We start from the raw sequence: 52989 nt of genomic DNA, 5'->3' as shown, positions 1-52989 counted from the left end.
CCCCTGTGCCCGCCTCAGCGCCCGCCGCTGTGCCCGCCGCGATGCCCGCTTCTGTGCCCGCCGCTGTGCCCGCCGCGATGCCCGCTTCTGTGCCCGCCGCTGTGCCCGCCTCTGTGCCCGCCCGGACGTAACCGGAGCCGGCCATCACGAGGAGGGTCACCCGGTGCGCCCGCAACGCGCGGATCCTGGCCAGCTCGGCCCGCGGGTCGCGCTGCGTCTGGCTGATCAGCGCCAGGTAGCCGCGGCTCTCCGTCTCGTGCAGCACGCCCCTGGCGATCTCCCCGAAATAGGGATCGCCGACGTCGTGCACGATCAGCCCCACCATGGACACCTGCCCGCCGGCCAGCGCCCGCGCGTGGCTGTTGGGCACGTAGCCGATGCGCGTCGCGACCGCCTGGACGTGGGCCGCGACCTCGGCGCTCACCCCAGAGCTGCCCGTCATGGCGCGGGAGGCCGTCGCGAGCGACACCCCCGCGGCTCTGGCCACGTCGACGAGGCGGGGCGGGGACGGCACGGAAGGTCGCTCTGCCATGCGGACGATCCCCCTTGTCCTGGGCTGGATCCCGTGCAATCGTAACCGAAAGCGCTTACGAAAGCGCTTTCGCGGCGCCTCTCCTGACGGGAGTCTCCTCGATGGCACGACTTTCCAGCGGCCTAGTGATCATCTCGATGTGCGGTCTGGCGCTGACCGCCTGTGCGAAGACCGACGAACCCGGCGCCGCCCCGTCACCCGGCCAGCAGCAGGGGCCGGTCAAGATCGGGATCTCGCTTCCGCTCACCGGCGACTTCTCCGAGCCGGGCAAGGGCATCCAGGAGGGCTATCAGGTCTGGGCGGACCGGGTGAACGCCAAGGGCGGCCTGCTGGGCAGGAAGGTCGAGCTGATCTTCCGCGACGACGCCTCCGACCCCAACCGGGTCAGCTCCGACTACGAGTCCCTCATCACGCAGGACAAGGTCGACCTGGTGTTCGGGCCGTTCTCCTCGCGGCTGGTGATCCCCGCGGCGAAGGTCGCCGAGTCGTACGGCATGGTGTTCGTGGAGCCGGCCGGGGCCGCGAAGGAGGTCTTCGAGCAGGGCTTCGAGCGGCTCTTCTACGCGGCCCCCGCGATCGCCGACGACCACTACGACTACCTGGCCGACTACCTCGTCAAGCTGCCGGAGGACCAGCGGCCCAAGACGGCCGCGTACGCGAGCCTGGACGACCCGTTCGCCCAGGGCACCGCGTACGGGCTGCGCGACCGGCTGGCCGCGGCCGGGATCAGGACGGTCGTGGACGAGGTCTACCCGCCGGAGACCACCGACTTCTCGCCCATCGCCGCCAAGATCGCCGCGGCCGAGCCGGATCTCGTCGTCGGGGGCACGCAGTTCGAGGACTCCGTGGGGCTGGTGCGCGCGCTGCAGGAGCTGAAGGTGCAGCCCAAGCTGGCGGCGTTCTCGACGGGGCCGACGCTGGCCGAGTTCCCGGAGGCGGTGAAGGGGGCGGCCGAGCACATCGTCTCGCCCGTCGGGTGGTCGGCCACCTCGACGTTCACCGGCAACGAGGAGATGGTCAGGCGGTACAAGGAGATGTTCGGTGGCGCGGCCAACGAGGACGCGGCCAACGGCTACACGGTCGGCCAGATCATCGAGGCCGCCGTGACCGCGGCCAAGTGCGCCGACCCGAGCAAGGAGTGCCAGGACGAGCTGACCGAGCACATCAGGCAGGGCACGTTCGACACCGTCGTGGGCCCGCTGTCCTTCGACGACAAGGGCCGGCCCGAGCAGGCGCACATGATCCAGCAGTACGTGGACGGCAAGATCGAGATCGTGCTGCCCGAGCAGGCCGGGACCGCCGACCTCGTCTACCCGAAGCAGGAATGGTGAGCCTGCTCCTGCAGGGGGTGGCCCTGGGCGTGCTGACCGGCGGGCTCTACGCGCTGCTCGCCTCGGGCCTGTCGCTGTACTTCGGCGTGATGCGGGTGGTCATGGTGGCGCACCCGGCGTTCCTGTTCCTGGCCGCCTACCTGACGTACACGGTGCACACGGCGCTCGGGGTGGACCCGTTCCTGGCGCTGCCGGTGACCGTGCCGGTCTTCTTCGCGCTGGGCGTGGCGGTGCAGCGGCTGCTCGTCGCCCGGCTTGCGCCGGAGAACGTGGCGATGATGTCGGTGCTGCTGACGTTCGGGCTCGCACTGACGATCGAGGGGCTGCTCGGGACGTTCTACACGGGCTCCTACAAGTCGGTCAGCATGGAGTACGCGACCAGGTCACTGACCATCGGCGGCGTGCACCTCCCGTACGACAAGATCATCGCTTTCGCGGTCGCCGCGCTCACCCTCGCCGTGCTCTTCGCCGTGCTGGTCAGGAGCAGGTTCGGGCAGGCGCTGCGGGCCACCATCCAGCACCGCGAGGCGGCCAGGCTGGTCGGCGTCCAGACCGAGCGGGTCGCCGGCTACGGCTTCGGCGTCGGCCTGGCCACGGCCGCCGTCGGCGGCACCGTGCTGGCCCTGATCACGCCCTTCTTCCCCGCCTCCCACTGGGTGTGGATCGGCAAGCTGATGGCGATCATCGTGGTGGGCGGGCTCGGCAGCGTGGCCGGCGCGGCGCTGGCGGCCGTCCTGCTCGGCGTCGTCGAGGGCGTCGTGCTCGTCACCGTGGACGCCACCTGGGCGACGATGATGTTCTACGTCTTCCTCTTCCTGACCCTGCTCGCCCGCCCGCAGGGGTTCTTCGGAGGCCGCCTTGCGCACCGCTTCTAGAGGGCTCCCGCTGCTGGTCGCCGCCCTGGCGATCGCCTACCCCTGGCTGGTGCCCAACTACTACCTCGTGTACGCGGGCGCGCTGACCGTCATGTACGCCGCCATGGCCACCTCCTGGAACCTCCTGGGCGGTTTCACCGGCTACGTCTCGCTCGGCCACTCGGCGTTCTTCGGGCTCGGCGCGTACGGCACCGGGCTGCTCGTGACCCGGCTGGACGTGCCGTGGGCGGTGGCCCTGCCGGTCTCGGCGCTGCTGGTCACCGTGTTCGCCGTGGGCGTCGGCGTCGCGGCCGTACGGGTGCGGGGCGCGTCGTTCGTGATCGTGTCGATCGCGCTCGTGTCGATGATGAACCTCGTCGTGCAGGGCTGGCGCTCGCTGACCGGCGGCTCCACCGGCCTGCAGGTGCCCTCGCCGTTCCCCGGCCTGCACCGGGGACAGACGCACATGGTCTTCTTCTACCTGTTCCTCGTGCTGCTCGGGCTCGCGCTGCTGTCCTGGTGGTACGTCTCCCGCTCCCGGTTCGGCGCGGGCCTGCGGGCGATCAGGGAGGACGAGGACAAGGCCGAGTCGCTCGGCGTGCCGACCGGGGCGTACAAGGTGGCCGCCTTCGCCCTGTCGGCCCTGTTCGTGGCGCTGGCCGGCGGCCTGTACGCGCTGTGGTTCGGCAGCCTCGACCCGATCTTCATGTTCTCCATCCTGATCGGCTCGTACATGGTGCTCATGAGCCTGCTCGGCGGGGTCCGGCACGTGTACGGCCCGCTGCTCGGCGCGCTCATCGTGGCGCCCGCCGGCGAGTATTTCCTGATCGCGCTGGGCGAGACGCAGGTCCATCTGGCCGCGACGGGCGTGCTGCTCATCCTGGTCGTGCTGTTCATGCCGGAGGGCATCCTGTCCAGGCTCACCAGGGGACGCGGGGGGCCGTCCATCCCGGAGGAGAGCGCCGGGCAGCGGCTGGAAGGGGCGGCCCGATGACCTCGCTGCGCACGGAGGGCCTCACGAAGTCGTTCGGCGGCGTGCCCGCGGTGCACGGCGCCACCGTCGAGCTGCGCGACGGGCAGGTCAACGGCCTCATCGGGCCCAACGGCTCGGGCAAGACCACGTTCTTCAACCTGATCACCGGCATGATCAGGCCCGACTCGGGGCGGGTGCTCTATCGCGAGCGCGACATCACGCGCCACGCGCCGCACCGGATCGCGCACGCGGGCATCGGCCGCACCTTCCAGCTCTGCCGGGTCTTCCCGCGCCTGACCGTGCTGGAGAACATGCTGGTCGCCGTCCGCCGTACCCGCCTGCGCGAGCTGCTGGCGGGGCTGCACGACGAGGGCGAGGCCGAGCGGGCCCGCCGCTGGCTGCACCGCATGGGCATCGAGCACCTGGAGCACGCCGAGGCCCGCGACCTGTCCTACGGCCAGCAGAAGCTGCTCGAACTGGCCGCCGTGCTCATGGCCGAGCCGGACCTGGTGTTGCTCGACGAGCCCGCCGGCGGCGTCAACCCGGCGCTGATCGACCGCATCGTCACCCTCGTACGCGAGCTGAACGCCGAGGGCCGCACCTTCCTCGTCGTCGAGCACAACATGGACATGGTGATGGGCATGTGCGACCACGTGATCGTCTTCGACCGCGGCGCGCCGATCGCCGCGGGCCCGCCCTCGGCGATCAGGGACGACCCCCGCGTGCTGGAGGCGTATCTCGGTGTCTGAGGTCCTGCTCGCCCTGGAGAACGTCGTGGCCGGGTACGGCAGGGCGGCGCCGGTGCTGCGCGGCCTGTCCGTCACCGTGCGCGCCGGCGAGGTCGTCTGCCTCGTCGGCCCCAACGGCGCGGGCAAGTCCACCGTGCTCAAGGTCGCCAGCGGCCTGCTCGCGCCCAGGTCGGGCCGGGTGCTGCTGGCGGGGGAGGACGTGGCGGGCCTGTCGCCGCAGCGGCTGCTCGGCCGCGGGCTGGCGCACGTGCTGCAGGGGCACAGCGTGTTCCGCGAGATGACGGTGGCGGAGAACGTGCGGCTCGGCGGCTACACCGTCCGCGACCAGGCCGTGCTGAACGCCAGGATCGAGGCGGTCAAGGCGTTGTTCCCCGTCGTGGCCGAGCGGTGGGGGAGCGTGGCCGGGCTGCTGTCGGGCGGCCAGCAGAAGCAGGTCGAGTTCGCCCGCGCCCTCATGCTGGAGCCGGCGGTGGTGCTGCTCGACGAGCCGTCGATGGGGCTCGACCCGCGCAACACGCAGGTCGTGTTCGATCAGATCGACCTCATGCGCGGGGCCGGGGTGGCGGTGCTGCTGGTGGAGCAGAACGCGCGCAGGGCGCTGGAGATGGCCGACGTCGGGTGCGTGCTCGACCTCGGTCAGGTGCACATCTCCGGCCCGGCGCGCGAGCTGGCGGCCGACCCGCGGCTCGGCCGCCTCTACCTCGGCGGAGTGCCGTCCAGGGATGCGGTTAGGCCGCGCCCACCCGGATCCGCTTCCTGAACACCCAGTACGTCCGGTTAGGCCGCGCCCACCCGGACCCGCTTTCTGAACACCCAGTACGTCCACCCCTGGTAGACCAGCACGAACGGCAGCGCGATGAGTCCGATCCAGCTCAGCATCGTCAGCGTGTAGGGGCCGGAGGCGGCCTCGGCCAGCGTCAGCCCGGGCAGCGGCCGCGCGTGCAGCTCCACGAAGACGGCCAGCGTGGTCAGCACGATGGCGCCCGCCGTGGCCGCGAACGCCAAGCCCTCCCTGCGGCGCCAGATCAGCGCCGTGGCCGCGGCCAGCGCCGCCATGGCGGCCAGCGCGGGCAGCGTGCCCAGGCCCGACAGGGCGAACACGGCCACCGGGACGGCCACGGCGCTCGCGGCCATCGCCGCGACGCGGGCGCGGCGGCGTACCGGGCCGGTGGTCCTCAGCGCCAGGAAGGCGGCGCCGTGCAGGACGCACACCGCCAGGGTGAACGCGCCTCCGAGCAGGGCGGCGAGCGGGCCGTCGTACAGCAGGCCGGCGAAGATCGCGCCCCAGAGGAACGCCGGGAGCGCGCTGCCCGCCACGATGCCCAGGTCGCACCAGCGCGGGGAGGCGACCTTGCCGCGCCACTCCAGGCCGACCCCGCGCACGATCAGCCCGACCAGGACGAGCACGACCGGCAGGTAGTAGCTGCTGAACACGCCCGCGTACCAGGCGGGGAACGCGGCGAACATGGCGCCGACCGCGGTGATCAGCCACACCTCGTTGCCGTCCCACACCGGGCCGATGGTCTGCAGGCTCTGGCGCCGCTCCTCGGCGTTCCCGCTCACGAGCGGCGCCAGCATCCCGACGCCGAAGTCGAAGCCCTCCAGCACGAAGTAGCCGGTCCACAGGAAGGCGATGATGACGAACCACAGATCGATCACTGTCCGCTCCTCAGTACATCAACGACGGTTCGAGCTGCTCGGGCGCGGCCGCGGGCCGCCGCTCCTCCTCGGCGCCCCCGCGGACGTGCCGGGTGAGGAGCACGACCTCGGCGACGGCGAGCGCGCCGTACAGCAGCGTGAAGACGGTCAGCGAGGTGGCCACCTCGGCCAGGCTCACGCCGGGCGACACGCTGGCGGCCGTCAGCAGCTCGCCCGCGACCGTCCACGGCTGGCGGCCGATCTCGCTGAGCAGCCATCCGGCGGTCACCGCGGCCAGCGGCAGCGGCAGGGCCAGCAGGAACGCCCGCGCCAGCCACCTCGGCAGGTCACGCTTCCCGCGCGTCAGCCAGAGGCCGAGCACCGACAGGCCCACCGTGGCCAACCCGAACCCGATCATCACCCGGAACGACCAGAACACGACCGGCTGGTTCGGCCGGTAGTCCCCGGGGCCGAACTCCTGCTCGAAGCGCCGCTGCAGGTCCTCGGTGCCCTGGATGGTGGCGCCCGCGTCGTGGGTGGCCAGGAGGCTCAGGACGGCGGGGATCTCGATGCCCGGGGCCACGCTGAAGGCCGCGCCGGCGGTGTCGCGCTCCAGCCCTTCTGCGGAGGCCAGCTTCATGGGCTGCTGCTCGTGCATCAGCCTGGCGGACGTGTCGCCCGTGCCCGCGACGACGGCCCCCGCGATCGCCGTCATGATGAGCGCGCCTCTGGCGGCGCCGCGCCACATGCCGGCGCGCGTCCTCAGCAGCCAGTATCCGCTCACGGCCAGCACGAAGCCGCCCGCCACGACGAACGCCGCCCCGATCACGTGGGGCACCTGGGCCAGGGCCGTGGAGTTGGTCAGCACCGCCCACAGGTCGGTCATCCTGGCCTTGCCGTCGACGACCTCGTAGCCGACGGGGTGCTTCATCCAGGCGTTGGCGGCCAGGATGAAGTAGGCCGACAGGTTGGACCCGATGGCGGCCGCCCAGATGCACGCCAGGTGCGCCTTCTTCGGCAGCCGGTCCCAGCCGAAGATCCACAGCCCCAGGAACGTCGACTCCATGAAGAAGGCCAGCAGCGCCTCCATCGCCAGGGGCGCCCCGAAGACGTCGCCGACGAACGTGGAGTACTCACTCCAGTTCATCCCGAACTGGAACTCCTGCACGATGCCGGTGACCACGCCCATGGCGAAGTTGATGAGGAAGAGCTTGCCGAAGAACTTCGTGAGCCGCAGGTAGTGCTCTTTGCCCGTGCGGTGCCAGGCCGTCTGCAGACCCGCCACGAAGACGCCCAGGCCGATGGTCAGCGGCACGAAAAGGAAGTGGTACACGGTGGTCACCCCGAATTGCCACCGTGCGAGGTCAAGTGCGTCCATCGTCTTCGTCGACTCCCATGAGCTCTACAAGCTGTAGTACATCTACTTGCAGTAGTACTACAAGCTGTAGAGCAATGGGACGCGCGCGCGTGCGACCTTGGTCACAGTCCCTCCCCAGGCCGCTCGGGGGTCTGTCAGGTGTTGCCGTTATCCGCCCGGACCCGGCCGCCTAAAGTTGCTCCATGAAGGTGGGTGGCAGCGCCGTGATCGGCGTTCAGAGAGATCAGGTGTGGACGGCCCTCCAGGATCCGGCGGTGCTGGTGCGCACCATTCCGGGGTGCGAACGCCTGGAGGAATCGGGACACGACACGTACCGGATGACGGTCAACGCGGGCGTCGCGTCCATCAAGGGGGTCTACCAGGGGGAGGTGGCGCTGACCGACCCGCTCGCGCCCGAAAGCTTCACGCTCAGGGCCCGCGGGCAGGGCGCGCCGGGGACGGTGGATGCCACCGTCGTGGTACGGCTGACCGAGATCGACGGCGGGACCCGCGTGGACTACGACGCCGACGCCGTGATCGGCGGGATGATCGGCGGGGTCGGGCAGCGCATGCTCGGCTCGGTGGCCAGGCGGACGGCGGGCGAGTTCTTCTCGGCCGTCGAGGAGCACCTCCTCGCCCCCGCCGAAACCACCGCCGAAACCGCCGCCACCGCCACCGCCGCCACCGCCACCTCTGGCGCGGCGACCCCGGCGCCCGGCGACCCGGCCCTCTCCGGCCAGGCCCCCGGCGACCTGGCCGCGGACGCCCCCGCCGGCGCGGCTTCCGGGGTTCCGGCGCGGGCCGTCTACGAGCGGCCCGCCAAGGCGCGCGCGGAGACGCGGCCATGGGTGATGCTGGCGTCGTTCGGCATGGGCGCGGGCGTGGCGGTCGGCGGCATCGTGGTGGGCTGGCTGCTCGGCCGCGGCTGTCGCCGCTCCTGACTCCGGCCCAGGACTGCTGGGCGCCGGCCTCGGCCCGTGCCGTCGCGGAACGGCCGCCGCCGCAAGAGGCGTGGCGCGGCTCGGTGCGCCGGTCCCTCCGTGCCGCCTCTCGCCGGGCGGAAACAGGTGGTGAGGGGCGTGGTGGCGGGGCCGGGGCTCTCGCGGAAAAGGATCTCCAGGCGTAGCGTGGCTGTATGCGGCAGGCACACGCTGAAGACGCGAGGACCGAGGCCAGGCGAGTCGTACGCAACTTGCTCGGCGAGGAGCGCCCGACGGCCCCGGCCCTCATCGACGGCGTACGCCCCGTGCTCGGGGACGAGCGGACCGATCGCACGCTGGAGCTGGCGCTCGGAGCCTCGCTCACGAGGCGCTCGGCCGAGCTGGCCGCCATCGCCGCGCTGCTGGTCGGCACCCGCGAGCTGGGTGCGGAGTGGTGGACGCGGCCCAGGGGCGGCAAGCTGCCTCCTCCCGACGAGGTGGTGCGCACGGCCGTCGCGATCGAGCCGTGGACCGATCTGACCGCGCTGGAGATGCTGGCCGCCTGGATCGCTGACGACGCCGCCGACCAGCTGTGGGGCCGGCCGGCCGCCCAGGTCGATCTCAACTCCTGGCAGGCCGAGGACCGCTTCCGCCTGCCGCCGGGGGTCAAGCCGGGGCAGCGGCTCGTGGTCCACTTCGACGCCGGCGGGCGGCTCGACGCCGTCGTCACGCGCCGGGCCGACGACGACCTCGGATCCAATCTGGACTTCCACTCGCTGCGTTACTCGCGGCCCGCCGAGGCGCAGTGGAGCTGGGGCGTGGCGGCCGGGCTCGGGCCGCACCGGCTGCCTGGGGAGCACCCCGACCCGTACGCGCGCGAGGTCTCCGCGGCGGCCTCGGGGGTCCTCCGGGACTGGGCCGTGCGCCACGGCGCCACCCGCGAGCAGCTGGGCGAGCGGTGGGAGACCGTGGGGGACGTCGTGGCCGCCATCGAGCGGGTCGACTGGATGTGGCGCAGCGGCGAGTGGTTCGGGTGGTGGCGCGGCGCGTCGGCGCTGGTGGACGACTCGGCCTACCTGCCGTACCGGCTGGAGGAGCTGGCCGCCGGCTGACCCGCCCCGGGTGGGGCGGCGTGACAGGAATCAGGGCGCAGGGCGGAAGGTTGCATCGGTACATGAAGGTCGAAATCTTCTCCGATGTCGTGTGCCCCTGGTGTTATATCGGGCATGTCAGGTTCGCTCGGGCGGCTGAGCGGTTCCGGGCCAAGGGCGGCACCCTCGAGGTGACGCCGCGCCCGTTCCAGCTCGACCCCGGCGCCTCCGCGCAGGGCGAGCCGGCGCTCCCGGCGCTTGAGCGGAAGTTCGGGGCGAACGCCCGCCAGATGACCGAGCGCGTCGTCACCACCGCCGCCGGCGACGGCCTGCGGCTCGACTACGACAAGGCCGTCGCCGCCAACACGTTCGAGGCCCACCGGCTGATCGAGGTGGCCACGCGGCAGGGACTCGGCACGGAGATGGCCGACCGGCTGTTCCGCGCGTACTTCACCGAGGGCAGGAACGTCGGCGACGCCGGCGTCCTCGGCGAGCTGGCGGCCGAGGCCGGGGTGAACGACGACGGGAAGGGCGCCGAGGAGGTGCGCGAGCAGCTCGCCAGGGCGCGCGAGCTGGGGATCACCGGTGTGCCGCTGTTCCTGTTCGAGGGCAAGTTCGCCGTGTCGGGCGCGCAGCCGGAGGAGACCTTCGCGGCCGCGATCGACGAGGTGGCCGAGCGTACGGGGCAGGCGCCGATCACCCGGCTCGCGGCGCCCGCCGACGGCTGCGACGACGACGGCTACTGCGCCGTGTGAGCGGGCTCCATCGAGCCCTCGCCGAGCCGGCCCGAGCGGTGGTGCCTGCGGCAGAGCACCTGGTAGCGCACGTGTGAGGCGTCGGTGTCGCCGATCACGACCTGCTCGCCCGTACGCGCCATCGCCCCGCCCACGACCCTGGCGTTCAGCTGCCCGGGCCGGCCGCACCAGCACAACACCTCGACCTGCAGCCGGCACACCTCGTCGGCCAGCTCGAACAGCCGCTGGGCGGCCGGGAACATCACCGAACGGAAGTCGGAGGCCAGCCCGAACGCGTACACGTCGACGCCGTGCTCGTCCACCAGGTCGGCGAGTTGCTCGATCTGCTCGACCGTGTAGAAGCAGGCCTCGTCGCAGATCAGGTAGTCGATCCTGTCGTGCGCGGTCACCAGCCGGACGAGATCGACATCGTCCTCCACCTCGATCGCCTGAAGACCGAGCCCTATCCGGCTGGTGACCCTCGGGCCGCCGGAGCGGTCGTGCTTGGTCAGCACCAGGCCACGCCGCCCCTGCCGGCCGTGGTTGTAGTTCATCTGGAGGGCGAGCGTGGACTTCCCGCAGTCCATGGGGCCGAAGTAGAACTTCAGCACGGCATCCCTGACACCAGACGGCACCGCAGACAAGGCAGACACATCAGTCACAGGCCGCCAGCTTAGTGGCTTGGCTTGTTCCATGACCTCGTGGGACATTTCTCCCCTGGAGTTACAGGAGGAAGTGTGGTCACCGATAATCCGCCGTCCAACCCGCCCTCTACCCCGCCGTCCCACCAGCCGTCCAGCGGGTCGTCCAACCCTCCGGCGCTCGACGCGATGATGTCTCAGGACGACGTCACGGCCGCCCAGGCCGAGGCGACCCGATGGCGCTACGGCTTCCTCGTCGTCGTCACCGGGATCGTCGCCGTCCTGGTCGCCTTCGGCGCCGCCGTGTTCGCCACCCAGGACTTCGCCGTGCTGTTCGCGGGCGTGGCCGGTGTGATCGGCACCATCATCGGAGCGTATTTTGGGGTGCAGGCCGGTCAGTCAGGCAAGGCCAGGGTGGAGGCAGAGCTCTCCCGCTCCCAGGAGATGGTGGTGAGGCTGGCCGCGTACGTCGGCACAGACAACGCGCCCCGGGTCATCGACGAAGTTCTCGGCCGTCGCCGAAGCTAGAGGAGCCATGCGTAGCGTCCGTATCGGAGTGGACACCGGAGGCACCTTCACCGACGTCGTGGCGGTGGACGAGCAGACCGGTGAGATCCTCACCACCAAGACCCCTTCGACCCCCGCGAACCCGGCGGACGGGTTCGTCACGGGCATCGAGAAGCTGGGTGAGCTCATCCGGAGCGCAGGAGCTCGTGAAGAGAGAGCGGCGAAGGAGCCGGCGAGCAGCGAAGCGGGCGCGACCATGGAGCACGTCGGCTCGATCGTGCACGGCACCACGGTGGCGACGAACCAGCTGCTCGAAGATCGCATCGCCGACCTCGGGTTCATCACGACCGAGGGCTTCGAGTTCATCCTGGAGATCGCCAGGCAGAGCGTGCCTGACGGCTACGGCAACTCCTACTTCTGGGTCAAGCCGCCGAGGATCGTGCCCGTGCACCTGGTCAGGACCGTCGGCGGACGGCTCGACCACCTGGGCGAGGAGGTGTGGCCGTTCTCCGAGGAGCAGGCCGTCGAGGTGGCCCGCTGGTTCAAGGCCAGGGGCATCACCGCGATCGGGGTGTGCTTCCTGCACTCGTACGCCAACCCCGATCACGAGCGGCGCATGCGCGAGGTGCTGTGGCGCGAGCACCCCGAGGCGGTGATCTCCCTGTCGAGCGACGTGCTGCGCGAATACCGCGAGTACGAGCGCTCGGTGACCACCCTCGTGGACGCCGCCGTCAAGCCGGCGATGCGCGGCTACATCGCCAGCCTGTCCAACCGGCTCGGCAAGACGTTCTCCGTGATGAAGTCGAACGGCGGCATCCTGTCGGCCCGCGAGGTCGTCAACCAGCCGATCACCACGGTGTTGTCGGGGCCCGCGGCGGGCGCGCTCGGCGCGGCGCTCGTCGCGTCCACGGCGGGCCACCGGTCGGTGATCACGCTGGACGGCGGCGGCACCTCCACCGACGTGGCCGTGGTGGTCGACGGTGAGCCGTCCATCACCACGGAGGGGTCCGTCGGCCGCTACCCGTGCAAGATCCCGATGATCGACATCGTCACCGTCGGCGCGGGCGGCGGCTCGATCGCGTGGATCTCGCCCGAGGGCACGCTCAAGGTCGGGCCGAAGTCCGCCGGCGCCGACCCGGGCCCGCTCTGCTACGGCAAGGGCGGCACGGAGGTGACGGTCACCGACGCGCACGTGTTCCTCGGGCGCATCCCGCCGCACCTGCTGGGCGGGGAGATCCCGCTGGACGCCGACGCCGCCCGCGCGGGCATCCAGACGCTGGCCGGCAAGCTCGGCCTGACCCCCGAGCGCACGGCGACCGGCATCCTGGAGATCAGCGCGTTCAACCAGAGCAACGCGATCCGCCAGCTCACCGTCAAGCGCGGGCTCGACGTGCGGGACTTCCCGCTCGTGACGTTCGGCGGGTCGGGTCCGCTGCTGGCCTGCCGGCTGATCGACATCCTCGGCCTGCCGTCCGTCGTCGTCCCGCGCGACCCCGGCAACGTGTCGGCGTTCGGGCTGCTCACGGTCGACGTCAAGAACGACTACGTCCGTACGTACGTCACCCGCGACCTCGAACTGGGCAAGGCGGTCGAGATCTTCCACGACCTGGAACATCAGGCGGGCGAGGCGCTGGACCGCGAGGGCTTCGACGACCCGGTCTACGTGCGCAGCGCCGACCTGCGCTATTACGGGCAGGCGTACGAGGTGCGGGTGGCCGCTCCCGCGGGCGAGATCGACGAGGCCTGGCAGGCCGAGGTCGTCGACCGTTTCCACGCCGCACACGAGAAGCTCTACGGCTACGCCTACCGCGACGATCCCCGCCACGGCGTCGAATGGGTCAACCTCCGCGTGTCCGGCATCGGCCCCATCAGCCGTCCGGTCATCCCCCGCCTGGACAAACCGGGTGAGGGCGCCACCTCGGTGCGTCCCGTGCACTTCGACGAGACCCGCGACACCCCCATCCACCAGCGCTCCGCGCTCGGCCCCGGCGCCACGGTCACGGGCCCGGCGGTGATCGAGGAGTACGGCTCCACGATCCCCGTCCACCCGGGCTTCACCGCGACGGTGGACGACTTCGGCAACGTGGAGATATCCGCGACACCCCGCGCAGCGGACGAGGAGCGGTGAGCGAGCGATGACCGATCCCATTCTGGTGGAGATCGTCGAGGGGACCCTCGCGTCCGTCGAGAAGGAGGTCGAGACAGCCATCGCGCGCACGGCCCGCTCGCCGATGATCCGCGACGCGCACGACTTCCGCGCCGGCATCCACGACGTACGCATGCGCAAGCTGACCGGCCGCTCCTACAGCGCGCTGGTCCAGCCGGTCGTGCGCGACTTCCCCGTCGAGACGATGAAGCCCGGCGACGTCTACTTCCACAACGACGTCTACCTCTCAGAAGGCGGCATCGGCCACCTGCCCGACCTGTGCGTCACCGTGCCGGTGTTCCACCAGGGGGAGGTGGTGGCGTTCGTGCAGGCGTTCGGCCACCACGACGACATCGGCGGATCCGTGCCCGGGTCCATGCCCTCGCACGCCCGGTCGGTCTACGAAGAAGGCCTGATGGTGCCGCCGATCAAGTTGTGGGACGAGGGCGTGCCCAACGAGGCCGCGCTGCGCATCATGACCCGCAACTCCCGCATGCCCGACTCGCTCGCCGGCGACCTCGACGCGGAGTGCTCGGCCTGCCTGATGGGGGCGCGGCGGCTGGCGGAGCTGTTCGACCGCTACGGCAGGCAGGCCGTCGAGGCGAGCTTCGACGCGATCATCGACAAGACCACCGAGACGTTCCGGAGGGAACTGCTCGCCAAGATCCCCGAGGGAACGTACGTGTGGGAGGACTACGCCGAGCACGACGGCGTGGACGAGCCGCGCCTGCACGCCCAGCGCATCACCCTCACCGTCGACCATTCCGCCCTCGAGCGAGGAGAGGGCGACGGGAAGCCGGACGGCGGCGAGCCGGCGCCGCTGACGATCGACTTCACCGGCACGTCGCCGCAGGCCAAGGGGCCGATCAACCACGCCGGCGACTACGCCGACGGCGTGTTCCTGAAGAAGTGGCTGGCCCCGGTGTTGCGCAACCTGGCCGACACACCGGAGCGCATGGCCGAGCTCGACGTCAACGAGGGCGTCGTCCCCCTCATCAGAATGATCTTCCCGGAGAAGGGCAGCCTGCTCACCCCGGTCTTCCCCGCGCCCACCAACGCCCGCACGTTCGTCATCCTGCGCCTGCTCGGCGTGCTGGCGGGCGTGCTCGCCAAGGCGACCGGCGGGCGCATGCCGGCCGACCAGGAGACCATCCGCTACACCGGCGTCCACGGCGCCGACGCCGACGGCAAGCCGTACCTGATGCGGGAGGTGCTGGGCGGCGGCTCCGGCGGGCGCTGGTACGCCGACGGCGAGGACACCATCCACGTGGTGCCCGACTCGCGCAACATCCCGGTGGAGTTCGCCGAGGCCCGCTGGCCGTTCCGGGTGGAACGCCTGGCGCTGGCCTGCGACTCGGGCGGGCCGGGCATGTTCAGGGGCGGGCTCGGCTACGACAAGCACATCAGGATGCTCAGAGACGCCTCGTACATGTCCATCGCCGACCGCTCGATCCTGTCCTGCTGGGGCGTCAACGGCGGCCTCGCCGGGCGGCCGTTCCGCGTGGAGATCGCGGGCAAGGAGATGGAGGGGCTGGTCGACGACCACCCGGTGCAGGCGGGGGAGCTGATCAGGATCCGCACCACCGGTGGCGGCGGATGGGGCTCACCCTACGATCGCGACCCCCGGGCGGTGGCCGCGGACGTGCGGGACGGGAAGGTGTCGATCGCCGGCGCGCTGGGCGACTACGGGGTGGTGCTCGACGGCGATCGCATCGACGAGCAGGGCACCGCCGAGCTGAGGGCCCGCCTGCGGCCTCCGGCCGGCCGGTTCTTCGACCGAGGGCCGGGGTACGCGAAACTCGCCGGCCGGCCCTTCGCGGACGTCGACGAGCTCAGAAGCCCGCTCGACGGCCGCCCATCCCATGACGGCCCGCCCGACAGCGGCCGGTCCCGTGGCGGTGCGCCTGACAACGGCCCGTCCCACGGCGGACCGCCTGACAGCGGTGCCTCCGGCAAGCACCTGCACGACGGTGGCCCGCCCGGCGAAGGCCCCATAGGAGAGCCCTGACAGCTGCTCGCAGAACCGACACGGGCGCCGCGAGCCCGGACATGCGCGCGGCGCCCCGCGAGGCCCGCTTGAGCGCTGGGCTCCACCGGACAGGAGCCCAGCGGCGAGGGCCGGATACGAACCCTGACGTCCGTACTGCCGAGAGGCCGGATACGAACCTCACCGTCGGTACGGGCGAAGGGACGGATACGGACCTTGACGTCGGTACGGGCGAAGGGACGGATGCGGACCTTGACGTCCGTACGGGCGAGGGGGCGGGATGCGGGACCCTGAGGCCCGCATGGGTGAAGGGGGCCTGGAGGCGGGTGCCGAGGCCGTGAGTTCGGTCAGGGCGTGTCGAAGCTGGCGAAATAGGTGGCCGACATGTCCTCGTCGCCGTGCCCCTGGGCCTCGGCGCGGCGCAGCCGTTCACCCGCCGCCGCCACCACGTCGAGCCGCACGCCGGCCGTCTCTCCCGCCTGCGTGATCAGCCGGGTGTCCTTCGCCGCGTTGCTGACGGCGAAGCTGGTCGTGAAGTCGCCCTCCAGGATCGACGCCGATTTGGCCTGGAAGTAGGGGCTGTCCATCGGGCCGCCGGTGATCACCTGGCGGACCAGGCCGGGGTCGACGCCGAGCCCCTTGGCCAGCGCGAGGGCCTCGGCCGTGACGGCGGTCAGCGAGATGCCGTAGCTCACCGTGGCCATCTTGAGCCGGGTGCCCGCGCCGCCGGCCCCGTCGTCGCCCACCCAGAGCGTACGCTGGCCGACCGCGTCGAAGACGGGGGTGAGCGCCTGCCGGGCGGCCTGCGAGCCCGCGGCGAGCACGATGAGCTTGCCCTGCTCGGCGGGCTGGCGGGTGCCCTGCACCGGGGCGTCGGCGAACGTCAGCCCGCGCTCGTCCGCCAGCGCGGCCAGCCGCTCGATCGCCGCCACGCCCACAGTGCTCATCTGCGCCCACACCTGCCCGGGCCGGAGCCCAGGAGCGGCGGCCGTCATCGCGGCGAGCACGGCGTCGCCGTCGCTCAGCATCGTGACGATCACGTCGGCCCCTTCGACGGCCTCGGCCGGCGAGCCGGCCACGACCGCGCCGTGGGCCGCCAGGGGCTGGGCTTTCTCCCGCGTACGATTCCACACGTGTACCTGCATGCCGGACATGGCGATGTTGCGCGCCATAGGGGCGCCCATCAGCCCGGTTCCCAGGACTGTGACCTTGGTCATGGGATCATCGTACGTTCGGCCGCGGACGCGGCCCAGCGCAGGGTGCGGCGATGACGTCCTCCTGTGACGCCCGCACTCTCCGGCGCGGGGAAACTGATGTGAACCTTCGTGAGAAAAGGGAGGGACCCGCGTGCGGATCGTGCTTGCCGGGCTCGCCACGAGTCACCCGTACACCGACGCCCGCACCCTCGCCAGGCATGCCGAGCTGGTGGTGTGGGAGCCCGACGCCGAGCGGTTGCGGCGCTTCACCGATGAGCACCCGTCCGCGAAGGTGGCGGAGAGCCTGGCCGGGGCGCTGGGCCACGAGCCCGACGGCGTGGTGCTGACCGTGCCCAACCCGCAGGTGCCCGCGGCGCTGGCCAGGGTGCTGGAGACGGGCGCGGCGTGTTTCGTGAACAAGCCGGCCGCCGCGACCAGGGCTCAGCTCGACGCGCTCGACCGGCTGCCGATCCACGAGCGGGTGATGTCGACGTCGGTGCTGCGGTTCGCGCCCTCCTTCGCCGGGGTGCGGGCCGACCCGGACGAACTGCTCGCCGTGCGCGCCACCGTGCGCCACGACGTGGGCCTCTGGGCGACCGGCTACAACGCGTGGCAGGACACGCCCGGCGAGGGCGGCGGCACGATGGTGACCATGGGGGTCCACGGGGTGGAGCTGCTGGTCGCCCTGCTGGGCCCGGACGTGCGGCTGGCCGGGGCCGCCCGGTCCACGCGGCATTACGGGGCGCTCCGTTCTGAGGACACCGGGGTGATGGCCCTGCGGTGGGGCGGCGGCGTGCTCGGCACGGTCGAGGTGCTCGGCGTCTCCGAGACGGAGTCCTACGCGGTCACGCTGCACGGACGCGACTCCGCCGAGACCGTGGTCATCGAGGGTGGCGACGACCCGATGAGGGGCCTCGGCTACGAGGGCACCATCGACGCGTTCCTCGCCATGGTGGGCGGCGCGCCCAGCCCGGTGCCGTGGGAGCAGACCAGGGCCGTCCTCGGCGTGCTCGTCTCGGCGAGGGAGAGCGCGTAGGGAGCCGCCCCGGCGTTGACAGCACGAGTCTCGCGCAGTTACGGTCTGGACCGTAAATAGCGGATGGAGGACGTGCGTGCGGACGACGGCGGAACTCGAGGAGCGGCTGGCGCGGCCCGGCGCCGGGCTCGTCGACGATCTGGGCAGGCTGCCCGGCGACATCATGATCCTGGGCGCGGGCGGCAAGCTGGGCCCGAGCCTGGTGCGGCTGGCGCTCAACGCCACCCGCGGCGACCGGCGGGTCATCGCGGTGTCCCGGTTCGGCGAGCCGGGCCTGGCGGACGCCCTCAGGGCGGACGGCGCGACGGTGGTGAGCGCCGACGTGTCCGACGAGCGGGCGCTGCGCGACCTGCCGGACGCGCCCAACGTGGTCTTCCTGGTCGGCGCCAAGTTCGGCACGCAGGGGCGCGCCCACGCCGCCTGGTTCACCAACACCTACCTGCCCGGCCGGGTCGCCGACCGGTTCAGGGAGAGCAGGATCGCCGCCCTGTCCACCGGCAACGTCTACCCGCTCGTGCCCGTGGCCGGCGGCGGCAGCACCGAGGACTCGCCGACCGGGCCCGTCGGCGACTACGCGATGAGCTGCCTGGGCAGGGAGCGGGTGCTGACGCACTTCTCCGAGACGTACGGCACCCGCGTGGCGCTGCTCCGGCTCAACTACGCCGTCGAGCTGCGCTACGGCGTCCTGGTCGACCTGGCGCAGAAGGTCCTGGCGGGCGAGCCCGTCGACCTCACGACCGGCCAGGTGAACGTGGTCTGGCAGGGCTACGCCAACGAGGTGACGCTGCGCTCGCTGCTGCTGGCCGGCACGCCGCCGTACGTGCTCAACGTGACCGGACCCGAGCTGATCTCGGTGCGGCAGGCCGCGCTGGCGCTCGGCGAGGCGCTCGGCAAGGAGCCGGTCTTCACCGGCGAGGAGGCCCCCACCGCGTTGCTGTCGAACGCGGGCCGCTGCCACCGGCTGTTCGGCTACCCGGAGCTGACCCCCGCCGAGCTCATCGAGCACACGGCGCGCTGGGTCGCCGACGGCGGGCCGCTGCTCGGCAAGCCCACCAAGTTCGAGCGCCGCGACGGGCGTTTCTGATCCGCAGCTCACATCACCGCACCAATCGACTTGGGGGGACCTCACGTGCTCGGCACGGCTCCAGAGGCGCACGCGTCCGTGCGCGACCTGTTCAGGCGCGGCCTGGTGATCCCGGCGCACCCGCTGGCGCTGACCTCGGACAGGAAGCTGGACGAGCGCCGCCAGCGGGCGCTCACCCGCTACTACGTCGAGGCGGGCGCGGGCGGGCTGGCGGTGGGCGTGCACACCACGCAGTTCGCCATCCACGGCACCGGCCTGCTGGCTCCGGTGCTCGAACTTGCCGCCACGGTGGCGGGCGAGTACGAGCACGAGGTGGCGCTCGTGGCCGGCGCCACCGGGCCGACCGCGCAGGCGGTGGCGGAGGCCGAGCTCGCCAGGTCGCTCGGCTACCACATGGTCCTGCTCAGCCCGTACCGGGAGCTGGACGAGGACGGCCTGATCGAGCGGGCCCGGGCGGTGGGCGAGGTGCTGCCGGTGATCGGCTTCTACCTGCAGCCCGCGGTCGGCGGCCGCCACCTGTCCAGGGAGTTCTGGACGAGGCTGGCGCAGATCGAGGCCGTGGTAGGCATCAAGGCGGCGCCGTTCGACCGCTACCGGACCCTCGACGTGCTGCACGGCGTGGTGCGCGCGGGCCGGGCCGGCGAGGTCGCCCTCTACACCGGCAACGACGACCACATCCTGACCGACCTGATCACCCCGCACCGCGTGGTCGTGGACGGGCGGGAGGTGGACGTCGAGTTCGTCGGCGGGCTGCTCGGCCAGTGGGCGGTGTGGGTGCGGCGGGCCGTGGAGCTGCTGGAGCAGGCCAGGGCGGCGCGTTCCGGCGACGACGCGGCCGTGCGCCGGCTGCTCACCCTCGACGGGCACCTGACCGACGCGAACGCCGCCATCTTCGACTCCGCGAACGCCTTCCGCGGCTGCATCCCCGGCATCCACGAGGTGCTGCGCCGGCAGGGGCTGCTGGAGGGCCGCTGGTGCCTGGACCCGGCGGAGGACCTGTCGCCTGGCCAGCTCGCCGAGATCGACCGGGTGCTGGCCGCCTATCCGGCGCTGCGCGACGACGAGTTCGTCGCGGAGAACCTCTCACGCTGGCTCGCCTGACCGATGACCGGAAACGGTGCGCTAGAGCGTCAGGCGGTAGAGGGTCAGCGGGCGGCCACTGGAGCCGCTGGTGAGGTTGCCGGTGCGCTCGGCGAGCCCGGCCAGCTCCAGGCGGTGCAGCATGCGCCGGGCCGTGCGCTGCTGGACGGCCAGCCGGTCGGCGATCTCGCGCGTCGTCAGGGGTTCGTCGCCCGCGGCGGCCCGCGCCTGCAGGAGCTTTTCCAGCGTGGGCACCGACAGCCCGACCCGGCGGGCGATGACCGACAGGCTCTGCCTGCCCGCGGGCGTGGTGGTCACCGACTCCAGGACGATGTCGGCGTCGGCCCGCAGCGACAGCACCGCGGCGACCGGGCCGATCCTGCGGGCCTTGGCCAGCGCCCGCCGCGCGAGGCTCTCCGCCTCCGCGGCGCTGCGTCCCAGGCCGAAGCCGACGCGGACCGCGTCGTTCTGGCCGGCCAGCCGGGCCAGCATGGGCAGCCCGGTGAAGCCGCCCGTGGCGTCGTGCAGCGGGCCGCGGGTCGTGACCAGCAGGTGCGTGCCGCCGCGGAAGGCCGCCAGCGTGCCGCCCAGCGCCGTGGCCTCGCGCAGCAGCCCCTCCTCGTTGGCCACCTCGATGAGCCCGAGCGCGATCTGGGCGTCCTCCTGCACCTGCCCCTCGGCGGTCAGCACGAGCTGGCGCAGCGCCACCCGCACGGAGTGCACGGACGGCACCAGGCGCAGCACGTGCCGCTCGTCGCGCAGCGCCTCGTACACGGAGCTCAGGCAGGTGATCACCGTGTGGGCGGGACTCCTGCGGTGGAAGGCGATCGCCTTCTGGGAGGTCATCCCCGGCCGGTACGGATGCGTGCGCAGCTCGCCGGTCGGCAGCCCGGCCTCGGTGAACGTGGCGTCGACGTCGGCGGCCGACAACGTGTCGATGGAGAGCCTGGTGACGTCCTCGCCCTGGTGCTGGAGGCGTACCAGGGCGTTGAGCAGCGTCGCGCCCGAGTAGTCGACGAACGCGGCGGGACGGGTGAGGGCCTCGGCGTCGCGGGAGAGCATGTAGGGGACGATGCCGGTGAACAGCCAGCCCTCGACGGAGGTGGCGTGGGCCTCGACGATCGCGGGGGCCTGCGACTCGTGGTCGTAGTCGAGGCGCAGGGTGCTCACGCCCGGCTGCTCCTCGCAGACGGCCGCGACGTCGTCGACCAGATCGTGCGGGCCGACGACTCCGATGACGATTCCCACGCACGCCTCCCTCTCGCTCATTTCGGTCAAGACCGCAATCATAACTGGTGAGGTGCCAGGTGAAGTTCCCGTCCATGGCAGAAGCAGACGGCCGTACCCTCGGCGACGAGGAGGTGGCCGCCGTCGAGCGGGTGATCCGCTCGGGCATGCTCAGCTCCGTCTGGGGGACCGAGGCGCGGGCGCTGGAACGCGAGATCGCGCAGGCGTACGGCTCCCGCCATGCGATCGCGTGCAGTTCCGGCACCGCGGCCCTCCATCTGTCGGTCGTGGCGGCCGCGCCGGACCCAGGGGACGAGATCATCACGACACCGATCACGGACTTCGGGACCGTGGCCCCCATACTGGCGCAGAACGCCGTTCCTGTCTTCGCCGACGTGGATCCGTCCGACGGGAATCTCGATCCCGGCGCCGTGGCCCGGCTCATCGGCCCGCGGACGAGGGCGATCATGGCGGTGCACCTGTTCGGGGCGCCGGCCAGGATCCACGAGCTGCGCGCGCTCGCCGACGAGCACGGTCTGGTGCTGATCGAGGACTGCGCGCAGGCCTGGCTGGCCGAGCTGCCCGGCGGCCGGCTCGCGGGGACGACGGGCCAGGTGGGGTGCCTCAGCCTGCAGCAGTGGAAGCACATCACCTGCGGCGACGGCGGGGTGGCGATCACCGATGACGACGAGCTGGCCAGGCGCATGCGGCTCTTCTCCGACAAGGGCTGGGACCGCGCGGCAGGACGGTCGCACGCCGCCTTCGGGCTCAACTACCGCATGACCGAGCTCCAGGCCGCCGTGGCCCGCGCCCAGCTCGCCAAGCTCCCCGGCGTGGTCGCCGCGCGCCGCCGCACGGCCCTGCAGCTGATCGAGGCTCTCAAGGGCCTGCCAGGGGTACGGCTGCCGCGCCCGCAGGGCCACGCCTGGTGGCTCTTCCCGATCGTGTGCCCGGACGGCGACGCGCCCGAGCTGGCGGCGCATCTGGCGGCGGCCGGGATCCCGGCGCGCGCCGGGTATCTCGCCGAGCCGCTGAACAGGGCGCCGGTGTGGCAGGCGGCCATCTACGGGTCCGCCCGCTTCCCGCTCGACGGCTACACCCCGAACCCCTGCCCGCAGGCCGAGCGCATGGTGGACCGTACGCTGCTCGTCATCGACTGGAACGAGAACTACACGTCGGAGCACGTCGAGTTGATCGCCCAGGAAATAACGAGATTTCGGGTTCGGGGGTAGTCACGTTCATATCTCAGGCATTGACCAGGCCAAGTCGTGCTCACTAGGTTTCGGTCAGGACCGGTATTAAGCGAAAGGAAGCCGCCGATGAAGAAGGCAGCGGCAGTCGGCCTCGCGGCCGTCCTGAGCCTGGCGGCCGCCGGGTGCGGATCCAGCGGTGGTTCGGACAAGAGCTCCGTGACCCTGTGGATGTATCCCGTCATCGGGGACCAGGCGAAGAGCCAGGCGTTCTGGGGCAAGGTCGAGAAGGACTTCGAGGCCGCCAACCCCACGACCGACATCACGATCGACCTGCAGCCCTGGGAGGGCCGTCAGGAGAAGGTCACCACGGCGCTCGTCTCGAAGAAGGGCTTCGACCTGGTCGTGCTGGGCCCCGACCAGATCCCGCAGTACGCCCAGCAGGGCACGATCGAGCCGGTCGACGACATCGTCGCCCCGGCCAAGGCCTCCTACCTCCCCAACTCGCTCACCGCCCTCACCGTCGACGGGAAGCTCTACGGCGTCCCCATCTACCAGACGATCACGGCGCCGATCTACAACAAGAAGCTGTTCGCCGAGGCGGGCGTGGACAAGGTGCCGGAGACGCTCGACGAGCTGAAGGAGGCCGCGCCCAAGCTGGCCGCCAAGAAGGTCGCCATCCTCGACTACCCGGGCAAGCCCGAGGTGACGCTCAACCAGAGCTTCTACCCGATCCTGTGGGCCAACGGCGGCACCGTCTTCGCCGCCGACGGCAAGAGCGTCGCGTTCAACGGCCCTCAGGGCGTGGCGAGCCTGCAGCTCCTGCTCGACCTGAAGGCCGCGGGCGGCCTGCCGCCGAACACCGCCAGCAAGGGCAACGACATCGAGGGCGGCCTGCTGGCCGCGGGCAAGACCGCCATGTACCACGCGGCCACCGCCGGCCAGGTCGACCAGCTCGCCACGGCCATCGGCGAGGAGAACGTCGGCATCGGCCTGCCGCTCGAAGGCACGAAGCGGGTCGCGTTCGGCATCCCCGGAGGCCTGATGCTGGCCAAGCACTCCGAGAACAAGGACGCGGCCAAGAAGTTCGCCGCCTACCTGGCCTCGCCGGAGGTCTCCGCCGCGCTGGCCAAGGAATCGGGCTTCTTCCCCGCGCGCACGGACGTGACCGTGCCCGGCCAGTCGGAGGCGTCCAAGGAGTTCGCCAAGTCCCTGCAGTACGCCTTCCCCGGCGACACCCACCCGAAGGCCCGGCAGGTGATGGGCGTTCTCGCCCCGCACATCCAGGCGGCGCTGCTCGGCAAGGAGGACGCGAAGACCGCGCTCGACGCGGCCGCCAAAGAGGCGAACCAGCTGCTCGGCAGCGGCGGCTGAGAGGGAAGGAACCACCTGGTGCGTCAACGCTTGCGTGACCCGGTCACCGGCCTGCTGTTCGTGCTGCCCGTGCTCGTGCTCTTCCTGATCTTCCGGATCTTCCCGTCGCTTGGCGCGGCGGGCATGAGCCTGACGAACTGGAACATCGGCGGCGAGTGGGACATCATCGGCGCGGACAACTACGTCCGGCTGCTCGACGACGTGAACTTCTGGCTGAGCCTGCGGGTCACCCTCGTGTACTCCGTCGTCTACGTGCCGCTCACCATGCTCGTGGCGCTCGGCACGGCGTTGCTGCTCAACCAGGTGGTCTTCATGCGCGGCCTGTTCCGCGGCATGCTCTTCCTGCCGTACGTGACCAGCTTCGTGCTCGCGGGCATCATCTGGCGCTGGATCTACGAGTTCAACGGCCTGATCAACGGCCTGCTCGCCAAGGCCGACCTGGGCCCCGTCGCGTTCCTGGAGCAGTCGGGGGTGGTCCTGCCCGCTCTGGCGGTCGTGGCCGTGTGGAAAGGGTTCGGCTACTCGATGCTGATCCTGCTGGCGGGGCTCAAGGCGATCCCGTCCTCCTACCTGGAGGCGGCCAGCATCGACGGGGCGAGCGCGTGGCAGCGTTTCCGCAGGATCACGCTGCCGCTGCTCAGGCCCGCGATCTTCTTCGTCATGGTGATCGAGACGATCAGCGCGTTCCAGACCTTCGACACGGTGTACGTGATGACCGGCGGCGGTCCGGCCAGGGCGACGTACACCCTCATCTACGGCATCTACGACCACGGCTTCCGGTCGTTCGACTTCGGCTACGCGGCCACCTGGGGCATGGTGCTGTTCGCGATCGTGCTGATCGTGTCGCTGGTCCAGCGCCGCTTCCTGGACCGGGGGAACACATGACGATCACCACGACCTCCCGTCCCTCCGTACGGGTCGAGGCCGCCCGCGCGGCGCGCAGGCGGTGGTGGCGGGGCAGGTGGCCACTGGCCGCCCTGCTCGCGCTGCTGTCGGTGCTGACCGTCAGCCCGTTCGTGGCGATGTTCATCGTGGCCCTGTCGCCGGCGGGCCGGCCGACCGTGCCCGTGCGGTGGCCGGAGTCGCTCACGCTGGACAACATCACGAGGGTGCTGTCGTCGTCCGGCTTCGTCACCTGGACGCTCAACTCGCTGATCTACGCCCTGGTCTCCGTGGTGATCATCCTGCTCACCTCGTCGATGGCGGGCTACGCCTTCGCCAAGAAGCGTTTCCCGGGCCGCGAGGCGATGTTCTGGACGTTCCTCGCGACCATGATGGTGCCGTTCCAGGCCACTCTCATCCCGACGTTCGTGCTCGTCAACAGCCTGGGCGGGGTGGACACGTTCTGGGGACTGATCGTGCCGACGCTGGCGAACTCGCAGGCCGTCTTCCTGATGCGGCAGTTCATCCTGGGCCTGCCGGACGAGCTGTTCGACGCCGCGAAGGTGGACGGCGCCTCCGAGTGGCGGGTCTACTGGACGATCGTGCTCCCGCTGACCAAGCCGATCCTGGCCACGCTGGGCGTGTTCGTGTTCCTGTGGCACTGGAACGACTTCCTGTGGCCGCTGGTCGTCGGGCAGAGCGACGCCACGCGCACGCTCACGGTGGGCCTGACCACGCTGCGGACCGAGGAGATGCAGCTGTCGCTGCTCATGGCGTCGGCGGCGGTGTCCGTGGTGCCGTGCCTGCTGGTGTTCTTCCTGCTGCAGCGCTACCTGGTCAACAGCATCGCGATGACGGGGCTGAAATGATCGCCCTCCGCCTGGCTCCCGAACTCCGCGAGATGTTCCTCCCGCCGCCCATCTGGGCGCGGCTCGAGCGGCTGGCCCCCGGTCGGCCCGCTGGAGCGGGCGCAGGTGCTGGTCACTGGCTGGGACACCCCGCGCGTGGACGCGGAGACGCTGGCCCGCGCGCCGGAGCTGCGGCTCGTGGCGCACACCGGTGCCGCGGTGGGGTTCCTGGTCTCCGACGCGCTCTGGGAACGCGGCATCCGGGTGACCCAGACCGGAGCGGCGATGGCGCCCGCGGTCGGCGAGGTGGCGCTCACGTTCACGTTGTGCCTGCTGCACCAGGTGCACCGCTTCGACCACGCGCTGCGGTCCGGGTCAGGATGGGCGGAGACCAGGTCGGCCGCCCGGCCCCGGCGCGAACTCCGCGGCAGCGTGGTCGGCGTCGTGGGCGCCTCCCGCACCGGCAGGGCGTACGCGGGCCTGGTCCGGGCGCACGGCGCGGAACTGCTGCTCGCCGACCCGACCGTGTCCGCCGGAGAGGCGGCGGAGCTGGGCGCCACGCTGGTCGAGCTCGACGACCTGCTGACCCGCAGCGACGTCGTCGCCCTGCACGCCCCCGCCATCCCGGCGACCCGGCACCTGATCGGCCGCAGGGAGCTGGCGCTCATGCCCGACGGCGCGGCGCTGGTGAACACCGCCCGGTCGTGGCTGGTCGACTCCGCCGCGCTCCTCGACGAGCTGCGCGGCGGCAGGATCGACGCGGCACTCGACGTCTTCGACGAGGAGCCCCTCCCGGCGGACAGCCCGCTGCGCGGCCTGCCGAACGTGCTGCTCACGCCCCACCAGGCGGCGGGCACCGAGGAGGCCAGGCACCGGCAGGGAACGCTGACGGTCAGCGAGATCGCCAGGTTCCTGGCCGGTGAACCGCTGCAGCACGAGATCACCCGCGAACAGCTGCGATGGACCGCCTAGCGCTCCCGAAGAGAGGGTCTAAGCTGTGCGAATGGCCCCTATCGACCCCCGTGCGGCCGCGCTGCGCGACCGGCTGCGCGGCACCCTGATCGCCGCCGCCGCGACCCCCATGACCGGGTCGGGCGAGGTCGACCTCGGCGTGGTCTCGCGCTACTTCGCCCGCCTGGTGGCCGACGGCGCCACCGGCCTGGCGGTGCTCGCCCACACCGGGCGCGGGCCCTTCCTCACCCCCGGCATCCGCGCCGCCGTCATCGAGCGCGCCGCCGCCTGCGCCGATGCAGGGGACGTCCCGGTGCTGGTCGGCGTGGGCGGCGGTCCCGACACCTCTGACCCGGCCGAGCAGGCGCGGGTGGCCGCGGGCCTGGGCGCGGACGGCGTGCTCGTGTTCCCGTCGGAGGGCGACAGGGCCGCGCTGCACGAGGAGGTGTGGCAGGCCGCCCGCCTGCCGATGATCGCCTTCGACCTCTACACGCGGCCGTGCCCGCCCGGCGTCCTGCGGGAGATCCTGCGGCACCCCGGCGTGGCCGGGCTCAAGACCGCGCTGCTGTCCGACGCCATCGGCTGCCAGCGGGCCATCGCGCTCGCCCGCGAGTCCGGCCGGCTGGCGATCACCGGGGAGGACCGCATGTTCGGGCCTTCGCTGCTGTGGGGGGCCGAGGCGGCGCTGGTGGGCATCGCGGCCGCCGCCGTCGAGGTGACGGCGGAGGTGCTGCGCGCCTTCCGCGAGCCGGGCCTGCGCGCGTTCGAGCAGGCATCGGGACGCCTCGACCGGCTGGCGGCCGCCACCTTCACCGAGCCCATGGAGGGTTACGTACAGCGCATGCTCTGGCTGGCCGCCGCCGAGGGCAGCATCCCCGCCACCCACGCCCACGACCCTCACGGCCCCGGCCTGCCGGACCGGGAACGCCTGGAACTGCAGGCCCAGGACTTCAGTCTCCCGTCGACTGCGGAACGGGCCGAGGCCATCGCCTGACCTGGCCCGGGCGAAACCGCCGCCGTGCTCGTGCGGTGTTCAGAGCCGGAAGAGGGCGGTGGCGTTGCGCCAGGCGATCCGCTCGGCCGTCGGCCCCGAGAGGCCGGCCGCGGCGACCGCCCCGAAGGCCGACGACGGGTCGATCAGGGTCGCGTCCGTGCCGAACAGGAGCTGGGCCGGGTCCACACCCGCCACCACCTCCGCGATGCGGCCCGCCGGGGCGTGCGACCAGCAGGGCTCCAGATAGAGGCGGTCGCAGGCGTTGGCGGCCTCGATGGCGTGCCGGAACCCGTCCGCTCCCATGTGCCCGGCGATCACCCGCAGGCCGGGGATGTCCAGGCAGACCTCGGCCAGGTCGAGCACCGAGGCGCCCCACGTGTGCACGAGTGCCGGGCGGCCCGTCTCGGCGACCAGCGTCAGCGCCTCGCGCAGCCGCGCGGAGGCGACCGGCGAGCCCGTGTAGTCGGTGTGGATCTTGACGCCGACGAACCTGCCGCCCGGCAGGTACGCGCGCAGATCCGCCTCCGCCTCGCGCAGCCGGCGCGGGTTGACCGTGACGTAGCCGAGCAGGCGGTCCTGGGCCTCCAGGTACGCGGCCAGGGCGCGATTGCCCGCGGGGGCGTCGTAGATCACGGCCTCGGTGGCGGAGACGATCGCCCGGTCGATGCCGTAGCGGTCCATGGTGGCCATGGTGGAATCGGCCACCTCCATGGTGAAGAACCACGGGCCCCAGTGGGCGTGCACGTCGATGATCACAGCGCGGGCCTCCTCGGCGTCTCGGCGAGCAGCCTCGTCGCGTTGCCGCCGGCCACCGCGGCGATCTCCGCCGGCCGCAGGCCGCTGGTGGCCAGGCGGAGGAGGGGGACGAGGGGCTCGTAGTGGGGGGCTCGCGAGCCGTACAGCAGGCGGTCGGCGCCGAGCTCCGCGGCGACCGTCTCCAGCGCGTCGGGGGAGTTGAGCAGGCGGGTGGAGGTGTGGAAGCCGGGCTCGTCCGCGGCGGCCACCAGGAAGTCGCCCAGGTGGTAGAAGTGCGTGTCGAGGAAGACCACGCTGCCCCCGAGCCCGGCGAAGGGCTGCCAGAACCTGCGTACGTCGCCGCCGGTGAGCACCACCAGGCCGAGCCGCGCCGCCCGGCGGGCGACGTGCCGGACGGACGGGAAGCCCGCTTCGACCCCCTGCTCGTCGGGGAACAACCGGACGGCCCGGGCTCCCTCCGACGCCAGCCGCTCCAGCTCGCGGGCCGCGCCGATCGGGTCGCGCAGGTCCACGGCCCCGACGGGAACGACCCCCGGGCGCGCGGCCATGGCCAGCAGTTCGTCGTTGCCCGTGCGCACGTCGAACAGCGCCGCCCGCAGGTTCGCCACGGCCGCCGCCCGGACGCGGTGCGCGGCCAGCGTCTCCATCACAGCTCCGGGCGTGCCGGGCGGCCCGTCGCGGTCCGGGTACGCGCCGAACAGCACGTCCACGTCGAGCGTCACCTCCAGCTCGCCCACCAGCCGCCACGCGTCGAAGGGCGTGGCGGACCCATTGGTTTCGGGCCCGTCCTCAATCGCCATGCCGGTCATTATGTCATTGACGAGAAGCGTCGCTGAAGTTACGGTCATGACCTCAATCGTTCGTTGAAGAGCGTGAGGTGGGGCCGCGCACCGGGCCCTCGCGACCGCCGTCGGCCACGCCGGGCGCGGGCCGCCCGCCCTTGACCGTCGCTCCATCGCCCGGCTAGTTTCGGTCTGTGCCGAAATATGTGATCGATGCGCACCGGCTCATCGGTCCCGTGCCGTTCGACGACCTGCCGGCGGACCCACGGGGCGAGATGGACCGGCTGGGCATCGACCGGGCCCTGGTCACCCACACGCTCAGCCTCTACTCCGATCCCGGAGCGGGCAACGAGGCCCTGCTCGCGCTCGGCGATCCCCGGCTCGTCCCCGTGCCCGTCGTGGTGCCGGGGGAGACGGGGGAGGACCTGCCCGGCGTACGGATGGTCAGGCTCTGCCCGGAACGCCACCGGTTCGATCTCACGGGTCCGGCCACGCTGCGCTGCCTGTCCGCCCTCGGGCTGCCCGCCGCGATCGACCTCGACGAGACCTCGCCCGCCCAGCTCCGCCACCTCGCCGAGCGCCTGCCCGGCCAGCGCGTCCTCGTGCTCAACCCCGGCTACCGCAGGCTGCGCGCGCTGGGCGAGCTGATGGACGCCGCGCCGAACGTGTGGGCCGAGATCGGCACCGTCAACACCCAGGGCGGCGTCGAATGGCTGGCCGCGCGGTTCGGGGCGGAGCGGCTGGTGTTCGGCACCGGGGCGCCCGTCGCCGACGACTGCGGGCCGCGTTTCCTGCTCGACCACCTCGACCTGCCCGCCGAGGACGTCGAGCGGATCGCATCGGGGTCCCTGGAGGCGCTGCTGTGATCCTCGACGCCCACGGCCACGTGGGACCCTGGCCGGACTTCCTCATCCCGCATCCCGCCGCCGAGCACCTCGTGGCCGCGATGGACCGGATCGGCGTCACCGCGATGGGCATCAGCCACCTGCTCGCCGTCGGTCCCGACGCGGTGCGCGGCAACGCGATGGCGCTGGAGATCGCCGGGCGGTTCCCCGGCAGGTTCGGGGTCTGGCAGGTCTACAACCCGCACCACCGCACGCCGCTCGCCCGCGAGGGCGCGCCGGGCCTGTGGGGCGTCAAGCTCCACCCCGACGTGCACCAGTGCCGCCTCGACGACCCCTTGTACGAGCCGGTCTGGCGCACCGGCCTGCCGGTTCTCGCGCACGGCCAGACGGACTCGCCATGGAGCGACCCGGCCCAGTTCGTCACCGTCGCCGCCCGCCATCCGCACGTGCCGCTGCTCATGGGGCACACGGGGCTCTGGCCGTACGGGTTCGGCCGCGCGGCCCGGCTCGTGGCCGATCACCCGAACGTGTTCCTGGAGACGTGCGGCTCGAAGATGACCGGTCGCTGGATCGCCAGGCTGGCCGCGCTCGCGGGTGCGGAGCGGGTGCTGTTCGGCTCGGACGCGTGCTTCCTCGACCTGCGTACGGGCTACGGCCGCGTCGCGCTGGCCCCGCTCGCCGACGCCGACCGCGCTCTCATCCAGGGCGGCAACCTGGCCCGCCTCCTCGGCCTCCCCCTGCCTGATCTGCCCGGTTCGTCCGGCTCGCCCGAGAAGGGAAACCCAGCGTGACGCTTGCCATCCATGGAGGCGCCCCCGTCCGGACGGCCCCGTGGCCGGCCTGGCCGCCGCCCATCGACTCCGCCCAGCGCGAGCTGGTCACGAAGGTGCTGGAGAGCGGCCTCTGGGGCGCCACCCAGGGCGGCTCCGTCGTCGCGGACCTGACCGCCGCGTTCGCCCGCCGCTCCGGCGTCCGGCACGGCGTCGCCGTCGCCAACGCCACGCTGGGCCTGTTCGCGGCGCTGCGCGGGCTGGGCGTCGGCAGAGGGGACGAGGTGATCGTGCCGGCGTACACGTTCGTGGCCTCGGCCACCGCGGTGCTGCTGGCCGGCGCGACCCCCGTGATCGCCGACGTCGACCCCGTGGACCTGCACCTGTCCCCGGCCGCGGTGCGGGACGCGCTGACCGGCAGGACGGCCGCGATCATGCCCGTCCACCTGGCGGGCAGCCCCGCCGACATGGACGCGCTGAACGACCTGGCCGCCCGCCGCGGCCTCGCGGTCGTCGAGGACGCCGCCCAGGCGCACGGCGCCACGTACAAGGACCGTCCTGTCGGCGGCCTGGGTGACGCCGGCGTCTACAGCTTCCAGGCGAGCAAGGCGATGACCGCGGGGGAGGGCGGCCTGATCGTCTGCCGCGACGAGGCCGTCCACGAGCGCGTCTGGTCGGTCTGCAACCTCGGGCGCGCGCTGGGCGGGCAGTGGTACGGTCACCCGTCCGTCGGCTGGAACCTGCGCCTGACCGAACTCCAGGCGGCGCTGCTGCTGCCGTGGCTGGACCGGCTCGACGAGGAGATCGACCGCAGGAACACCTTCTGCGCCGCTCTCGAGCGCGAGCTGGCCGCCGTCCCGGAGGTCGCCGTGGTGCCCGCGACGGAGGGCACGACCCGCGACTCGCGCCACCTCCTCATGCTGCGCCTCGACGCCGGCGTGGACCGCGCGTTCCTGCTGGCGGCCATGGCCGCCGAGGGCGTGCCGCTGGATGCCGGCTACCCGCCGCTCGGCACCGTGTCCGCGCTCGCCGGGGAGGGCGCCCGCGCCGAGCCGTGCCCCGTCGCCGGCGAGGCGGCGAACACCGTGGTGTGGGTACGCCAGTCGATGCTCATGGACGCGCCGGGCGCCGCGGCCGACATCGCCGAGGCCATCGCGAAGGTGCTGCGCCACGCGGGCGACGCCGGGACCCCGAATTAGTTCCTTTGCCGTAATCCAGGTATTGACGTCATAACAGGGTCTCTCTAGGTTTCGGTCATGACCTTAATTAGACGAATGCTGGCTGCCGCGCTGGCGGCCGTCCTCGTGGCACTGACCGCCGCCGCCCCCGCGGGCGCGGCGGAGCGCCGGGTGGAGGACCTGGGCGTGCCCCTGGAGGACGTGCTGCTGATCGGCGGCGTGGTCGCGCCGGGCCCCGGCGGGAAGACCGTGCTCTGGGGCGCCTCCTCCGGCAGCCCCGCCCATCTCAACGCCGTCGACCCGGCCACCGGGGCCGAGGTGGCCAGGTACGACCTGCCGGGCGCCGAAGGCTCCTGGGCCGTCGACGCCGCCCAGGACGGCAGCGTCTACGTCGGCACGTACGGTGACGGGCGGCTCTACCGCTGGACGGACCAGGGCGGGGTCCAGGACCTCGGCCGGCCCCTTCCCTCGGAGAGCTTCATCTGGAGCGTGGCGGCCGGCGAGGGCGCCACCGTCTACGGCGGCACCTACCCGGGAGGTCGCCTGTTCGCCTACGACCCGGGGACCGGCGTACGCGACTACGGCAGGCTCTCGCCCACCCACTCCTACGTCCGCAGCGTCTCCTACGCCGACGGGAAGATCTACGCCGGCACCGAGGACCCCGCCGCGGTCTTCGAGATCGACGCCGCCTCCGGCGCCACCAGGCAGCTCCCCCTCCCCGACGGCCTCGACCCGGCGGGCAAGTGGGCCTACGACGTGAACGCCGCCGCCGGCCACCTCTACGTCCGCTTCGGCAGCGCCAGCCCCGGCCCGCTCCACGTGTGGGACATCGCCGCCGGCCGCTGGAGCGACACCCTGGACACCGCACACGGCCTGGACGTCTCGCCGCCCGACGCCGACGGCGCGGTCTACCTCATCAAGGACGCCGAGCTCGTCCGCTACGACCCGAAGACGAAGGAGACGACGGGCACGGGCATGCCGATCACGGGCCGCGTCGCCAACACCCGCGGCATCGGCTGGGCCGAGCTGGGCCTGCCGGACTACCCGGGCAAGAGCGTCGTGGGTCTGCTCTGGCGCGGGCTGATGTTCCGCTACAACCCGCAGACCGGTGCCACGTCGTTCGTGGAGACGGAGGTCAAGGGCGAACCCATCGACGTGACCGCGCTCGCGCAGGGCCCCGACGGCCGCATGTACGCCGGCGGCTTCCTCAACGGCGGTTTCGCCGCCCTGGACCCGGAGACGGGCAAGCGCACCGAGTTCCACACGTTCTCGCAGAGCGAGGACATGACCGCGCACGACGGCAGGCTCTACGTCGGCGCCTACCCCGAGGCCAGGGTCTACGCCTACGATCCGAAGCTGCCGTGGAACAGCCCCGAGTACTCACCGAGCCCCGAGCCCGGGCCGGCGGCGAACCCGGCACGCCTGTTCGACCTGTCCGCGGACAAGCAGATCAGGCCGCGGGCGCTGGCGTCGGCGGGCCGCTACCTCGCCGCGGGCACCATGCCCGACCTCGGCCACCTGGGCGGCGTGCTGGCCATCTGGGATCCGGAGACGGGCAAGCTCAAGCACTCCCAGCGCAACGTGATCAAGGACCAGAGCATCGTCTCGCTCGCCTACCGCGACGGCGTGCTCTACGGCGGCACCTCCATCTACAGCGGCCAGTCGGCCACGCCGCCGACCCAGCCGGAGGCCAAGCTGTTCGCCTGGTCGGTGAAGGACGACCGGCTGCTGTGGGAGATCGTCCCCGCGCCGGGCAAGCCGGCCGTCCCCGCGCTGACGTTCGACGCGCGCGGCACGCTGTGGGGGATCGCCGGCGGCGAGGTGTTCGCCGTCAACACGGCCGCCCGCAAGGTGGTCAAGCGGGTCACTCTGTCGGACAGCGAGAGCGCGAGCGGGCAGCTCTCCTTCAACCGGCGTGACCGCACGCTGTACGGCGCCCACGCCGGCCAGTACGTCTTCTCGCTCGACCCGCGCACCGGCCGGCACGCCGTGCTGAGGCAGGGGCCCGTGCACCAGCTCGCGGTGCACGGGTCGGGAGACGTCTACTTCGCCGAGGGCCCGCGCCTGTTCCGGCTCACGGGTCAGCAGACGCGGTAGGTGTAGAAGTTCTCGAAGCGCGACAGGTAGAGGTGCCCGTTAGGGCCGAGGAGGAGGTTGGAGATCGGGCGGGCGATGAGCGTGAAGGCCATCGTCCCCGGATCGATCCGGTACGCCTTGCCCTGCACCTTGCCCCAGAGGAAGCCCTTGTGGAACACGAGGTTGGTGTCGAGCCAGACCTGGGTGACGGTGTCCCACGGGTAGGTCTGGTGCTTGACGGTTCTGACGGTCCGCCCGGTGGCCGGGTCCAGCTCGAACAGCGCGTCCGGCGTCAGCCCCCACAGCCGCCCGGCGTCGTCGAAGGCGATCGAGCCGAGAGCCAGGTCGCCGGGCACCGGGACGGTCCGCCACTTGAGCGAGTCGGTGGCGATGTCGTACGCGAACGCCACCCCCTCGCCCTGGGGCGTGCTGGTGCCGCCGAAGCCCGAGGTGGCGCCGTAGACGACGCCGTCCCGGTAGGCCAGGCCGATGACGCTGTGGCCGGGGATGATGTTCCGCTTGATCACCGTACGGCCGGTGGCGGGGTCGAGCAGGCCGAGCGCGCCGCCGAGCGTGCCCGACTTGGGCACGGTGCCGAACGCCAGCCAGTCGCCCGCGGAGATCATCGCGAAGGGCCGGTCCTGCTCCTGGGCGCCGAGGTCGAGCAGCAGCCTGGGCGCGCTCCCGTCGAACTCGTAGATCCGGGCGCCCGGATAGACGCCCAGGTAGAGCTTGCCCTTGTGGGTGACGATGCCTTCGCTCTGGCCGACGTCCGGCCAGTTGCGGGTCTCGCCGGTGGCGGGGTCGTAGGCGGCCAGGCCGCCGGTGAAGAAGCCGCCCGCGTAGACGTGGCCGTCGGGGCCCGCGCCGAGGGAGCGGATGCTGACGGGCTGGCCGGTCAGGGTGCCGTCGAGCAGCCTGCCCTGGCCGGTCTCGCGGTCGAAGTGCCAGATGCGGCCGGTGGAGCTGGTGCCGACGAGCGTGTGCCCGAGCCAGCCGAGCGTGCGGGCGGCGCCGCCGCCGTGGTCGGTGAGACCCAGTTGGGTGATCTTCTCGGTCTTGAGGTCGTACCTGGCGAGTTCGCCGCCCTGGAACAGGTACAGGTCGTGGCCGAGCCGGCCGCCGCCGACGGTGAGGTTGTCGACGTCCTCCACCACGTCCTTCCACGCGTTCTCGCGCAGGTCGTACACGCCCATGGGGTTGGCGCCCGCGGAGGTGACGAAGCGCACCAGTAGGTAGGGGCCGGTCACGGCCACGTCGTAGGCGTAGCCCGCGCCCTCGACGGGCGGCTCGATGACCCGCTCGACGGTCCCGCCGGGGGCGAGCACCGCGACCTTCATGCTCTCCGCGCCGACGCCGGCGTACACGGTGCCGTCCGGGCCGACGGCCAGGTCCCTGACGAACTGCTCGCCGGGTACGGGGCTGCCCAGGTCGGTGGTGGTGCCGTCGGCGGTGTCGTAGCGGAAGAGCCTGCCCGTGGGCGAGGTGCCGCCGTAGACGGAGGACCCGTCGGGGCTGGCGGCGACGGTCCAGACGAACGTCTCGGTCGCGATGGGGATGCCGAGTTCGCTCACCTGGTCGGAATCCGGGTCGTAGCGGAAAAGACGGCCCATCGCGCCGGCGGTGGCGTTGTAGCTGCCGACGTAGACCGAGTGGTCGGGAGCCACGGTGACGGCCCAGGAGCCGAGCGCCAGCGGCAGGGGCCGCTCGCCGATCAGGCGGCCGTCGCGGGCGTCCCTGATGCCGAGCAGCGCGGGGCCGGAGGCGCTGGAGGTGACGGAGTAGACGCGCGCGCCCTGCGGGTGGCCGGCGTCGAGCGCGGTGCCGGCGGTGGTGGCGCCGGTCAGGGGAAGCGGGTCGAGGGTGTGGAAGCCGCACTCCGTCGGAGGGGCGGCCGCGGTATCGGCCTGGGCCGGAGAGGAGAGGGATAAGGCGACAAGAAGCACTGCCATGATGGTACGCACGCACGACCTCCCGGTTTCTCAATTACGGTCTCGACCGTATTTTGCCGGTGGCTTCGTGGCAAGATGGCGGGCGTGGGCCCTTCAGTGATCATCGCCGTCCGGCACGGAGAGAGCGAGGCCAACCTCGCCTACCGGCGGGCCGGCGACACGCCGCTGGCCTACGATCGCGGCGACGACGAGGTGACGCTGACGGAGCACGGCAGGGCGCAGGCCGCGGCCCTCGGGCGGCTGCTGGCCGCACTGCCCGCGGGCGAGGCGCCCGAGCTGGTGTGGTGCTCGCCCTATCTGCGCGCCCTCGACACGTGGCGGATCGCCCAGGCGACCTGGGGCGTCCACCCGCCCCCCGTCACCGTGGACGAACGGCTCAGAGACCAGGAGGCGGGCGAGTTCGCCCGCTACAACCCCGCCGCGATCAAGGAGCGATTCCCCGGCGAGCCGGAGCGGCGGGAGGCGGAAGGCGCCTGGGCCTACCGCCCGCCCGGGGGCGAGTCGCTGGCCGACGTCGTGGCCCGGCTGCGTGACCTCCTCGCCGACCTGCCACGGCGGGCCGACGGCCGGCGGGTGCTCATGGTCGCCCACGACTCCGTGGTGCTGGGGTTGCGCCACGTCATCGCCGGCGGCCCCGACGCCGAGCTCGCGGCCGTGCTGGAGTTCGCGCCGGTGCTCAACGCCTCCGTGTCGGTCTGGCGCACCGGCGGTGCCCGCTTCGAGCTCGTCCGCTTCAACGACGTCGCGCACCTGGGCCCCTGACCTCACCCCGTCCGGACGATCAGATCGGCGCGCCGGCGCGTGCGGTCCTCGGCGAACCACTCCCGCTCGGCCGCGAACCACGTCCGCCACCGCGGCTCCAGCTCGGGCCCGTCCCGCTCCAGGACGCGCGCCAGGCGCACCGCCTCGGGCGCCTCCACCCAGACGGTGTACGCCAGCAGCTCCGCCACCGAGGCCCTGGCCGTGCCGACCCCCTCGATGACGAGCACCGGCGCGACCGGCACGGTCACCTGCTCGGCGTATTCACCCCGCACCCAGTCGTACCGGCGAAAACGCCCCGGGCGGCCGTGCCGCAGCGGGTCGATCACCTGAGACTCCAGCGCGTGGAACCAGCCGCCGGGCCCCTCGTCCCACGGCACGGGGAAGTCGTCGCTGTGGATCACCTGGCATCCCAGGTCCGCGGAGAGCCGCCGCGCGAACGTCGTCTTGCCCGCCCCCGCGGGCCCGTCCACGGCCACCAGGCGGACAGGGCCGCACGACGGGGGCAGCTCCCCGATGACGGCGGCCGGCGGATTCATCGCACCAGGGTAGAGGAGAGGGGCCCCGCGCCTGAGAGAATGTTCTTTCGCCCTTGGATCGCATGTAGGAGGTTGATCTTGCTCGGACCCCTCGGCGGCATCGTCGTGCTCGATCTTTCCAGGGCCCTGGCCGGGCCACACGCCGCGCAGATGCTGGGTGACCTGGGCGCCAGGGTGATCAAGGTCGAACATCCGGACGGTGGTGACGAGTCCCGGGGCTGGGGACCGCCGTTCGCCGGGCCGGATCACGATATCTCGACCTATTTCCTGGCGGCCAACCGCAACAAGCAGTCCATCACCGTCGACATGAAGTCCGCGGAGGGCAAGGAGCTCATCGAGCGCCTCGTCCGCCAGAGCGACGTCCTCGTGGAGAACTTCCGCACCGGCGTGCTCGACCGTCTCGGCTTCTCCGCCGAGCGCCTCCACGAGCTCAACCCCCGCCTCGTCATCCTGTCCATCACCGGGTTCGGCCACGACGGCCCGGAAGGCGGCCGCCCCGGCTACGACCAGATCGCCCAGGGCGAGGCCGGCCTGATGTCGCTGACCGGCCCCTCAGCCGACGAGCCCTACCGCGTCGGGGCGTCCATCGCCGACCTGCTGGCCGGCATCCACGGCGCCTACGGCGTGGCCGGTGCGCTCTACGAGCGCGAGCGCACCGGCAAGGGCAGGGTCGTGCGCACGTCGCTGCTGGCCGCCGTCACCGGCGTGCACGCCTACCACGGCACCGCCTGGACGGTCGGCGGCAAGGTGCCCGGCGCCGGCGGCAACCACCACGCCACCATCGCCCCCTACGGCTCCTTCCGCTGCGCCGACGGCATGCTGCAGATCGCCGCGGCCAACGACGGCCAGTGGAAGAAGGTCGCCGTCCTGCTCGGCATCGATCCCGCCGACGCGCGATACGCCACCAACAGGGAGCGGTTCGCCCACCGCGACGAGCTGATCGCCGACATGGAGCGGGCCCTGGCCGCCCACGACCGCGCCCACTGGCTGGCCAGGCTGGCCGAGGCCGGTGTGCCCGCGGGCGCGATCAGGTCGATCGACGAGGTCTACACCTGGGAGCAGACCCGCTCGCAGGGCCTGGTCGTCGAGGTGGAGCACCCCGTGCTCGGAAAGATCGAGCTGCCGGGGCCGCCGCTGCGGTTCGACGGGCTGACCGGGGTGGAGCACAGCGCGCCGCCCGCGCTCGGCCAGGACAACGACTCCGTGCTCGCCTGGCTGGAGGCGCGCGAACGATGATCCGCCACCCGCGGCACCGGACGGCGCTCTCATGCGTCACCATTGCAAGGATGTCCGACTTCTAGGGAGTGATAGTGAGCCGTCCGGACGCGCGCACACTGATCGACACGGTCCTCGACAAGGACTCGTGGACATCGTGGGACGCGCCGCCAGCCGACCCGGCGCCGCCCGGCTCCTCCTACGCCGACGAGCTGGCCGCGGCCCGCGTCAAGTCCGGCTACGACGAGGCCGTGATCACCGGCGAAGGGCGGCTCGACGGGCGCAGGGTCGCCATCGCGGCCTGCGAGTTCTCGTTCATGGCGGGCTCGATCGGGGTGGCGGCGGCGGAGCGGTTCGTGAGCGCGGTCGAGCGGGCCACGCGCGAGCGGCTGCCGCTGCTGTCCGCGCCGGCCTCGGGCGGCACGCGGATGCAGGAGGGCGCCCTCGCGTTCGTCCAGATGGTGAAGATCACCGCCGCGATCCAGGCCCACCGCGCCGCCGGTCTGCCCTACCTGGTCTACATGCGGCATCCGACGACCGGCGGAGTCTTCGCGTCGTGGGCGTCGCTGGGGCACGTCGCGGCGGCCGAGCCTGAGGCGCTGATCGGGTTCATGGGGCCGAGGGTGTTCGAGTCGCTGCACGGCTACCCGTTTCCCGAAGGCGTGCAGGTCTCGGAGAACCTGCACCGCAAAGGGCTGCTCGACGCGGTGGTGTCGGCCGAGGAAGCGCGCGACGTCGCGATCAAGGCGCTCGCCGTGCTCGCCGCCGACAGGTCCGTCGTCGTGGCCGGCGCTCCCCCCGAGGAGGACCTGCGGCCCGTGGAGGCGTGGGAGGCGATCACCCGCTCGCGCCGCGACGACCGGCCCGGCGTGCGCACGCTGCTCAAGCTGGCCGCCACCGACGTGACCCCGCTCAGCGGCACCGGCGAGGGCGAGAACGAGCCCGGGCTGCTGCTGGCACTGGCCAAGTTCGGCACCGCGCCGGCGGTGGTGCTCGGCCAGGACCGGCGGCTCCAGCGCGCCAACTCGCCGCTGGGCCCGGCCGGGCTCCGCGCGGCCAGGCGCGGCATGCGGCTGGCGGCCGAGCTGGGCCTGCCCCTGGTGACCGTCGTCGACACGGCGGGCGCCGACCTGTCGAAGTCGGCCGAGGAGGGCGGCCTGGCCGCCGAGATCGCCCGCTGCCTGGCCGAGCTGGTCATGCTCGACGCGCCCACCGTGTGCCTGCTGCTGGGCGAGGGTGCGGGCGGGGCGGCGCTGGCGCTGCTGCCCGCCGACCGGGTGCTCTGCGCGCAGCACGCCTGGCTGTCGCCGCTGCCGCCCGAAGGGGCCTCCGCCATCCTCTACCGCTCGGTCGACTTCGCCCCCGAGATCGCCCAGGCGCAGCACATCCGTGCCACCGACCTGCGGCGCGACGGCATCGTCGACCGGGTCATCCCCGAGGTGCCCGACGCCGCGTACGAGCCGAGAAACTTCTGCGAACGGGTGGGGCGGGCGCTGGAGCACGAGATCGCGCTGCTGCTGCGGGCGGCCCCCGCCGACCGGCTCGCCGCCCGCCAGGCCCGCTACCGCAGCCTCGGCACCCCCGCCGGTTAGAGCCCCGCCTACGGCACGGGAATGCGCTCGACGCGGATCGAGAAGACCTCCTCGCGGGGCACCACGACCTCGTAGGCGCCGTGGTCGACCATCCAGTAGCCCAGCGCCTCCGCCTTCATCCCGCTGTGCCCGGTGTAGGCGATGTGCAGGCCGTCGTCGTCCTCGTCGAGCACGATGCACGGCTCGCCGCCGAACGCTCCCACCGTGCGGATCAGCACCAGCCACTCCAGCTGCGCCCTGGGCACGACCCGCCGCCAGTAGCCGGAGGCCGGCTCGAACCCCTCCAGCTCCGTCTCGCTGAACAGCACCACCTGGTCGCTGTCGGGGCCGAGCGCGGCGGGCAGGGTGCGCTCGCCGAAACGGGCCACGAACCCGGCGGCGATCGGCACGATCTCGTCGCTCATGTGGAGGGCCGCCAGGTCAGCCCGTCGTAGTGGGCGAACGTCCGCTCGCCCTCGGCGGTGACGCGGATGATCTCCGCCCCGGCCGGGATCGGCATCGGAACGGTGTGGAACTGCGGCACCACGTGCTCCGACGAGGTCGTGAACCCGTTGCCGGCGAACGGCGGGGCGTCGCTCCAGTCGCCGCCCATGTGCGGTCCGTACGGCACCGCGTAGGTGTCGATGTCGCGGGCGAACCAGCGCATGACGTAGATCTCGGGCACTTCGGCGAACAGCTCCGATCCATCGAACGACAGGTCGAGCCCGTAGTAGAGCGCCTCCGGCGTGGTCAACCTGACGCAATCCTGCACCCGGTAGACGTAGCCGGAGATGACCGTGCGCTTGCCCGACAGATATGGCACGAGCAGACGCGGCGGGACAACCTTCTGCATCTGCGTTCCGCTCACGCCTCTACTTTACGATCTGTTGAACCCGGAGCACGCGATGTTCAAGGCACGGCAAGGTGGCGCGGGCGGCCGCGGTCTGCTCGTGGTCGACCTCCACGACCTGCACACCCGGCGCGGTGCCGAGGTCGGCGCGCACCACGCCCAGCGGGTCGACCAGCATGCTGCGGCCCACCCCGTAGCCGTCGGACGCCTCGGCCGGGTTGGGCGCCTGGCCGACGGCCGCGGTCCACATGGTGTTCTCCAGGGCGCGCGCTCTCACCAGGGTCACCCAGTGGTCCTCCTTGAGCGGGCCCGAGCCCCAGGCCGCGATCACCGCGAACAGCTCGGCGCCCTGGTCGACCAGCGCCCTGGCCAGCTCGGGGAAGCGCACGTCGTAGCAGGTGATCAGCCCGACCCGGACCCCGGCCAGCTCGACGACCACCGGCTCGGCGCCCGGTTCGACCAGATCGGACTCCTTCGCGCCGAACGAGTCGAAGAGATGGATCTTCCGGTACGCCGCCCGCACCGTGCCCTGGGCGTCGATGGCCACGGCCGTGTTGTGCACGCGCTGCTCGCCCGGCTCGAACACGCCGGCGATCACCGCGAGCCCGTGCTCCTTGGCGGCCTCGGCCAGGCCGGACACGAACGGCCCGTCGAGGTGCTCGGCCAGGCCCGTGATGCGCCTGCCGTAGCGGGTGAGCGTGGCCTCGGGGAAGATCGCGAGGTCGGCGCCCTCGGCTCGGGCGAGCGCCTGCCTCACTCTCTCGAGGTTGGCAGGCGGGTCAGGAGAGACCGGGATCTGGCAGAGGGCGATTCTGGTCACGGCCAGACTCTAGCCGGTTGGGGACCCGCCGAAACCACGTGAGGCACCGCCAGATCCATTCGAGCGGGCCGTACCTGAACCTCGCCAGCCACCACCTGCTCAGCAGCACCTGCGCGGCCACGGTCACCACCGTCAGAGCCACCACCGCCCAGCGGGTCCTGTCGGCGTCGACCAGCGGTCCCGCCAGCATGATGATCGCGGTGCCCGAGACGTAGTTGGTCAGCGCCATCCGGCCCAGCGGCTCCAGCACCGCCGCCGACCACGGCCGCAGCGCGAGCAGCAACCCCAGCGAGTACGCCGCCGCGCCCGCCAGCGCGGCCACGCTGTAGGTGCTCCAGGCGTGCGTGGACGACCACGCGGCCGTCAGCAGCGCGGTGGCCAGAGCGGCGACCGCGAACGACGGCAGCAGCAGCCACCTGGGCGGCCGCAGCTGCCACAGCGCCATGCCGACCAGGAACAGGCCGGGGATCAGCAGCGGCCCGCCGCCGACGGTCACCGCCCACACCACGGCCGCCAGCCCGAGCACCAGCACCGGCAGGCCCGGCGCCAGGAACGAGGCGGGCAGCAGCACCACCGCGCCGTAGAAGGCGTAGTCGGTCAGCACCTCGCCCTCGTAGAAGGTGCGCTGCACGAGCCCGAAGCAGAACAGCCAGAACAGCCTGCTCAGCAGCGCCCACCGGCTGTTGCCGCGCAGGAACAGCAGGAAGCTGATGCCGAACAACATCGAGAAGATCGGGTAGAACCGGCTCTGGAACAGCGCCTCGATGGTCCAGTCGACGCCGGTCTGCTGCTTCGTGGTGTGCTGCCAGGTGTTGACCAGCATGATCCCGCCCACCGCGAAGCCGCGGAGAGCGTCGAGCTCACGGATGCGCGTCACAGGAACCAGGTGAACCACCATATGAGGAACCCGGCGCCGATGACGGTCGCGGCGATCTGGGGCCACCCGCGGTCGCGGAGCAGCGCCGCGGCCGTCAGCACGGCCGACGCCACCGCGATCCACGTGTACGGGCCGGTGGTGCCGGGGACGCCGACGGCCAGGGCGGAGCCGTTCGCGCCGGCCAAGGCGTGCGCGGACTGGGCCATGAGCCCGGTGAAGGCCACGCCCGCCAGCCCGCCGAAGGCCGCCGGTGCCCGGCCTCGCAGCGCCCCGGAGACGAGCTGGACCAGCGAGGCGAGCGCGAACGCCGCGAAGGGCGCGGCCAGCCAGGGGGAGCGGGAGATCAGGTAGGGGGCCCCGGTGACGTGCAGGTCGCCCGGACCGGTAGGGGCCGCGCACGGGGCGGCCGGCGTCGTGGCCGGGTCGGCGACGAACGCGGTGATCTTGGCGCGGGCGCAGCCGCTGGTGAGGAAGACGGCGTGGGAGGCGCCGGCGAACTCCTCGAAGCGGGCGTCGGGCAGGGCCCGCGCGGCGGACCTCGCGGTCGCGGCGGGGGCGGCGGGGTCGTACCGGCCGGCAAGGACGTAGACGGGGGCCGAAGGGGTGGCGTTCGCGGGCTCTGACCTGGACACCTGCCAAGCATCGCATACCGCTTTGTCCGCATTTATGGTGAAAAGTCGCGATTTAGGGGTGAAAGTGTTGAACGGGACCTCGTCCTGGCACTGCACCGCGTGATAGAGCCCCCACACGCGCGCCGCCAGCCGCTCACCCGCGGCGTCGACCAGCGGCCGCAGCAGCTCGTCACGCCCTTCGGCGAGCCCGCCGACCAGCGCGGGCGCCACCGCGGCCACGTCCGCCCCGCGCAGCGCCCCGGCCATGATCGCGGCCAGGTCGTCGCCGGTCACCCGGGCCGTGAACGCCCTGCCGAGCACCGTATCCGTCATGGGCACCCGGGCGGGCGAGGCGTTCAGCCTGGCCCGCACGGACGCGAACCGCTCCCCGACCCCCAGCCTGGCGAGCGTGCCGCCGAGGTCACGCTCCGCGCCGTCGTAGCGGCCGGCGCCCATGGGAAGGAACGAGTCGAGCACCGCCGAACGCACGCCCCCCGGGTCGGCCGCGGCCACGCCGAGCATGACCCTGGTCGAGTAGCCGACCCCGAACAGGTGCCACGCGTCGTACCCCAGCTCCTCGCGCAGGGCGACCACGTCGGCCGCGATCTCCTGCGTGCGGTACCCCCGCAGGTCGACGCCCTCCTCCCGGAGCCGGTCGCGGCATCGTAGGGCGGCCGCGGCCACGTCGGCGGCCCTGTCAATGGCCCCATCGGCGGTCCCGTCGGCGGTCCCGTCGGCGGCCATGACGGCAGCCGGTCGCCGCAACTGGCCGAGCAGGGCCTGCGCGGTCTCCGGGCAGGCGAGGGAGGGCTGGGAGTGCCGGCCGCCGCGCGGCTCGACCGTCACCACGTCGCGATCGGGGAACATGGCGCTCAGCACGGACATCGCGTCCATCGACGCCGATCCCGGCCCGCCGCCCATGAAGACCAGGGGATCCGCTTCGCCGGCGCCCGCCACGCGCACGGCGTACCCCACCTTGACCGTCCGCCCGGGCGCGTCCCTCCGCTCGGGAACCTCCAGGAAACCGCAGGTCGTGCGCGGTGGCATGGCGACCGGGCACGGGTGCCGCGCGGCCGTGCCGGGGGTCGCGCCGGAGTTCACAGCGGGGGTCATGGCGGAGGTCATGGCGGGGTTCATGGCGGGGTTCATGGCGGGGGGCGCCGTGAGAGCGAGGGCGAGCACGACCCGAGAGATCACGGCACGAGACTAATAGTGTGGGCACGTGACCGAACCACTTGTTTCCAGGATGCGCGCCTTCGGCACGACGATTTTCGCGGAGATGAGCGCGCTGGCCGTGCAGACCGGATCGATCAACCTCGGCCAGGGCTTCCCCGACACCGACGGGCCCGCCGCGATGCTCGACCGCGCGGTCGAGGCGATCGGCTCGGGCGCCAACCAGTACCCACCGGGGCCCGGCATGCTCGACCTGCGGCAGGCGATCTCCGAGCACCGCTCGGCCCACTACGGGCTCTCCTACGATCCGGCGGGCGAGATCCTCGTCACGGTGGGCGCCACCGAGGCGGTCGCGGCGAGCGTGCTGGCGTTGTGCGAGCCGGGCGACGAAGTGATCGCGTTCGAGCCCTACTACGACTCCTACGCCGCCTCCATCGCGCTGGCCCAGGCCCGGCTGGTGGCCGTGACCATGCGGCCGGAGGCCGGCCGCTTCACGTTCGACCCCGACGAGCTGCGCGCCGCCGTCACGCCGCGCACCAAGGCCATCCTGGTCAACTCGCCGCACAACCCCACCGGCACGGTGTTCACCAGGGAAGAGCTGGCCGTCATCGCGGAGCTGTGCCAGGAGCGCGGGCTGATCGCCGTGACGGACGAGGTCTACGAGCACCTGGCCTTCGACGGGGTCGAGCACATCCCCCTCGCCACGCTGCCCGGCATGCGGGAGCGCACGGTGATGATCTCGTCCGCGGGCAAGACGTTCTCGGTCACCGGCTGGAAGACCGGCTGGGTTTGCGCGCCGCCAGCCCTGGTCACGGCGGTGCAGACGGTCAAGCAGTTCCTGACCTTCACGTCGAGCGCCCCGTGGCAGCTGGCGGTGGCGTACGCGTTGCGGCACGAGCTGGGGTGGGTGGCCGCGCTCCGGGCCGGCCTCCAGGACAAGCGCGACCGGCTCATGGAAGGGCTGGCGGCCGCGGGCTTCTCCGTGCTCAAGCCCGCGGGCACCTATTTCGTGCAGACCGACATCCGGCCGCTGGGCTTCGAGGACGGCCTGGAGCTGACACGCCGGCTGCCCGGCCTGGCCGGGGTGGTGGCGATCCCGACCCAGGTCTTCTACGACCATCCCGAACGCGGGCGGCACTTCGTACGGTTCGCCTTCTGCAAGAAGGACGAGGTCATCGACGAGGCGGTGACCCGGCTCAAGCGCCTGTCGGCCTGACCCGCAGCCGCCCGGAGGCGTCGCCCGTCGAAGACCACGGGAGGCGGCCCTGGTACGCGGCCCTTCGTCCCGGTCGTCCACCCGCGCGGCGGCGGTGCGCCGACCGGCCGTCACCGCCGCGGCCAGGTCCCCGACCCCGACAGCCGACGGGCCTCCCTCCTCGGTGGCGACGGCGGGGCTGGACGGGACGTCGAGACCGCCTGGTGGACGGATCGTCCTTCCCTCTCGCCCTGCCCCGGCCGTAAAGCTCGGGTAATCGTGCGATCGCGTAGGGTAATGTGAGGCTGTGGTATCGCGGTGATACCACTCCTCGACCTACGATGAGGGGCATGGCCATGACCCTTCGCCTGAGCGACCAGCAGACCGAAGCCCTCCGCAAGCGCGCCGACGCCGAGGGACGCAGCATGCAGCAGGTGGTGCTGGCGGCCGTTGACGAATATCTCGCCCGGCACGCGGCCGACGAAGAAGTGCGCCGCCTTGGCGCGAAGTCCAGGGAGCGTTGGCGGACCGTTCTTGATCGGCTCGGCGAATGATCCGTTACCTCTCGCTCGAGCAGGTCCTGGAGCTTGCCGAGGCTGAGCTCGGCGACGTCCTGGCTGTGCGGGACCTCGGCCTGCTCGACTCGGCCGTGCATCGGCCGAGTTCCGCCATGTTCGGGCAGGAGGCCTATCCCGACCTGTTCACCAAGGCGGGCGCCCTGTTGCAGTCGCTGGCTGTCAACCATCCGCTCATCGACGGCAACAAGCGGCTGTCGTGGCTGGTCACGGACGTCTTTCTGCGGTTCAACGGTGTCGTGCTCGACACCGATGACGACAGCGCCTACGACCTGGTCATCGCCGTGGCCTCCGGCAAGCTCACCGAGGCCGACGAGATCGCCGACGTGCTGCGTACGTTCACCGTCCCGTCGTGACGGGCGGTCACCGGCGGCGGGTGTTGCCGCCGCTCGGCTCGTCCAGCGAGGTCAGCGCGGCCGTCGCCTCCTCGTTTTCCATCCCCGTCGCCTGCAGCAGGTCGACCACCACCGATCGCAGCTGCGCGATGATGACGTGCGCCGAGAACCCCAGCTGCGGCGGCCGTTCCCTGGCCGCGACGGCGAGCAGCGCCTGCCGCGCCAGCGTCGGCTCGCGGCCCGCCCCCAGCTCCAGTTGCAGCAGCAATGCCGCCTCCGACACCTCCCGCATGGCCTCGGCCAGCGCGGCCGGGGGAGGGCTGACCTCTCCGAGCGAGGCCAGCGTGCGCCTGACCAGCACGCGGGCGTTCCGCAGCGCCAGGTCCACCGGCACGGCCGCGGTCTCGTAGCGGGCCAGCCGGGCCCGCCGGTGCCAGTGCACCGGCGAGATCATGGCGATCTCCTTGCTGGTCTCCAGCGCCGCCTCGAACTCCTCAACCGCTCCCTGCGTGTTGCGCGCCTCCTCCAGCGCCTCGGCGGCCAGCTCCACGTCCCGCTTCTCGATCGCCGCAGCGGCCTGCTCCAGCACCGTCGACAGCGCGTCCAGCACCCCGGACAGGTGTTTGGCGGCGATCATGAACGGGCTGGCGGGCAGCAGCGCGACCGCCGCGATCCCGATGATGCCGCCGGTGAGCGCGTCGGCCATCCGGTCCAGGCCGCCCACGTCCTCGCCGGGGACCAGGGTGGCCACCAGCACGGCCGACGAGCCGGCCTGGGCGACGAAGAGCGCTCCGCTGTTGAGCAGCACCGCCACGGCCATCGCCAGCGCCACCACGAGCGCGAGCTGCCAGGCGCCCGAGCCGATCCAGGACACCAGCAGGTCGCCCACGCCGACGCCCAGGCTGACGCCGACGACCAGCTCGATCACCCGGCGCAGGCGCTGCCCGAGCCCCACGCCGACGCAGATGAGCACGGAGATCGGTGCAAAGATCGGCCGCGGGTGGCCGAGCAGCTCGATGGCGGCGAGCCAGGCGAGCGCGGCGCCGACCGCGCACTGCGCGATGGACGGCGCCATCAGGCCGAACGTGCTCAGCCGTTCCTTCACATGATCGCTGAGCTTTGTTCGCACCTCTCCACCTTGGCGGATCTTCGGCACAATGTCACGTTTGCCCAGGCTAGGTGTGTTTAGTCGGGAGCCGGTTCGACGATCAGGAAGGCGCCGCTGATCCGTTCAGGCATTCGACGATCCGGCAGCCGCCGGCGACCCGTTCAGGAAGTCGTCCACCACGCGCAGGAACGCGCGGCGCGCGTTGACATGGACGAGGTGGCCGGCCTCGATCGTGACCAGCTCGGCCCCGGGGATCAGCGCCGCCACGTCCTGCGCGCGCAGCGGGCTCGCCGCCCCGCCCGACACCACCAGCGTCGGCGCCGTGATCCGCGCCAGCCCTTCCCGCCAGGCCGGATCGGGGTCGACCAGCTCCCGCTCGGTGTCGTGCATCATCCGCCAGTCGAACCGCGTCGACCCGTCCTCCACGAGCGGCGCGCGGTTCGCCAGCGGGTATGGCTGCGGCGGATCCTCAAGCACGAGCCGCTCGACCCGCTCGGGACGGCTCATGGCCAGGAGGTACGCCACCACGCCGCCGAGCGAGTGCCCCACCACCGTGGCGCGTTCGATGCCCAGGTGGTCGAGCAGCCCGACGACGTCCCCGGCCATGACGGGCAGCGCATATTCGCCCGGACGGTCGCTCGCCCCGTGGCCGCGCAGGTCGAGTGCCAGAACGTGATAGCGGGCGGCGAAGTGCTGGGTGATGCCGTTCCAGTCGTTGTGGTCGGCGGTGCGCCCGTGGATCAGCAGGAGCGCGGGAGCGGAAGGGTCGCCTTCCTCCCGGTAGCCGAGCTTGATCCCGTTGACGTGCGCTTCGCGAATCACATGCGCGACCCTACCGCCGCCGCTCAGCGCACGTTGACATCGTCGGCGGCGTTCCTGGGCAGACATTGACCATGAACCCCGCTGACCGGCTCGGCTAGCGTCGCCAGGACAGGGGGCCAGAACTGGGGAAAGTACTGGAAGAAGGGGCTTCGCATGCCGGACCCGATAGAAGTGCGCAAGGTGCCCATCGAGAGCGTCACCGACGCCTCAGGGTTGTCACGGCTCATCGCCGACGGGGTGATCGAGGCCGACCGGGTGCTCGCCGTCGTCGGCAAGACCGAGGGCAACGGCGGCGTCAACGACTACACGCGCATCCTCGCCGACCGCGCCTTCCGCGAGGTGCTCGCCGAGCACGGGCATCCGGCGCCGGACAGCGTGCCGCTGGTCTGGTCGGGCGGCACCGACGGGGTGCTCAGCCCGCACGCCACGATCTTCGCCACCACGGCCGACGCGCCCCCGTCCGAGGAGCCGCGGCTGTCGGTGGGCGTGGCCATGAGCGAGGTGATCCTCCCCGAGGACATCGGCAGGCCCGCCATGGTGGAGAAGGTCGCGGCCGGCGTACGCGAGGCCATGAAGATCGCCGGCATCGACGACCCGCGCGACGTCCACTACGTGCAGACCAAGACGCCGCTGCTCACCCTCGCCACCATCACCGACGCCAAGAGCCGCGGCCAGGACACCGCCATCGAGGAGACCGGCCCCTCCATGGACCTGTCCAACTCCACCACCGCCCTCGGCATCGCCGTCGCGCTCGGCGAGATCGACATGCCGCGCGCCGACCAGATCCACAAGGACCTGTCGCTCTACTCGTCGGTGGCCTCGTGCTCGTCGGGCGTGGAACTGGACCGGGCGCAGATCGTCCTCGTCGGGAACGTACGCGGGATCGGGGGCCGCTACCGCATCGGCCACAGCGTCATGAAGGACGCCCTCGACGCCGACGGCATCTGGGAGGCCATCAGGGACTCCGGGCTGCCGCTGCCGGAGCGCCCGCATCCGTCCGACCTCGGCGGGCGGCTGGTGAACGTGTTCATGAAGTGCGAGGCCGACCCCTCGGGGCGGGTGCGGGGCCGCCGCAACATCATGCTGGACGACTCCGACGTGCACTGGCACCGGCAGATCAAGGCGACCGTGGGCGGGGTGGCGGCCTCGGTCACGGGCGATCCCGCCGTGTTCGTCTCGGTGGCCGCCGTCCACCAGGGGCCGTCCGGCGGCGGCCCGGTCGCCGCCATCGCCGACCTCGCCTGATCGCCGATTCTCTTTCCATCTTTTACGGCTTCGCCTGGTCCAGCCACCCGCCGCAGGTGGCTGACGGCCCTCCAGGAAACGCCCGCTGACCCTTCACCGGCCGACCGCCGTGACGGGGCGCGCTCCTGACCCTCACCGTGGTCGAACCCATGCCCGATCGCGCGACCTGACAGAGGGAACCCATCGCGCGTCCTCAAAGAGGGAACCGATCGAGCGGCACGACAGAGGGAACCGATCGAGCGGCACGACAGAGGGAACCCCAAGCGCGGCCTGGCAGAGGGAGCCGATCGCGCGGGTTGACAGAGGGAACCGCTCGCGCGGGCCGACGCTGGACCGGGTGCGACGGTGGGTTGGCGGTCCGGTCGTGCGGTGGTCAAAGCCGGGCAGGTGCGGGTGGGCGGTGGTCAGGGCCAGGGGAGGGCGGTGAGCTCGGGCCAGTCCCTGGTCCATCGGGCCACCTTGGCTTCGTACACGTGCCTGGGAGCCAGCCTGGGGTTGGGACGCAGCCGCAGGCCGAAGGCGTCGGACACGCCGTAGGGCGCGTACACCTGCCACTCGCCCGCCGCCGTGATCCGCGCGCCCAGGGCGCACGTCGTGGCCGGGAAGGAGTCGATCGCGTCCTCGGTGCTGTCGTACGGCGGGCACGGCACGCCGAACCGCTCTTCGTACCACATGTGCACCCTGGCCTCGTTGCGGATCTCCACCGGCACGTCGCCGAACACCCGTCGCCCGACCCTGATCACCTCGTTCTCGGCCTCCCAGGACAGGTCGGACGGGTCGTGATAGATCAGGTCGTAGTCTTTGATGCCGTAGCCCGGGTCGCGCCCGGTCACGTGGTTCCACACGGTCTGCACGATCGCGCCCGCCGCCACCCACCAGCCGGGCAGGTCGAGTGTCCTGGCCTGATGCAGCACGGCGGTCAGCACCGGGTTGGTGCCCAGCACGCGGGGCATGGCGGCGAGTTGCTCGTCGAGGGGAAGGCGCGCGATCCGCATCGGAGCCATGATGTCACCCGCATGCCGGTCGCGCGGCCCTCGTGGCTATGTAGAGTACGAGTCATGCCGAGCGGCCCGCGGATGACCATGCCGACCCAGGCCCTGCTCCGCGTCCTCCTCGCCGAGCCGGAACGCGACTGGTACGGTCTCGAGCTGTGCGAGCTGGCGGGGATGCCGAGCGGGACCGTGTATCCGATCCTGGCCAGGCTCGAACAGGTCGGCTGGCTGGAGAGCCGGTGGGAGGAGCCCGAGACGCACGCGGGGCGGGCACGCCCGCGCCGCCGCTACTACCGGATCACCGCCGACGGCGCCGAGCAGGCAAGCGACGCCGTCGCCAGGGCATACCGCGCACGCAGGCAACAGGCGCCAGCCTGGCTGCCCCGCCCGGGCGCGGCCGGAGGAGGTTCCTGACCGGCCGGGGTGCGCGCGCTGCGGGCCAGGATCGGGGCCGAATCCGGGCGCGGGTAGTCTCGGGGGTTGTGCCGAGCATCCCGCAGCCTCTGAATCCTCACGACGACGGCCGCGCCGCTCCCGCCGTCGCCGCGGCTCTGGCCGCCTTCGAGGCCGGTACGGCCGGCGACGCCGAGGTGCTGGCCGCGCTGAGCGGCGCCAGGCTGCTCGTGCCCGTGGTCGCCCTGCTGACCGAGACCGAGATCGGCGCGCACGGGCTCCGGCAGGAGAAGGAGAGCGAGATGGCCCTGCCCAAGCTCGTCGGGCAGGACGGCAGGCACGCGGTGCTCGCGTTCACCAGCGCCGGCGCGCTGGCCAGGTGGCGTCAGGACGCCCGGCCCATCCAGGCCACCACGCTCCAGGTCTGCCGGGCCGCCGTGCAGGAGCAGGCCGCTGCGGTCGTGGTGGATGTGGCGGGTCCGGTGCAGTTCGTGATCGAGGGAGATGTGCTCGCGGCGCTCGCGGCGGTCGAGTCCGGCACCGTGGGCGGGCTCAGCGGCGTCACCGTCGCCCGCGTGGAGCCCGCCCGCAGGCGCCGCCGCTTCCCGTGGGGGCGCAAGCCCGCTCGTTAGCCCACCCGGCGACCCGCCGGGCATCGGCCACCGTTGGGGGGGCATTGACGGCCGAGAGGGCATTGGCGGCGGAGTCGGCTGAAGAAAGCCGCGACGTGCGGATCGTCCTCACCGATCACGGAGACGCGGCTTCCGGCACGTGTCCTGTGAGGTGTTCCGTCCGAGGACGGCGTGCCCGTCGCACGGGGCACGCGGTTGGTCGGGGGCCCGACCCAGGCCATGCGGGCTGCCAGGGGCCGGACTCCGGTCACGCGGGCGGTCAGGGGCCGGATTCCGGTCACGCGGGCGGTCAGGAGCCCGACTCAGGCCACGCCTGGTCTTCCCTGATCGCGCGCAGGTTGCCGCCCGGCTCCGGCCGGCTGCGCTGGTTGATGGGCGGCAGCGTGAAATGGCCGCGGATCATGTCGACGAGCTTGGCCATCTTGTCGTCGGCCTGGCCGACCTTGCGCTGGTCGAGTGTGACGCCCACGACGTAGCGGCCGTGGTCGACCCAGTAGTGGAACAGGGCGCCGCGCTCGACGTCCAGCACGGTCCTGATCACCGTGCCGCTCTCCAGCAGCCTGAGGTGCGTGTCGAGCCGCTGTCCGATCCACTCGAGCTGGCGGCCCAGCTTGAGGTAGGAGATCCTGCGTTCCTCGGGCGTCGACTCGTGGAAGAAGTGCTGCAGGTCGGCGTCGTCGAGCACGTCGGTGTAGAAGGCGCAGCCGCCGGGGCTGAAGAACGCCACGAAGTGCAGATCGTCCTGGTCGATCACGGAGACGCAGCTCCCGAGCGCCTTCTCCAGCGCCGCGCTGATGTCCGGCTGGGTGCGGATCAGGATCTCCGACTCGCCGATCACCTTGCGCTTGGTCGTGGTCGGCGACGGGCCCGCCGTCGCCTCCAGATGCGGCACGTACAGGCCGCGCCGGAAGAGGACCAGCAGGTACGTCCCGGTCAGCAAGGTGAACGCGGCGATCCCGATCATCGACAGGCCGAGCAGCTCGCCGGACATGTGCCCGTTCCACAGAACCGGCCCGAACCCGGCCGCGAACCCCAGCACGATCCCCCCGGCCGCCGTCACGGTCATGGCCGTGACCAGCATGGTAGGCAGCCGTCCGCGGAGCCGGCCGGCGACCAGGGCGATCAAGGCCAGCCCCGTCACCACGGAGATCACGGTGATGGCGCGGGAGACGTTGTACTCCTCGCCCTCGATGTACCAGGCCAGCATTTCGAGCAGCACAGGGGCGAGCACGAAAGTCGCGATGACTATCGCGAATCTGGCGAACCGATCCCTGTCCACGCGGGAAGTGTCCGTGATCGGCTCGCCGACCGCAATAGCCGAACCCCCATCCCCACCGACGAATCGGACTCTCGAACGCCCCGCCGAGCGAACCTTCCGACGAGGACCGAGGGCCGCGACACCCCGGCCCAGCCGACCCCGGCCCCGATGGCTGCGCCCCAGACGTCCCGGCCCGGACGAACCACCTCCAGCGCCGGAGCCTGCGGCGCGACGGCCCGGCTTCCGCGGCGGGGCCTTGGGTGGCGCGACGGACCGCCTCCAGCAGCGCGACGAACCGTTCCCGCGGAGGGCTCGGGACGGGGATCGGCCTGCGGGGG

The 52989-nt window shown here is 72.1% G+C and carries 52 protein-coding genes; 33 read left to right on the top strand and 19 right to left on the bottom strand.

Annotated features, from left to right (window positions below):
• The coding region (locus E1292_RS19205; protein WP_132596589.1) for a LacI family DNA-binding transcriptional regulator at positions 1 to 532 on the bottom strand (532 nt) is incomplete at its 3' end.
• A 101-nt stretch (positions 533 to 633) separates the two neighbouring features.
• Here E1292_RS19205 and E1292_RS19200 point away from each other — a divergent pair.
• From E1292_RS19200 to E1292_RS19180, 5 genes are read left to right on the top strand one after another with little or no spacing between them, the layout of a single operon-like run.
• The gene (locus E1292_RS19200; protein ID WP_132596588.1) at positions 634 to 1863 is read left to right on the top strand and encodes an amino acid ABC transporter substrate-binding protein; all 1230 of its coding nucleotides are present in this window, start codon (positions 634 to 636) and stop codon (positions 1861 to 1863) included.
• On the top strand, positions 1860 to 2738 hold the full coding sequence (locus E1292_RS19195; protein WP_220446933.1) for a branched-chain amino acid ABC transporter permease: 879 nt from the start codon (positions 1860 to 1862) through the stop codon (positions 2736 to 2738). Before E1292_RS19200 ends, E1292_RS19195 begins: the two co-directional genes overlap by 4 nt.
• Positions 2722 to 3711: a branched-chain amino acid ABC transporter permease gene (locus E1292_RS19190; RefSeq protein ID WP_220446932.1), complete on the top strand. Its 990-nt coding sequence runs from the start codon at positions 2722 to 2724 to the stop codon at positions 3709 to 3711. The genes E1292_RS19195 and E1292_RS19190 overlap by 17 nt, the downstream gene beginning before the upstream one ends.
• Positions 3708 to 4439 (top strand): ABC transporter ATP-binding protein, encoded by a 732-nt coding sequence (locus tag E1292_RS19185; protein ID WP_132596586.1) that lies wholly within the window; start codon positions 3708 to 3710, stop codon positions 4437 to 4439. The genes E1292_RS19190 and E1292_RS19185 overlap by 4 nt, the downstream gene beginning before the upstream one ends.
• Positions 4432 to 5199 carry an ABC transporter ATP-binding protein gene (locus E1292_RS19180; protein WP_220446931.1) on the top strand — a complete coding sequence of 256 codons (768 nt, stop codon included), beginning with the start codon at positions 4432 to 4434 and terminating at the stop codon, positions 5197 to 5199. Before E1292_RS19185 ends, E1292_RS19180 begins: the two co-directional genes overlap by 8 nt.
• A gap of 17 nt (positions 5200 to 5216) precedes the next feature.
• On the opposite strand, the gene cydB is transcribed toward E1292_RS19180, so the two are convergent.
• Entirely contained in the window at positions 5217 to 6098 is an 882-nt protein-coding gene (gene cydB / locus E1292_RS19175; RefSeq protein ID WP_132596585.1) for a cytochrome d ubiquinol oxidase subunit II, read from the bottom strand.
• Between the two features lie 10 nt (positions 6099 to 6108).
• A complete protein-coding gene (locus E1292_RS19170; RefSeq protein ID WP_132596584.1) occupies positions 6109 to 7455 on the bottom strand; it encodes a cytochrome ubiquinol oxidase subunit I in 1347 nt (448 codons plus the stop codon).
• A 182-nt stretch (positions 7456 to 7637) separates the two neighbouring features.
• On the opposite strand from E1292_RS19170, the gene E1292_RS19165 reads away from it, so the two are divergent.
• From E1292_RS19165 to E1292_RS19155, 3 genes are all read left to right on the top strand, one after another.
• On the top strand, positions 7638 to 8375 hold the full coding sequence (locus E1292_RS19165; protein ID WP_132596583.1) for an SRPBCC family protein: 738 nt from the start codon (positions 7638 to 7640) through the stop codon (positions 8373 to 8375).
• 194 nt (positions 8376 to 8569) lie between these two features.
• Complete coding sequence (locus E1292_RS19160) at positions 8570 to 9466, top strand: hypothetical protein (protein ID WP_132596582.1); 897 nt, start codon at positions 8570 to 8572, stop codon at positions 9464 to 9466.
• A gap of 62 nt (positions 9467 to 9528) precedes the next feature.
• A complete protein-coding gene (locus E1292_RS19155) occupies positions 9529 to 10200 on the top strand; it encodes a DsbA family oxidoreductase (RefSeq protein WP_132596581.1) in 672 nt (223 codons plus the stop codon).
• Here the strand turns inward: E1292_RS19155 and E1292_RS19150 are convergent.
• Positions 10185 to 10790, bottom strand: coding sequence for a thymidine kinase (locus tag E1292_RS19150; protein ID WP_132596580.1), 606 nt, complete (start codon positions 10788 to 10790; stop codon positions 10185 to 10187). The two genes, E1292_RS19155 and E1292_RS19150, sit on opposite strands and share 16 nt — an antisense overlap.
• A 126-nt stretch (positions 10791 to 10916) precedes the next feature.
• Between E1292_RS19150 and E1292_RS19145 the strand changes: the two genes are divergently transcribed.
• Genes E1292_RS19145 through E1292_RS19135 form a run of 3 tightly spaced genes read left to right on the top strand, consistent with a single transcriptional unit; the run spans position 10917 to position 15481 of the window.
• Positions 10917 to 11348: a hypothetical protein gene (locus tag E1292_RS19145; protein WP_246090201.1), complete on the top strand. Its 432-nt coding sequence runs from the start codon at positions 10917 to 10919 to the stop codon at positions 11346 to 11348.
• Positions 11349 to 11355: 7 nt separating this feature from the next.
• A complete protein-coding gene (locus tag E1292_RS19140; RefSeq protein WP_132596579.1) occupies positions 11356 to 13455 on the top strand; it encodes a hydantoinase/oxoprolinase family protein in 2100 nt (699 codons plus the stop codon).
• A 7-nt stretch (positions 13456 to 13462) separates the two neighbouring features.
• Entirely contained in the window at positions 13463 to 15481 is a 2019-nt protein-coding gene (locus tag E1292_RS19135) for a hydantoinase B/oxoprolinase family protein (RefSeq protein WP_246090200.1), read from the top strand.
• Between the two features lie 326 nt (positions 15482 to 15807).
• On the opposite strand, the gene E1292_RS19130 is transcribed toward E1292_RS19135, so the two are convergent.
• The gene (locus E1292_RS19130) at positions 15808 to 16677 is read right to left on the bottom strand and encodes an NAD(P)-dependent oxidoreductase (protein WP_132596578.1); all 870 of its coding nucleotides are present in this window, start codon (positions 16675 to 16677) and stop codon (positions 15808 to 15810) included.
• Between the two features lie 130 nt (positions 16678 to 16807).
• Here E1292_RS19130 and E1292_RS19125 point away from each other — a divergent pair, with 130 nt between their 5' ends.
• The 3 genes from E1292_RS19125 to E1292_RS19115 all read left to right on the top strand — a co-directional run bounded on the left by E1292_RS19125 (position 16808) and on the right by E1292_RS19115 (position 19877).
• Positions 16808 to 17692: a Gfo/Idh/MocA family protein gene (locus E1292_RS19125; RefSeq protein WP_132596577.1), complete on the top strand. Its 885-nt coding sequence runs from the start codon at positions 16808 to 16810 to the stop codon at positions 17690 to 17692.
• A gap of 76 nt (positions 17693 to 17768) precedes the next feature.
• A complete protein-coding gene (locus E1292_RS19120) occupies positions 17769 to 18776 on the top strand; it encodes an NAD-dependent epimerase/dehydratase family protein (protein ID WP_132596576.1) in 1008 nt (335 codons plus the stop codon).
• Between the two features lie 45 nt (positions 18777 to 18821).
• A complete protein-coding gene (locus E1292_RS19115; protein WP_132596575.1) occupies positions 18822 to 19877 on the top strand; it encodes a dihydrodipicolinate synthase family protein in 1056 nt (351 codons plus the stop codon).
• A 21-nt stretch (positions 19878 to 19898) separates the two neighbouring features.
• Here E1292_RS19115 and E1292_RS19110 read toward each other — a convergent pair whose 3' ends face one another.
• Positions 19899 to 21104: a response regulator gene (locus E1292_RS19110; protein ID WP_246090199.1), complete on the bottom strand. Its 1206-nt coding sequence runs from the start codon at positions 21102 to 21104 to the stop codon at positions 19899 to 19901.
• 74 nt (positions 21105 to 21178) lie between these two features.
• Here E1292_RS19110 and E1292_RS19105 point away from each other — a divergent pair, with 74 nt between their 5' ends.
• The 6 genes from E1292_RS19105 (at position 21179) to E1292_RS19080 (ending at position 27322) form a co-directional block, all read left to right on the top strand.
• Positions 21179 to 22315, top strand: a complete 1137-nt coding sequence (locus tag E1292_RS19105; RefSeq protein WP_181958259.1) for a DegT/DnrJ/EryC1/StrS family aminotransferase — start codon at positions 21179 to 21181, stop codon at positions 22313 to 22315.
• Between the two features lie 87 nt (positions 22316 to 22402).
• The gene (locus tag E1292_RS19100) at positions 22403 to 23647 is read left to right on the top strand and encodes an ABC transporter substrate-binding protein (RefSeq protein ID WP_132596573.1); all 1245 of its coding nucleotides are present in this window, start codon (positions 22403 to 22405) and stop codon (positions 23645 to 23647) included.
• Positions 23648 to 23665: 18 nt separating this feature from the next.
• Positions 23666 to 24532: a carbohydrate ABC transporter permease gene (locus tag E1292_RS19095; protein WP_132596572.1), complete on the top strand. Its 867-nt coding sequence runs from the start codon at positions 23666 to 23668 to the stop codon at positions 24530 to 24532.
• Positions 24529 to 25398, top strand: coding sequence for a carbohydrate ABC transporter permease (locus tag E1292_RS19090; RefSeq protein ID WP_132596571.1), 870 nt, complete (start codon positions 24529 to 24531; stop codon positions 25396 to 25398). The genes E1292_RS19095 and E1292_RS19090 overlap by 4 nt, the downstream gene beginning before the upstream one ends.
• Positions 25399 to 25503: 105 nt before the next feature.
• Positions 25504 to 26349 (top strand): hydroxyacid dehydrogenase, encoded by an 846-nt coding sequence (locus E1292_RS19085; protein WP_220446929.1) that lies wholly within the window; start codon positions 25504 to 25506, stop codon positions 26347 to 26349.
• Between the two features lie 31 nt (positions 26350 to 26380).
• A complete protein-coding gene (locus tag E1292_RS19080) occupies positions 26381 to 27322 on the top strand; it encodes a dihydrodipicolinate synthase family protein (RefSeq protein WP_132596569.1) in 942 nt (313 codons plus the stop codon).
• 39 nt (positions 27323 to 27361) lie between these two features.
• On the opposite strand, the gene E1292_RS19075 is transcribed toward E1292_RS19080, so the two are convergent.
• Entirely contained in the window at positions 27362 to 28078 is a 717-nt protein-coding gene (locus E1292_RS19075) for an amidohydrolase family protein (RefSeq protein ID WP_132596568.1), read from the bottom strand.
• Positions 28075 to 28878, bottom strand: coding sequence for an amidohydrolase family protein (locus E1292_RS19070; protein WP_246090198.1), 804 nt, complete (start codon positions 28876 to 28878; stop codon positions 28075 to 28077). The genes E1292_RS19075 and E1292_RS19070 overlap by 4 nt, the downstream gene beginning before the upstream one ends.
• Before the next feature lie 176 nt (positions 28879 to 29054).
• On the opposite strand from E1292_RS19070, the gene E1292_RS19065 reads away from it, so the two are divergent.
• From E1292_RS19065 to E1292_RS19050, 4 genes are read left to right on the top strand one after another with little or no spacing between them, the layout of a single operon-like run.
• Positions 29055 to 29726, top strand: coding sequence for an amidohydrolase family protein (locus E1292_RS19065; protein ID WP_132596567.1), 672 nt, complete (start codon positions 29055 to 29057; stop codon positions 29724 to 29726).
• A complete protein-coding gene (locus E1292_RS19060; RefSeq protein WP_132596566.1) occupies positions 29723 to 30496 on the top strand; it encodes an amidohydrolase family protein in 774 nt (257 codons plus the stop codon). Before E1292_RS19065 ends, E1292_RS19060 begins: the two co-directional genes overlap by 4 nt.
• Positions 30493 to 31674, top strand: coding sequence for a DegT/DnrJ/EryC1/StrS family aminotransferase (locus tag E1292_RS19055; protein WP_132596565.1), 1182 nt, complete (start codon positions 30493 to 30495; stop codon positions 31672 to 31674). The genes E1292_RS19060 and E1292_RS19055 overlap by 4 nt, the downstream gene beginning before the upstream one ends.
• A gap of 57 nt (positions 31675 to 31731) precedes the next feature.
• Complete coding sequence (locus E1292_RS19050; RefSeq protein ID WP_132596564.1) at positions 31732 to 33750, top strand: outer membrane protein assembly factor BamB family protein; 2019 nt, start codon at positions 31732 to 31734, stop codon at positions 33748 to 33750.
• Here the strand turns inward: E1292_RS19050 and E1292_RS51195 are convergent.
• Positions 33735 to 35675: a ligand-binding sensor domain-containing protein gene (locus tag E1292_RS51195; protein ID WP_165974619.1), complete on the bottom strand. Its 1941-nt coding sequence runs from the start codon at positions 35673 to 35675 to the stop codon at positions 33735 to 33737. The genes E1292_RS19050 and E1292_RS51195 overlap by 16 nt on opposite strands.
• A gap of 81 nt (positions 35676 to 35756) precedes the next feature.
• On the opposite strand from E1292_RS51195, the gene E1292_RS19040 reads away from it, so the two are divergent.
• On the top strand, positions 35757 to 36443 hold the full coding sequence (locus E1292_RS19040) for a histidine phosphatase family protein (protein ID WP_132596563.1): 687 nt from the start codon (positions 35757 to 35759) through the stop codon (positions 36441 to 36443).
• Positions 36444 to 36445: 2 nt separating this feature from the next.
• On the opposite strand, the gene E1292_RS19035 is transcribed toward E1292_RS19040, so the two are convergent.
• A complete protein-coding gene (locus E1292_RS19035) occupies positions 36446 to 36979 on the bottom strand; it encodes a uridine kinase family protein (RefSeq protein ID WP_132596562.1) in 534 nt (177 codons plus the stop codon).
• Positions 36980 to 37018: 39 nt separating this feature from the next.
• Here E1292_RS19035 and E1292_RS19030 point away from each other — a divergent pair, with 39 nt between their 5' ends.
• A complete protein-coding gene (locus E1292_RS19030) occupies positions 37019 to 38215 on the top strand; it encodes a CaiB/BaiF CoA transferase family protein (RefSeq protein ID WP_165974618.1) in 1197 nt (398 codons plus the stop codon).
• 74 nt (positions 38216 to 38289) lie between these two features.
• On the top strand, positions 38290 to 39786 hold the full coding sequence (locus tag E1292_RS19025) for a carboxyl transferase domain-containing protein (RefSeq protein ID WP_132596560.1): 1497 nt from the start codon (positions 38290 to 38292) through the stop codon (positions 39784 to 39786).
• Positions 39787 to 39794: 8 nt separating this feature from the next.
• Here E1292_RS19025 and E1292_RS19020 read toward each other — a convergent pair whose 3' ends face one another.
• The 5 genes from E1292_RS19020 to E1292_RS19000 are packed head-to-tail and all read right to left on the bottom strand — an operon-like array spanning position 39795 to position 44120.
• Positions 39795 to 40190: a hypothetical protein gene (locus E1292_RS19020; RefSeq protein WP_132596559.1), complete on the bottom strand. Its 396-nt coding sequence runs from the start codon at positions 40188 to 40190 to the stop codon at positions 39795 to 39797.
• Complete coding sequence (locus E1292_RS19015) at positions 40187 to 40633, bottom strand: hypothetical protein (RefSeq protein ID WP_246090196.1); 447 nt, start codon at positions 40631 to 40633, stop codon at positions 40187 to 40189. The genes E1292_RS19020 and E1292_RS19015 overlap by 4 nt, the downstream gene beginning before the upstream one ends.
• A 4-nt stretch (positions 40634 to 40637) precedes the next feature.
• Positions 40638 to 41435 (bottom strand): carbon-nitrogen hydrolase family protein, encoded by a 798-nt coding sequence (locus E1292_RS19010; protein ID WP_132596558.1) that lies wholly within the window; start codon positions 41433 to 41435, stop codon positions 40638 to 40640.
• On the bottom strand, positions 41395 to 42312 hold the full coding sequence (locus E1292_RS19005) for a DUF418 domain-containing protein (RefSeq protein WP_165974617.1): 918 nt from the start codon (positions 42310 to 42312) through the stop codon (positions 41395 to 41397). The genes E1292_RS19010 and E1292_RS19005 overlap by 41 nt, the downstream gene beginning before the upstream one ends.
• Positions 42309 to 44120 (bottom strand): alpha/beta fold hydrolase, encoded by a 1812-nt coding sequence (locus E1292_RS19000; protein ID WP_132596556.1) that lies wholly within the window; start codon positions 44118 to 44120, stop codon positions 42309 to 42311. The genes E1292_RS19005 and E1292_RS19000 overlap by 4 nt, the downstream gene beginning before the upstream one ends.
• A gap of 25 nt (positions 44121 to 44145) precedes the next feature.
• Here E1292_RS19000 and E1292_RS18995 point away from each other — a divergent pair, with 25 nt between their 5' ends.
• From E1292_RS18995 to E1292_RS18985, 3 genes are all read left to right on the top strand, one after another.
• On the top strand, positions 44146 to 45312 hold the full coding sequence (locus E1292_RS18995; RefSeq protein ID WP_132596555.1) for a pyridoxal phosphate-dependent aminotransferase: 1167 nt from the start codon (positions 44146 to 44148) through the stop codon (positions 45310 to 45312).
• Positions 45313 to 45641: 329 nt separating this feature from the next.
• Positions 45642 to 45845, top strand: coding sequence for a ribbon-helix-helix protein, CopG family (locus E1292_RS18990; RefSeq protein ID WP_132508133.1), 204 nt, complete (start codon positions 45642 to 45644; stop codon positions 45843 to 45845).
• Positions 45842 to 46222: a type II toxin-antitoxin system death-on-curing family toxin gene (locus tag E1292_RS18985; protein ID WP_220446928.1), complete on the top strand. Its 381-nt coding sequence runs from the start codon at positions 45842 to 45844 to the stop codon at positions 46220 to 46222. Before E1292_RS18990 ends, E1292_RS18985 begins: the two co-directional genes overlap by 4 nt.
• 7 nt (positions 46223 to 46229) lie before the next feature.
• On the opposite strand, the gene E1292_RS18980 is transcribed toward E1292_RS18985, so the two are convergent.
• Positions 46230 to 47330 (bottom strand): FUSC family protein, encoded by a 1101-nt coding sequence (locus E1292_RS18980; RefSeq protein ID WP_132596554.1) that lies wholly within the window; start codon positions 47328 to 47330, stop codon positions 46230 to 46232.
• Between the two features lie 102 nt (positions 47331 to 47432).
• Positions 47433 to 48131: an alpha/beta fold hydrolase gene (locus E1292_RS18975; RefSeq protein ID WP_220446927.1), complete on the bottom strand. Its 699-nt coding sequence runs from the start codon at positions 48129 to 48131 to the stop codon at positions 47433 to 47435.
• 153 nt (positions 48132 to 48284) lie between these two features.
• Here E1292_RS18975 and bar point away from each other — a divergent pair, with 153 nt between their 5' ends.
• On the top strand, positions 48285 to 49376 hold the full coding sequence (bar, locus tag E1292_RS18970; RefSeq protein ID WP_132596552.1) for a barbiturase: 1092 nt from the start codon (positions 48285 to 48287) through the stop codon (positions 49374 to 49376).
• Positions 49377 to 49780: 404 nt separating this feature from the next.
• Here bar and E1292_RS18965 read toward each other — a convergent pair whose 3' ends face one another.
• Positions 49781 to 50371, bottom strand: a complete 591-nt coding sequence (locus tag E1292_RS18965; RefSeq protein WP_181958258.1) for a nucleotidyltransferase family protein — start codon at positions 50369 to 50371, stop codon at positions 49781 to 49783.
• A 63-nt stretch (positions 50372 to 50434) separates the two neighbouring features.
• Here E1292_RS18965 and E1292_RS18960 point away from each other — a divergent pair, with 63 nt between their 5' ends.
• Both E1292_RS18960 and E1292_RS18955 read left to right on the top strand, forming a co-directional pair.
• Positions 50435 to 50782, top strand: a complete 348-nt coding sequence (locus tag E1292_RS18960; protein WP_246090195.1) for a PadR family transcriptional regulator — start codon at positions 50435 to 50437, stop codon at positions 50780 to 50782.
• A gap of 68 nt (positions 50783 to 50850) precedes the next feature.
• The gene (locus E1292_RS18955; RefSeq protein WP_132596550.1) at positions 50851 to 51393 is read left to right on the top strand and encodes an SseB family protein; all 543 of its coding nucleotides are present in this window, start codon (positions 50851 to 50853) and stop codon (positions 51391 to 51393) included.
• A gap of 289 nt (positions 51394 to 51682) precedes the next feature.
• Here E1292_RS18955 and E1292_RS18950 read toward each other — a convergent pair whose 3' ends face one another.
• On the bottom strand, positions 51683 to 52672 hold the full coding sequence (locus tag E1292_RS18950; protein WP_132596549.1) for a hypothetical protein: 990 nt from the start codon (positions 52670 to 52672) through the stop codon (positions 51683 to 51685).
• Positions 52673 to 52989 lie beyond the last annotated feature (317 nt).

The sequence above is a fragment of the Nonomuraea deserti genome (assembly GCF_004348685.1).
GTDB lineage: Bacteria > Actinomycetota > Actinomycetes > Streptosporangiales > Streptosporangiaceae > Nonomuraea > Nonomuraea deserti.
Note: the sequence above shows the minus strand (reverse complement) of the source record. Positions and strands in the feature narration are given on the sequence as shown.

Excerpts from the sequence above, each read along its gene's own strand:
- E1292_RS19050 (WP_132596564.1), top strand. The coding sequence starts at position 31,732 with ATGACCTTAATTAGACGAATGCTGGCTGCCGCGCTGGCGGCCGTCCTC.
- E1292_RS19035 (WP_132596562.1), bottom strand. The coding sequence starts at position 36,979 with ATGAATCCGCCGGCCGCCGTCATCGGGGAGCTGCCCCCGTCGTGCGGC.
- E1292_RS19100 (WP_132596573.1), top strand. The coding sequence starts at position 22,403 with ATGAAGAAGGCAGCGGCAGTCGGCCTCGCGGCCGTCCTGAGCCTGGCG.
- E1292_RS19185 (WP_132596586.1), top strand. The coding sequence starts at position 3,708 with ATGACCTCGCTGCGCACGGAGGGCCTCACGAAGTCGTTCGGCGGCGTG.
- E1292_RS19200 (WP_132596588.1), top strand. The coding sequence starts at position 634 with ATGGCACGACTTTCCAGCGGCCTAGTGATCATCTCGATGTGCGGTCTG.
- E1292_RS19030 (WP_165974618.1), top strand. The coding sequence starts at position 37,019 with ATGTTCTTTCGCCCTTGGATCGCATGTAGGAGGTTGATCTTGCTCGGA.
- E1292_RS19090 (WP_132596571.1), top strand. The coding sequence starts at position 24,529 with ATGACGATCACCACGACCTCCCGTCCCTCCGTACGGGTCGAGGCCGCC.
- bar (WP_132596552.1), top strand. The coding sequence starts at position 48,285 with ATGCCGGACCCGATAGAAGTGCGCAAGGTGCCCATCGAGAGCGTCACC.
- E1292_RS18985 (WP_220446928.1), top strand. The coding sequence starts at position 45,842 with ATGATCCGTTACCTCTCGCTCGAGCAGGTCCTGGAGCTTGCCGAGGCT.
- E1292_RS19160 (WP_132596582.1), top strand. The coding sequence starts at position 8,570 with ATGCGGCAGGCACACGCTGAAGACGCGAGGACCGAGGCCAGGCGAGTC.
- E1292_RS19155 (WP_132596581.1), top strand. The coding sequence starts at position 9,529 with ATGAAGGTCGAAATCTTCTCCGATGTCGTGTGCCCCTGGTGTTATATC.
- E1292_RS19040 (WP_132596563.1), top strand. The coding sequence starts at position 35,757 with ATGGCGGGCGTGGGCCCTTCAGTGATCATCGCCGTCCGGCACGGAGAG.
- E1292_RS19080 (WP_132596569.1), top strand. The coding sequence starts at position 26,381 with ATGGCCCCTATCGACCCCCGTGCGGCCGCGCTGCGCGACCGGCTGCGC.
- E1292_RS19140 (WP_132596579.1), top strand. The coding sequence starts at position 11,356 with ATGCGTAGCGTCCGTATCGGAGTGGACACCGGAGGCACCTTCACCGAC.
- E1292_RS19135 (WP_246090200.1), top strand. The coding sequence starts at position 13,463 with ATGACCGATCCCATTCTGGTGGAGATCGTCGAGGGGACCCTCGCGTCC.
- E1292_RS19165 (WP_132596583.1), top strand. The coding sequence starts at position 7,638 with ATGAAGGTGGGTGGCAGCGCCGTGATCGGCGTTCAGAGAGATCAGGTG.
- E1292_RS19105 (WP_181958259.1), top strand. The coding sequence starts at position 21,179 with ATGGCAGAAGCAGACGGCCGTACCCTCGGCGACGAGGAGGTGGCCGCC.
- E1292_RS19170 (WP_132596584.1), bottom strand. The coding sequence starts at position 7,455 with ATGGACGCACTTGACCTCGCACGGTGGCAATTCGGGGTGACCACCGTG.
- E1292_RS19130 (WP_132596578.1), bottom strand. The coding sequence starts at position 16,677 with ATGACCAAGGTCACAGTCCTGGGAACCGGGCTGATGGGCGCCCCTATG.
- E1292_RS18960 (WP_246090195.1), top strand. The coding sequence starts at position 50,435 with ATGCCGAGCGGCCCGCGGATGACCATGCCGACCCAGGCCCTGCTCCGC.
- E1292_RS18965 (WP_181958258.1), bottom strand. The coding sequence starts at position 50,371 with ATGCGGATCGCGCGCCTTCCCCTCGACGAGCAACTCGCCGCCATGCCC.
- E1292_RS18990 (WP_132508133.1), top strand. The coding sequence starts at position 45,642 with ATGGCCATGACCCTTCGCCTGAGCGACCAGCAGACCGAAGCCCTCCGC.
- E1292_RS19070 (WP_246090198.1), bottom strand. The coding sequence starts at position 28,878 with ATGGCGATTGAGGACGGGCCCGAAACCAATGGGTCCGCCACGCCCTTC.
- E1292_RS19020 (WP_132596559.1), bottom strand. The coding sequence starts at position 40,190 with ATGAGCGACGAGATCGTGCCGATCGCCGCCGGGTTCGTGGCCCGTTTC.